Genomic DNA, 56,845 nt, shown 5'->3' with positions numbered 1-56,845 from the left:
GTCGCGGCGGCCAGCCTGGCGCTCGCGGCCTGTGGCGGCGGGGGTGACGACGACGGTGGCAACACTGGCGGTGGCGGCGGCGGTGGGGGCGGCGCCGAGTCGCTGACGATCGGCATCAAGTTCGACCAGCCCGGCCTCGGCCAGAAGACGCCGAACGGCTACGAGGGCTTCGACGTGGACGTGGCGACCTACATCGCCAACGAGCTCGGCGTCGAGGCGGAGAACATCGAATGGGTCGAGGCCCCCTCCGCCGAGCGCGAGAACCTGATCAAGCGCGGCGACGTCGACTTCGTGGTCGCGACCTACTCGATCACCGACAAGCGCAAGGCGGAGGTCGACTTCGCCGGGCCGTACTTCATCGCCCACCAGGACCTGCTGGTCCGCGCGGACGAGACGTCGATCACCGGTCCGGACTCGCTCAACGGCAAGAAGCTCTGCTCGGTCACCGGCTCCACCTCCGCCCAGCGGGTGAAGGACGAGTTCGCCAACCAGGTGGACCTGCAGGAGTACGGCGGCTACTCGGAGTGCGTCACCGGCCTCGAGAGCGGCGCCGTCGACGCCATCACCACCGACAACACGATCCTCGCCGGCCTCGCCGCCGCGAACGAGGGCAAGTTCAAGCTCGTGGGTGAGGGCTTCAGCGACGAGAACTACGGCGTCGGCCTGGAGAAGGGCAACACCGAGCTCCGCGACGACATCAACGCCGCGATCCAGAAGATGTTCGACGACGGCGCCTGGGCGGACGCCATCGAGAAGAACCTGGGACCGGCCGGCTTCGAGGCTCCCGAGCCGCCGGAGATCACCGAGAAGTAGCTCATCGGGCAGTAACGATCGACAACGCGGTGGCGCGTCGCACAGGCGGTGCGCCACCGCCCTCACATGTGGGCGAGGGTGCGATAGGCCGTGTTCGACCTCTTCAGCGAAGACTACGACATTCTGGGCGCGTTCTGGGTGACCGTGCAGCTGACCGTGCTCTCGGCCATCGGCTCGCTCATCTGGGGCACGATCCTGGTGGCCATGCGGGTGAGCCCGGTCCCGGTCATGCGAGCCTTCGGCTCCGGCTACGTCAACATCGTCCGCAACACCCCGCTGACGGTGATCATCGTGGCGTGCTCGCTTGGCCTGAGCACGACGCTGGGGTGGACGCTCGGCGGTGACGACTTCGACGAGTCGGGCTTCCGCCTCGCTGTCCTCGGCTTCATCGCCTACACCTCGACGTTCGTCTGCGAGTCGTTGCGCGCGGGCATCAACACGGTGCCGGTCGGCCAGGCCGAGGCGGCACGCGCGCTCGGGTTCGGTTTCCTGCAGGTGCTGACGCTGGTGGTGCTGCCGCAGGCGTTCCGGTCGGTCATCGCCCCGCTGGCCAGCGTGCTCATCGCGCTCACCAAGAACACGACGGTGGCGGCCGCGATCGGCGTGGCCGAGGCCGCGCTGCTGATGAAGGAGATGATCGAGAACGAGAGCGACGCGATCTTCCTGGTCACGGCGATCTTCGCGCTCGGCTTCGTGATCCTGACCCTGCCGACCGGGCTCCTGCTGGGCTGGGTGGCCAAGAAGGTGGCGGTGAAGCGGTGAGCGCGCCCTCGGTTCTCTACGACGCACCCGGCCCCAAGGCCAGGACCCGGAACGCGTTCTACACGGTTCTGTTCGCCATCGCCCTCCTCGCGGCCCTGTGGTGGGTCATCAGCGCGATGAACGACAAGAACCAGCTCGACTGGGACAAGTGGAGCCCCTACCTCGCCGGGACCGAGGCCTGGACGACCTATCTCCTGCCGGGTCTGCAGAACACGCTCATCGCGGCCGGTCTGGCGATGCTGATGGCGCTGCCGATCGGTGCGCTGTTCGGCATCGCCCGGCTCTCCGACCACTGGTGGATCGCCCGCCCGGCGGGCGCGATCGTGGAGTTCTTCCGCGCCATCCCGGTGCTGCTGATGATGTTCTTCGCGAACGAGGCGTATGCCCTGTTCACCGACATCGACCGGGACATCCGGCCGCTCTACGCGGTGGTCACCGGCCTGGTGATCTACAACGCCTCGGTGCTCGCCGAGGTGGTCCGCGCCGGCATCCTCTCGCTGCCCCGCGGGCAGACCGAGGCCGCGCTCGCCGTGGGCCTGCGCAAGGGCCAGCTGATGAGCAACGTGCTGCTGCCGCAGGCGGTCACCGCGATGCTGCCGGCGATCGTCAGCCAGCTGGTCGTGATCGTGAAGGACACGGCGCTGGGCGGTGCGCTGCTCGGCTTCGGCGAGCTGATCAACCAGGCGCGGCCGGCGCAGTCGTACTACGGCGGCAACGCGATCGCCACGCTGATCGTGATCGCGGTCCTGTTCATCCTCATCAACTCGCTGCTCAGCTGGTTCGCCAGCTGGCTGGAGAGGCGGCTGCGGCGGCGCAAGAAGGGCTCCGGCGCGGTGCTCGGCACCGACATGATCGAGGAACAGGCGCCCGGAATGCACCTGACCGGCCGGGCCACCGGAGAGAACACCGCGGGCGGGCTCTAGACCCGGTCCACACGAGACGACGAAGGGGGCGGCCGATGGGCCGCCCCCTTCTCGTTCAGCTCACCCGGCTCAGCGCTTGCTGCCGCGGCGGAACAGCTGGTTGCCCAGCCAGACGATCGGGTCGTACTTGCGGTCGGCGACGCGCTCCTTCATGGGGATCAGCGCATTGTCGGTGATCTTGATGTGCTCGGGGCAGACCTCGGTGCAGCACTTGGTGATGTTGCAGTAGCCGAGGCCGTGCTCGTCCTGCGCCTCCCGGACCCGGTCCTCTGTGTCCAGCGGGTGCATCTCGAGCTCGGCCACCCGCATCAGGAACCGCGGCCCGGAGAAGTTCTCCTTGTTCTCCTCGTGGTCGCGGATGACGTGGCAGGTGTTCTGGCAGAGGAAGCACTCGATGCACTTGCGGAACTCCTGCGAGCGCTCGACGTCCTGCTGCTTCATCCGGTACTCGCCGAGCCCGAGCTCCTTGGGCGGCGCGAACGACGGGACCTCGCGTGCCTTCTGGTAGTTGTAGGACACGTCGGTCACCAGGTCGCGGACCACGGGGAAGGTGCGCAGCGGGGTGACGGTGACCGTCTCCTCCTCGGTGAACACCGACATGCGGGTCATGCAGAGCAGCCGCGGCTTGCCGTTGATCTCCGCCGAGCAGGACCCGCACTTGCCGGCCTTGCAGTTCCACCGGACGGCGAGGTCCGGGGCCTGGGTGGCCTGCAGCCGGTGGATGATGTCGAGGACGACCTCGCCCTCGTTCACCTCGACGATGAAGTCGTGCAGTTCGCCGGAGGTGTCGTCCCCCCGCCAGATCTTGAAGTTCGCCTTGTAGCTCACTGTGCGACCCTCCCCGGGTGCTGCGCCAGCTCCTCGTCGGTGAAGTACTTCTCCAGCTCCGCGAGCTCGAAGAGCTCGAGCAGGTCGGAGCGCATCGGCTCCTGCGGCTTCTCGACGACCTCGGCACTGGTGCCGTGCTCGTCGGAGGAGCAGACCAGCAGCTTGTTCCGCCACCGGTTGTCCATGGCGGGGTAGTCGTCGCGGGTGTGGCCGCCCCGGCTCTCGGTCCGCATGAGCGCCGCCTTCGCCACGCACTCGCTCACCAGGAGCATGTTCCGCAGGTCCAGGCAGAGGTGCCAGCCGGGGTTGAACTCACGGCGCCCCTCGACCGCGACGAAGCGGGCCCGCTCCTTGAGCTCGGCGAGCTTGTCCAGCGCCTGCTGGACCTCTTCTTCCTTGCGGATGATGCCGACCAGGTCGTTCATCGACTGCTGGAGCTCTGCGTGGATCGTGTACGGGTTCTCCGCCTGGCCCTCGGACGGCCAGTCGAACGGCGCGACCGCGCGGTGGGCCGCCGCATCCACATCGGACTCGGAGATCTTCGGGCGCTGGTCCAGCGAGTCCAGGTACTGCGCGGCGCCGAGACCGGCCCGGCGACCGAACACGATCAGGTCGGACAGCGAGTTCCCGCCGAGGCGGTTGGAGCCGTGCATGCCGCCGGCGACCTCGCCCGCGGCGAACAGGCCGGGCACGACCGAGGACGCGGTGTCCGGGTCGACCTCGACCCCGCCCATCACGTAGTGGCAGGTCGGCCCGACCTCCATCGGCTGGGCGGTGATGTCCACATCGGCCAGTTCCTTGAACTGGTGGTACATCGAGGGCAGCCGGCGGCGGATCTCCTCTGCCGGCAGGCGGCTCGCGATGTCGAGGAACACGCCACCGTGCGGTGAGCCGCGGCCTTCCTTCACCTCGGTGTTGATGGCGCGGGCCACCTCGTCCCGGGGCAGCAGGTCGGGCGTGCGGCGGTGGTTGTCCTGGTCGTTGTACCAGCCGTCGGCCTCCTGCTCGGTCTCCGCGTACTGTCCCTTGAAGACGTCGGGGATGTAGCCGAACATGAACCGCTCGCCGGTGGAGTTCTTGAGGACGCCGCCGTCACCCCGGACGCCCTCGGTGACGAGGATGCCCTTCACGCTGGGCGGCCAGACCATGCCGGTCGGGTGGAACTGGACGAACTCCATGTTGATCAGGGTGGCGCCGGCCCGCAGGGCGAGCGCGTGCCCGTCCCCCGTGTACTCCCAGGAGTTCGAGGTCACCTTGAAGGACTTGCCGATGCCACCGGTGGCGAGCACGATCGCCGGGGTCTCGAAGAGGATGAACTTGCCGCTGTCGCGCCAGTAGGCGAACGCGCCGGCGATCCGGTCGTTGTCCTTGATCAGCTCGGTGACCGTGCACTCGGGGAAGACCTTGAGCATGGCCTCGTAGTCGCCGTACTCCTCGAAGTCCTCCTGCTGCAGCGAGACGATCTTCTGCTGCATCGTGCGGATCATCTCGAGGCCGGTGCGGTCGCCGACGTGCGCGAGGCGGGGGTAGGTGTGGCCGCCGAAGTTGCGCTGGCTGATCTTGCCGTCCTTGGTGCGGTCGAACAGCGCGCCGTAGGTCTCCAGCTCCCAGACGCGGTCCGGGGCCTCCTTGGCGTGCAGCTCGGCCATACGCCAGTTGTTGAGGAACTTCCCGCCCCGCATCGTGTCGCGGAAGTGGACCTGCCAGTTGTCCTTGGCGTTGACGTTGCCCATGGAGGCCGCGCAGCCGCCCTCGGCCATCACCGTGTGTGCCTTGCCGAAGAGCGACTTGCTCACGATCGCGGTGCGCTTGCCCTGTTCGCGGGCTTCGATGGCGGCCCGCAGGCCGGCGCCGCCGGCGCCGATCACCACGACGTCGTAGGGAAACCGTTCGACCTGAACCTGAACCATGATTCCTTCTTTAGTTGAAGATCCGCAGGTCGGTGATCCACCCGGCGGAGACGGCCATGATGTAGGCGTCGGTCAGGATCACCGTGAACAGCGAGATCATGGCGTACTGGCCGTGCCGCGCGTTGAGCTTGGAGACGAAGGTCCAGTAGCGGTAGCGCAGCGGGTGCTTGGAGAAGTTCTTCAACCGGCCGCCGACGATGTGCCGGCACGCGTGGCAGGAGAGCGTGTAGGCGGTGAGCATCACCAGGTTGATCAGGATGATCACCGTGCCGAGGCCCATGCCGAAGCCGCCGTCCTTGCCCTGGAAGGCGAGTACGGCGTCGTAGACGTTGATGGCGGCGAAGACGAGCGCGCCGTAGAAGAAGTAGCGGTGGGCGTTGAGCAGGACGAGCGGGAACTTGCTCTCGCCGGTGTACTTCTTGTGGGGCTCGGGAACCGCGCACGCGGCGGGCGCCATGAACAGCGAGCGGTAGCCCGCCTTGCGGTAGTAGTAGCACGTACCGCGGAACCCGGCGAGGACGACGAAGGTGATGATCGCCATCGGCAGGAACCACGGGATTTCCGGCAGCGGCGTGCCGAAGTGGCTGGAGCCGGGGACGCAGGACTCGCTCAGACAGGGCGAGTAGATCGGGGTGAGGTAGTGCTCCTCCGGCGCCCAGTACCACTTGTTCATGAAGATGCGGACCGTGGCGTAAGCGATGAAGAAGAGCAGGATCGCGCCGGTCGTCAGCGGATAGATCCGCCATCGGTCGGTGCGAAGCGTGCGCTCTGGTATTTGCGCCCGACCGGGGGCACCGACGCCTGCCTTCATTGTGTCCTCGACTCCAGAACGAAGAATTTGATTGTTAGAGACTAACCGTGTTCGTCGTGGGCGGCGGCGTTCCGCGTGTCACACCGCCGAACGGCGCCATGCCGCCAACGGTGCCGTCGGTGGCGAATGGAGAAGTACCACACGATGGGAAACGAGGGGTCGCCGACCTGTGCCGAAGGTGCGCTGGGGCACGTTGGGCAGGCTTCGGCACCTGGTCACGAGGTGACCGTACTCCTCGGTTGCCGTGGTCGCGGGACGGCCCGGGCAGGGTGTTACGTGGAACACTCTCTGCTAGTGCATTCTGTATACAACTGTGTTTGTAATGCCGGTCAGGAGTGCCCTGAATCGTTTGTGAGACGCCGTCTCGCTGTGGTTCTGCTCCCCCGTTCGGGGGATCACCCCGTGGACGGAACCCGGGGCGGACCGGGGCAGACGATCAGCCACAGAGGACTGTCCGCGTGCACGTCGCACGTGGACTCGACGCTCAGGTGACGCCGTGGCGGGTTCCTTCCCGGCACCCTGCCCGAACCAGCGACGAGGCCCCAGCCATCCCGGCGACGAGATGGCCGTCCGGTGAACACCGCCGACCGGCGCCAGCCGATCGAGCGCACCCCGACGGAGCCGCGGCAGTTCAGCGCCTACGCCGTGGCATGCGCCGAGCCCGCTCTGCCCTGCTTCGACGCGACTGTCCGGTGATCCGCGCGCACGTGCCGTGCTCGACGGGGCACGCACGTTCGCGGCCGGTGGCAAGCGGTGATCCTCGAGGCCGACAGCGCTCGTGCTGGCCGCCCGCAACGACCGCGACAACCGCGACGTCGGCGCCGAGTACGTCGAGACCGCCCGAGCGAGCCGCCGCGGGAGCGGGACACGTCGTCGCGCCCACCGCTGCCCGACGGGCCACCTCCAGGCCGATGACCAAAGGGCCGACGATGCCGCGAGTGCCGGCTCGCGGGACAACCCACCCTCCGGGTGGCGTTCCTCCGGCGATGCCCTCCGAGCCGCTCTCCGGTTCGGACGGCGGAGCGGTCCGAAGGTGGGCCGGCTTTCGAGAACAAATCCCCGACGGCGGCAGCCACCCGAGCAGTGGGTCGCCAGGCCGGGCAGCGCCACCGCATCCGACCCCCGGCAGGACCCTCGACGTAGGTGGGCCAGCCACGTCGCCCACAGCCAGGCCACGCGGCGGGCGCGGTCCGGGCCGACCCGCCGGGAAGTCATACCGAGTCCGTTCGCTGCGCGCCCGCACCAACCTGGCCGCGCGACCGCATCCAGGGGACAAGCCCGTCACCCCGGCCCCCAGGCCGCCGGGGCGAAACGTCAGAGTGCGTCGTCGAGGAGGGTGGTGTCGGTGCCGGTGGCACGGAGCTCGTCGCGGACTACTCGGAAGGCCAGGCCTTCGGGGTAGCCGCGGCGGGCGAGCATGCCGACGAGTTTGCGGATGCGGGTGGGCTCGTCGGACGCGGTGAGCGAGCGGAGGCGTTTGCGGACGAGTTCGCGGGCCCGGGACTCCTCCGCGTCGGCGTCCACGGCGGCGACCGCCTCGGCGGCCACGGACTCGTCGACGCCCTTGCGGCGCAGCTCCGTGGCCAGGGCGCGGCGCCCCAGGCCCTGGTAGGTGTGCCGCGAGCGGACCCACAGCTCGGCGAAGGCCGCGTCGTCGACCAGGCCGACCTCGTCCAGCCGGCCCAGGACGCGGTCGGCGACCTCCTCGTCGATCTCCTTTCGCAGCAGGGCCTGGCGCAGCTCCGCCCGGGTGCGCGGGCGGGCGGTGAGCAGGCGCAGGCAGATGTCCTTCGCCCGCTGCGCCGGATCCTCGCCGGAGGACGAGTCGGTGCCCGTCCCCCGGGCTCGCGGGGCGGCCACGCCCCTAGAAGTCGACCGGCGCGGGAGCCGGCTCGGCCTCGGCGTCCAGCTTCGCGCCGATGCCCATCTTGTCCTTGAGGCGCTTCTCGATCTCGTTGGCCACGTCGGGGTTGTCGCGCAGGAACTTGCGGGCGTTCTCCTTGCCCTGCCCCAGCTGGTCGCCCTCGTAGGTGTACCAGGCGCCGGACTTGCGCAGGATGCCCTGATCCACGCCCATGTCGATCAGCGAGCCCTCGCGGCTGACGCCCTTGCCGTACAGGATGTCGAACTCGGCCTGCTTGAACGGCGGGGCGACCTTGTTCTTCACGACCTTGACCCGGGTGCGGTTGCCGACCGGCTCGCCGCCGTCCTTGAGGGTCTCGATGCGACGCACGTCCAGGCGCACCGAGGCGTAGAACTTGAGCGCCTTGCCACCGGTCGTGGTCTCCGGCGACCCGAACATCACCCCGATCTTCTCGCGAAGCTGGTTGATGAAGATCGCCGTGGTGCCGGAGTTGTTCAGCGCGCCGGCGATCTTGCGCAGGGCCTGGCTCATCAGGCGGGCCTGCAGACCGACGTGGTTGTCGCCCATCTCGCCCTCGATCTCGGCGCGGGGCACGAGCGCGGCGACCGAGTCGATGACGAGGATGTCGAGCGCACCGGAGCGGATCAGCATGTCCGCGATCTCCAGCGCCTGCTCACCGGTGTCCGGCTGGGACACCAGCAGGGCGTCGGTGTCCACGCCGAGCGCCTTGGCGTACTCCGGGTCCAGGGCGTGCTCGGCGTCGATGAACGCGGCGATGCCGCCGGCGCGCTGCGCGTTGGCGACCGCGTGCAGGGCCAGGGACGTCTTACCGGAGGACTCCGGGCCGTAGATCTCGACCACGCGGCCGCGCGGGAGCCCGCCGATACCGAGTGCCACGTCCAGGGCGATGGAGCCGGTCGGGATGACCTCGATCGGGGCACGGCTCTCGTCGCCGAGACGCATGACCGAGCCCTTGCCGAAGTTCTTGTCGATCTGGGCGAGGGCGAGGTCGAGCGCCTTCGCGCGATCGGGTGCTGCTGGTGCCATCTGAGATCCACCTTGGTTGTTTCGGGACCGCTTCGAACTCACGCTGTCGACGCTACGGGGCCGGACCGACAGTTTCGGGCTGCCGGGGGCGACCTGTGGATGGTTGACCCGGTTGTGGACAACCAGGCTAGCCGAACGTCTGTTCGACGCTCCCGCGACACGCCGAGGTGTACCCTGCCCGCGCTCAGCGGCGCTCGGGAGGCACCTCGAACGTGTCGCACACGGCGCGCCAGATCTCCTTGGCGGGCACCCCGGCCTCCAGGGCCTGGTCAACCGTCCGGTTCCCCAACGCGCCGAAGACGTGGTCGCGGGCCAGCATGTCGGCCCTGATCTCGCCGAACTCGTCGGCCATCATCTTCCGGAAGGCGGTGATTCGCATCGACACCAGCCTACGAGACCCGCGAGAATGCGGTCATGGCACCGACCAGCCTGGAGTCGATCCTGCTCGACATCGCGATCGTGGCGGGTCTGCTCGTCACGATCGTCCTGGGCGTGCGCGCCCTGCGCAACCGCCGCTGACCTGGCCAGGACCCCGGACTCAGACGGGCTGGACGAGGTCCCAGGCGTTGCCGTACAGGTCGCGGAACACCGCGACCGTGCCGTAGGGCTCGTGCCGGGGCTCCTCGTCGAACACGACGCCGTTCGCCACCATCCTGGCGTGGTCCCGCGCGAAGTCGTCGGTGGCGAGGAACAGGGCGACCCGCCCGCCGGTCTGGTCCCCGACCCGGGTCCGCTGCGCCTCGTCGTCCGCCCGTGCCAGCAGCAACCCGGTCTCGCTCGCCCCCGGCGGGACGACGACGACCCAGCGCTTGCCGTCGGCGAGCAGCGTGTCCTCACGCAGCTCGAAGCCGACCGCGCCGACGTAGAAGGCAATCGCCTCGTCGTAGTCGTGCACGACGAGGGTGACCAGTCCGAGGTAGGGCATCTCAGGTCCCCGGCTGGACGCGCTCGGCGAAGAAGTCGGCCATGGCGTCGGGGGTGAACTCGTCCGAGGCACGCAGCTCGGTCTTGGTGAGCCACCCGACCAGCGGGCGGTCCTTCACGGTGAACACCAGCACCCCGGTGCCGCCGCTGACCGCGGCCCGGAACCGGCCGTCGAGGCCGTTGCCGCGCCAGTCGGCCTCGACGTGGTCGCTCTCGGTCTTGTCGGCGAGCTGCGTGTTCGCCACCTCCCGCGCGTCGTCCACCGACGCCACGTGCGCGTAGTTGACCCGGTAGTCCTCGGCCAGGGCACAGGACACGTCGGCCCCCGACGCCGCGTCGGCGGGCTGGCACTCGCCGTCGGCGACAGCGCCGGCGAGCTGCCGCAGACAGCTGCTGAAGCCCGCGCTGTCGACCTCACCCTTCTCCCGGCAGCTCTCGGCGGTCGGCAGATCGCTCTCGGACCGGAACAGCAGCAGCGCCCCCACCACGGCGACCGCCAGCACCACGACCGAGGCCGCGACGACCAGCATCCGGCGCCGGCCCGGCGCCGGCGCGGGGGGCGCCGGCGCGGGTACCGGCACGGGCATCGGCCCGCCGCCCGGCGGCGTCGGATAGGCGGGCGGCGTGACGGTCGGCTGCGGGCCGGTGGGCTGGACGGTCGGATGGGGACCGGTGGACGGCTGGCCGGCCAGCCGGTTGGTGCGCAGGCTGACGCCCTCCTGCGTCACGTGGTGGGCGCCCAGCGCGACCGCGGTCTCCGGCTGGTCCAGGCTGGTCGGCACCACCCGCAGCTGCTCCGCGATCAGGTTCGCGACCAGCGGGATCCGGCTCGAGCCACCGACCAGGTAGATGCCGGCCAGCCGGTCGGGCGTGAGCCCGGTAGCCCGGATGGTGCCGGCCAGCAGCTCGACCGTGCGCAGCAGGCTCGGCCGGACCAGGGCCTCCAGCTCGTTCCGGGTAACCAGGACGTCGGGGAACGGCTCCGGCAGCGGAACCTCGGTCTGCGGGTGGCGGGAGAGCGACTCCTTGGCCGCCTTCACGTCCTCGGCCATCGCGCGCCTGGCTCGCCGGTCCGCCGTGGACTCCGGCCGCAGCATGCTCTGCCACCGACTCGGCTCCCGGTGCGAGACCTGCCGGCCGACGTGCTCGAGCAGGGCCTGGTCCACGTCCAGCCCGCCCAGGTCGGGCAGGCCGTTCTCGGCCAGCACGGCGAACCCGCTCTGCGTCGCGCCCACGATCGCCACGTCGAACGTGCCGGCCCCGAGGTCGTACACGGCGAGCGCCTGCCCCGGCGGCAGCGCCTGGCCGGGGAAGGACGCGAAGTGGGCGGCGGCCGCGACCGGCTCGGGCACCAGCACCAGGTCGGGGCCGAACCCGGCAAGGCGGGCGGCGGCGAGCAGGACGTTGCGCCGCGCCGGGCCCCACTGGGCCGGGTGGGTCAGCCGCACCTCGTCGGGCTTCGCGCCGCCCAGCTGCCGGGAGGTCTCCTCGGCGACCCGGCCGAGCACGGCGGCGAAGGCGTCGGTGACCGGCACGACGAGGTCGCCGAGCAGCAGCGTGCCCTCGTCCACCCGACGCTTGGGGTTGGGCTCGAACCGGGCCGGGTCCAACCTGGCCCGGCGCTCGGCGTCGCGGCCGACGACCAGGCTCCCGTCCTCCGCCGCGAACAGCGCGGAGGGCATGGTCGCCGCCCCGTCCACCTCCACCACGCGCGGCGGGCGCCCGTGCGCCGCGAGCACGGCGACGGTGTTGGAGGTCCCCAGGTCCACCGACAGCACGATCACGGTCAGGCGCCTCCGTCTGTGCCCGGCTTGACGTGCTCGTCGTAGAAGGTCTCGAGCGACCCGCCGTCGGAGCTCGCGCTGTCGGTGCGCATGAGCACCCCGACGACCGGCGAGTCGGTGGCCTGGAACACGAGCACACCGAGGCCCTGGGCCTCGAAGACCGTGTAGTCGCCGGTCAGGCCGTCGCCGCTCCACTCGCCGTTCTCCGGCTCGACACCGAGGCCGGCCAGGGACTCCAGCTGCTCGTTGATCGTGTCCACGTACTGCCGGGCGTTGTCCTGCCCGGAGGCCTCGCTGCCGTCGGCGTTCTCCGAGGAGCCGAAGTGCATGTACATGACGGTGAAGCCGTCGTCCATCGTGCAGGACGCGGTCGTGGCGCCCTGGGTCTCCAGCGAGGCGCCGCCGGTGGGGTTGACCGCACCCGACGAGCACTCGTTGTGCTCGATCACCGACCCTGCGAGCTCACGCATGCACCCGCTGAAGCCCTTGTCGTCGGGCTGGCGGTTGTCGCAGCCGCCCTCGGCCGAGGTGCCCGAGCCCCCGCCGGAGCCGCCCGAGGTGGCGATCAGGATGCTGACTACCGCGATCACCACGACCGCGACCACCGCCGTGGCGATGTACCAGGGCTTGTTGCTCGACCCGCTCGAGGCCGGCCGCGCGGCGTGCGGGACGAAGGAGGGGTTGGGCCCGGCGGGCGGACCGGGTGGTCGCGGCGGCACCGGTGTCGGGCCGGAGGGCGGACCGGTCGGGACGCGCTGCGGGCCGCTCTGCGGGAAGGCGCTCTGCACGGGCGTCGCCCCGGTCGGCGGCGCCTGCGGCGGGTAGGTGCCCGGACGCGGCGTGACCACCTGCCTGGTGCGCTGGGCGTCCTCGATCGTGTTGCTGATGTCGCTGGTGCGCATCGTGACGCCCTCCTGGGGCACGTGGTGCGCACCGAGGGCGACGGCGGTCTCCGGCTGGTCCAGGCTGGTCGGCACCACCCGCAGCTGCTCCGCGATCAGCGTCGCGACCAGCGGGATCCGGCTCGAGCCGCCGACCAGGTAGATGCCGACGAGCCGGTCGGGGGTCATGCCGGTGGAGCGGATGGTGCCGGCGAGCAACTCGACGCTGCGCAGCAGCCCCGGCCGGATCAGGGCCTCCAGCTCGACCCGGGTGACGAGCACGTCGTCGAACGGCTCCGGTAGCGGAACCTCGGTCTGCGGGTGGCGGGAGAGCGACTCCTTGGCCGCCTTGACGTCCTCGCGCAGGGCCCGCTGCGCGCGCCGGTCGGCCGTGTTCACCGGCCGCAGCATGCTCTGCCAGCGGCTCGGCTCCCGGTGGGAGACCTGTCGGCCGACGTGCTCGAGCAGGGCCTGGTCCACGTCCAGCCCACCCAGGTCGGGCAGGCCCGCCTCGGCGAGCACGACGAAGCCCTTCTGGGTGGCGCCGACGATCGCCACGTCGAACGTGCCGGCCCCCAGGTCGTAGACGGCCAACGCCTGGTTGGGCGCGAGGGTCTGGCCGGGGAACGAGGCGAAGTGCGCGGCGGCGGCGACCGGCTCCGGCACGAGCACGAGGTTGGCGCCCATCCCCGCCTGGCGGGCCGCGGACAGCAGCACGTTGCGCCGCACCGGCCCCCACTGGGCCGGGTGGGTCAGCCGCACCTCGTCGGGCTTCGCGCCGCCCAGCTGCCGGGAGGTCTCGTCGACGACCCGGCGCAGCACCCCGGCGAGCGCGTCGGTGACCGGGACGACCTGGTCGCCGAGCAGCAGCGTGCCCTCGTCGACCCGGCGCTTGGGGTTGGGCTCGAACCGGGCCGGGTCCAACCTGGCCCGCCGCTCGGCATCCCGGCCGACCACGATCTTGCCGTCCTCGTCGGCGAAGACCGCGGAGGGCATCATCGACGCGCCGTCCACATCCACCACCCGCGGTGGACGTCCGTACGCGGCCAGCACGGCGACCGTGTTGGACGTGCCGAGATCCACCGACAGGACGTTCACGTCGCTCCCCTCATCCGGGCCCGCCCGCTCCTGCCCAGGCGGCACCCACCGTGTGCAGGAGATGCTGCCATGCGGGACCGGCGCTGTGGGACAGGTCCCGCACTTCCGGCACCGCGTCGCGGGTGTACTACCGCCGGTGACGCCCGGGCCGGAGAAAACTGTCGGTGCCGCGGTTCATGATGGACAACGTGACCTCCGACGTGCTCGACCTGTTCTCGTCGGCGACCAGACAGTGGTTCGCCGGCGCGTTCGCGGCGCCGACCGAGGCGCAGGCGGGCGCCTGGCGCGCGGCGGCGGCCGGGGAGCACGCGCTGGTCGTCGCACCCACCGGGTCGGGCAAGACGCTCGCGGCGTTCCTGTGGGCGCTGGACCGACTGGCCTCGAGCCCTCGGCCGGCCGAGCGGACGCGGCGCTGCCGGGTGCTCTACGTCTCGCCGCTCAAGGCGCTCGCGGTCGACGTTCAGCGCAACCTGCGGGCGCCGCTGGCCGGCATCGGCCAGGCGATGCGCCGGCTCGACCTGGGCGAGCCGGGCATCACCGTGGGCATGCGCACCGGCGACACCCCGGCCGAGGAGCGCCGCTCGTTCGCCCGCACCCCGCCCGACGTGCTGGTCACCACCCCCGAGTCGTTGTTCCTGCTGCTGACCTCCGCCGCGCGGGACTCGCTGCGCGGCGTGGAGACGGTGATCGTCGACGAGGTGCACGCGGTGGTCGGCACCAAGCGCGGGGCGCACCTCGCGGTCTCGCTGGAGCGGCTCGACGAGCTGCTCCCCCGGCCCGCCCAGCGCATCGGCCTGTCCGCGACGGTCCGACCGATCGACGAGGTGAGCACGTTCCTCGCCGGCACCCGGCCGGTGACGGTGGTCGCCCCGAGCATCGGCAAGACCATCGAGATGCGCGTGGTGGTCCCGGTGGAGGACATGACCGAGCTCGACGGGCCGCCGCCGCCGTCGGACCCTGGCTCGTTCACCCCCGACCCGGACGTCCCCGCGCACCTGCCCGGCGGGATCGGCATGCTGGAGGAGCTGACCGGCGAACCGGGCGGCCCGCGCCGGCCCTCGATCTGGCCGGCCGTCGAGGAGCGGGTGCTCGAGCTGGTCCGCCAGCACCGGTCGACGATCGTGTTCACCAACTCCCGGCGGCTGTCCGAGCGGCTGACCTCCCGGCTCAACGAGCTGGCCGAGGAGCGGCCGGTGTACCCGGCGGACGTGGGGCGGTTCCCGGCCCAGGCCATCGCCGAGTCCGGCTGGGCGGCGGGGGTGGCCTCGCCGACCATCGCCAGGGCGCACCACGGCTCGATGTCGCGCGAGCAGCGGACCTCGGTCGAGGAGGACCTCAAGTCCGGGCGCCTGCCCTGTGTGGTGGCCACCTCGTCGCTGGAGCTGGGCATCGACATGGGCGCGGTCGACCTGGTCGTGCAGATCGAGGCACCGCCCTCGGTCGCCTCGGGGATGCAGCGGATCGGCCGGGCCGGTCACCAGGTGGGCGCGGTCTCCCGCGGGGTGATGTTCCCGAAGTTCCGCGGGGATCTGGTGTCCTGCGCGGTGGTCGCCGAGCGGATGGCCGAGGGCGCCATCGAGTCCATGCGTTACCCGCGCAACCCGCTGGACGTGCTGGCTCAGCACGTGGTCGCGATGGTGGCGCTGGAGCCGTGGGCCGTCGAGGAGCTGGCCGCGGTCGTGCGGCGCGCGGCCCCGTTCGCCGCGCTGCCGGAGAACGCGCTGCACTCGGTGCTGGACATGCTGGCCGGGCGCTACCCGAGCGAGGAGTTCGGCGAGCTGCGCCCCCGGATCACCTGGGACCGGGTCAACGGCGAGCTGCGCGGGCGGCCGGGGGCGCAGCGGCTCGCGGTCACCTCCGGCGGCACGATCCCCGACCGGGGCCTGTTCACGGTGATGACCCCGCCAGGGGAGAACGGGCCGGGCTCGCGGGTCGGCGAGCTGGACGAGGAAATGGTGTACGAGTCGCGGGTCGGTGACACGTTCCTGCTCGGCACGTCCTCCTGGCGGATCGAGGACATCACCCACGACCGGGTGATCGCGGTGCCGGCGCCGGGCGAACCGGCGCGCATGCCGTTCTGGAAGGGCGACTCACCGGGCCGGCCGCTGGAGCTGGGCCGCGCGCTGGGCAAGTTCCTGCGTGAGCTGTCGGGCATGCCCGAGGAGCGGGCGCGGGCCAGGGCCGCCGATGCCGGGCTGGACCAGCTCGCGGCGAACAACCTCATCGCGTACCTGGCCGAGCAGAAGGAGGCCACCCGGCACGTCCCGGACGACCGGACGGTGCTGATCGAGCGGTTCCGGGACGAGCTGGGCGACTGGCGGCTGGTCGTGCACTCGCCGTTCGGCGCGCAGGTGAACGCGCCGTGGGCGCTGGCGATCGGCGCCCGGCTGCGGGAGCGGCGGGGTGTGGAGGGCCGGGTCGCGCACTCCGACGACGGCATCGTGATCCAGCTGGCCGACATGGTCGACGACGAGGGCAGGGAGATCACCGCCAGCGCGGAGGACGTGGTGCTCGACCCGGAGGAGGTGGAGCAGATCGTGGTCGCGGAGGTGGGCGGGTCGGCGCTGTTCGCCTCCCGGTTCCGGGAGTGCGCCTCCCGGTCGCTGCTGCTGCCGCGGCGCGACCCGCGCCGGCGGACACCGCTGTGGCGCCAGCGCCAGCGCTCGGCCCAGCTGCTGTCGGTCGCGGCGAAGTACGAGCGGTTCCCCGTCGTGCTCGAGGCGATGCGGGAGTGCCTGCAGGACGTCTACGACGTCGCCGGGCTGCGGGAGCTGATGGCCGACGTCCGGGCGCGGCGGGTGCGGGTGGTGGAGGTGCAGACGCAGTCGGCCTCGCCGTTCGCCCGCAGCCTGCTGTTCGGGTACGCGGGGATGTTCCTCTACGACGCCGACCAGCCGCTGGCCGAGCGGCGGGCGGCGGCGCTGTCGCTGGACAGCTCGCTGCTCGCCGAGCTGCTGGGCTCGGAGGCGATCCGGGAGCTGCTCGACGCCGAGGTGGTCGCCGAGGTCGAACGTTCGCTTCGGCGGCTGGACCCGGAGCGGGCGGCGCGGCACGCGGAGGACGCGGCCGACCTGCTGCGGTTCCTCGGCGACCTGTCCGAGGAGGAGGCCGCGGCGCGGGGTGTGCGGCCGGAGTGGCTGACCGAGCTGGAACGGCAGCGGCGGATCATCCGGGTGCGGATCGCGGGCGAGGAGCGGTTCGTGATCATCGAGGACGCGGGTCGGGTGCGCGACGCCTTGGGTACCGCGCTGCCCGTCGGCGTCCCGGAGGCGTTCACCGAACCGGTCGCCGACCCGCTCGGGGATCTGCTGGCCCGCTACGCCCGCACGCACGGCCCGTTCCCGGCGGCGGACGCCGCGGCGCGCTTCGGTCTCGGCGTCGCGGTGGTCACCGCCGTGCTGGACCGCATGGTCGGGACGGGCCGGATGGTGCGCGGAGAGCTGCGGCCGGGCGGGGTGCACACGGAGTACTGCGACGCGGAGGTGTTGCGGCGGCTGCGCCGGGCGTCACTGGCGAAGCTGCGGGCCGAGGTCGAGCCGGTGGAGCCGGCCGCGCTCGGCCGCTTCCTGCCCGCCTGGCACGGGGTGGGCCGGCGGTTGCGGGCCGCGCCGACGGCCGACGACGTGCTGTCGGTGGTGGAGCAGCTGGCGGGTGCTCCGCTGCCGGCGAGCGGGCTGGAGTCGCTGGTGCTGCCCTCGCGGTTGCCCGGCTACGCGCCGGCTCTGCTCGACGAGCTGACCACGGCGGGCGAGGTGACCTGGTGCGGCACGGGCTCGCTGGCCGGCGGGGACGGCTGGGTCGCGCTCGCGCCGACGGACGTGGCCGACCTGCTGCTGCCCGGCGTCGAGGAGGTCGTCCCGGACACCCCGCTGCACACGGCCCTGCTGTCCGCGATGGACGGTGGGGCGCTGTTCTTCCGCCAGCTCGCCGACCGCGCTGGCGCGGTGCTCCTCGACGGCGGGGCGCCGGCACCGTCGGACGCGGACACCCTCGGGGCGCTCTGGGACCTGGTGTGGGCGGGCTTGGTCACCAACGACACGATCGCGCCGCTGCGTGCGCTGGTGTCCGGCCGGGGTGCGGCGCACAAGGCACGCGCCTCCACACCGCGCGGCCGGTACGCGAGGCTGCGCGGCGCCCGCGCGGCGATGCCCAGCCGAACCGGCCCTCCGACGGCGGCCGGCCGCTGGTCGCTGGTGACGCCCCGGGAGGCCGACCCGACCCGTCGGGCGCACGCCCGCGCTGAGTCCTTTCTGGAGCGCCACGGCGTGTTGACCAGGGGGGCGCTGGACACCGAGCGGGTGAGCGGTGGGTTCAGCGCGGTGTACAAGGTGCTGCGGGCGATGGAGGAGTCCGGCCAGATCGTTCGCGGGTACGTGGTGGAGGGCCTGGGCGCGTCCCAGTTCGCGGCGCGTGGCGCCGTCGACCGGCTGCGCGCACTGTCGCGTTCGGACGGCACACCCGCTCCCGAGGACACGGTGTCCCGCGTCCTGGCCGCGGCCGACCCGGCGCAACCCTACGGCGCGGCCCTGCCCTGGCCCGACCCGCTCGGCGAGGGCAAGCACCGCCCCGCCCGCAAGGCCGGCGCCCTGGCGGTCCTGGTCGACGGCGTACCCGCCCTGTACGTCGAGCGCGGCGGCCGCTCGCTGCTCTCCTTCACCGACGACGACCCCACCCTGCGCGCGGCCGCCGAAGCCCTCTCCCGAGCCGTCCGGGAGGGCTGGCTCGGCCAGCTGGCGGTCCAACGCGCCGACGGCGAGGTGGCGCTCACCTCGAACCTCGCCACGGTCCTCCAGGACGCCGGCTTCCGGGCCACCCCGAAAGGACTGCGACTCCGCGCCTGAGACCGGATGTTCCGCCCAGCGTCTCGAACGGTGGCAGAAACGTTCCTGGAGCCGGTTACGAACGTTCTGGTGCTCTGGCCGCGAATTCTGGCGCACCGAGCGGTGCTTCGGGCAAGCTCTCGCGCATGGTCTCGGTATTGCAGAACGTGGCGATCGACTGCGCGGATGCCTACGAGCTGGCCCGGTTCTGGAGCGAGGTGCTCGGCTGTCCCCTGGGTCGGGACGACAGGCCAGGTGATCCAGAGACCGAGGTGATGCTGCCGGAGGGCCCGCGGCTGCACTTCAACCAGGTGCCGGAACCGAAGACGATCAAGAACAGGGTGCACCTGTGCCTGCGTCCGGAGACCACGCGCGAGGACGAGGTCGAGCGGCTGCTGAACCTTGGGGCCACCCTCGTGGACGATCGCCGGGAACCCGATGGCGCTGGCTGGGTCGTCCTCGCGGACCCCGAGGGCAACGAGTTCTGCGTTCTCCGCAGTGCGGCCGACCGCGCGGCGATGTCTTCCTGAGGCTCCGACGCGTAGCGCCCGCGGTGGCGGTCAGCCGTTCGGGTGCGTGAGGCCGGCTTCGTGGGCGAGGATCGCGGCTTGGACGCGGTTGTCCAGGTCGAGCTGCGCCAGGATGGCGCTGACGTGGGTTTTCACGGTGCCTTCCGACACGAACAGCCTGTCGGCGATGTCCCTGTTGGACAGTCCACTACCGACGAGCGCCAGGACCTCGCGCGCCCGTGGGGTGAGCGACGCCGCCCGTTCGCGTGCGGTGGCGGATCTGGAGAGGGTGTTGCCGGTCAGATGGGTGATGACCTTCTGGGCGATCCGCGGGGACAGATATGCCGCCCCGTCGGCTACCGCGCGCACGCCGAGGATCAGCTCGCGCGGGTCGGCGGCCTTGAGCAGGAAGCCGCTGGCGCCCTGGTCGAGTGCTTCGGCGACGTACCCGTCCTCGTCGAACGTGGTCAGCATGACGACACCGACCTCCGGCAGCGTGGTCCGCAGCTCGGCCGCGGCGGCCAGCCCGTCGAGGCGGGGCATGCGGATGTCCAGCAGTACGACGTCGGGGCGGTGGGCGCAGGCCAGGTCGACCGCGGCACGCCCGTCCGCGGCCTCGGCGACCACCTCGATGCCGGGATCGGTGGCCAGGATGGCCTTCACCCCCGCCCGGACCATCGCCTCGTCGTCGGCCAGTACGACGCGGATCATCGGTTCTCCTCATGGTCGACCGGCAGGCGGGCCGTCACGGTGAACCCGCCGGCCCGGGGCCCGGCCGCCACCGTGCCGCCGAGGAGGCGGACCCGCTCGCGCAGACCGGCCACCCCGTTCCCGCCTCCGCCGCTGGTTGGCGCCGGCGCGTTGCCGGCGCTGTTGTCGACGGTGACGACGACCGTGCCAGCGGCGCGTTCGATGCGCACGAGCACCTCCGCGCCGGGAGCGTGCCGCGCGGCGTTGGTCAGCGACTCCTGCACCACCCGGTGCACGGCGCGGTCCACCAGCGACGGCAGGTTCGCCGACACACCGGACCCGGCGGCGGTGTGCTGGAGGGTGACGGTCATGCCGGCCGCACGCGCGCGACCGACCAGGTCCTCGACGGACTCGTCCGGTGGCTCGGTCGGGGCGGTGTCGGACGCGCGGAGCACGCCGATGGTGCGGCGGAGACGGTCGGTCGCGGTGACCGCGGACTCCCGCAACTCGGTGGCGGCCTGCCGGTTCCGGCCACTCAGGTCGTCGGCCAGCTCCAGCGCCCCGGCCCGCAGCGCGATCAGCGCCAGCTCGTGGCCGAGCGAGTCGTGCATGTCGGCGGCGATCCTGGCCCGTTCCTCGAGCGCGACGCGTTCGGCGAGAAGCCGCTGTTCCCGCTCGAGCTGGGCGATCCGGTCCCGGCCCACCGCCACCAGCTCGGCCTGCTGCCGCCGGAAGCGGCCGGCGAGCCACGGCAGCACGACGAAGACGCCGAGGACCAGCAAAGCACCGATTCCGGTCCAGAAGTCCAGAACGGTGACGACCACCCCGCCCAGTGCGACCGCACCCAGCAGCAGCCAGCCGCGTGCCACCGGCAGGTGGCGCCCGTGGAGGTAGGCGAGGACGGTCAGCACCACGAAGGCCAGCTGTCGCCACGGCGGGACCGCGTCCAGGCTCAACCCGTTGACCACCGCGCACCCCGCGATGGCCAACAGGACCGCGCCGTTCCTCACCGGGTTCACGCTACCGGCGCCAGCCTGACCAGCCGCGTCACGACCGTGGCCACCCCGGCCGCCGCCGCGACGACGACGGTGATGGTCAGCGGCGCGGCGAAGTAGGTGAGCTGGGCCCAGGTGACCCTGCGCCCGTTCATCAGGAACGAGACCAGGTCCGGGTAACCGGCCAGCACCAGCACCGGCAGCAGCGCCGGGACCAGGCGCAACCCGATCCGCCATCGGGGACTTCCGGCACGCCGTACCGCCCAGCGGCGCGCCCGCACCACCCCGAGCACCGCCAGCCCCACCCCGCCCAGCGCGAGCAGACCCAGCACGAGCTCGACCAGCTGCCGGTCACCGCCCGGGATCTCCGGCGAGCGACCGTCGCTCAGCGCGAGGAGCCCGCGCAGCACGTCGAAGGTGTCGTCGTGGAGTGCCGCGCTGTTGGCCATCACCGCGAAGCCGTAACCGGTGTCCGGGACGACCGCCGCGGAGGCGGTGTAGGTGAAGAGGTTGCCGCCGTGGGTGATCATCTCGACGCCGTCCACGGTCTGTTCGCCCCACCCCATGGCGTAGTTCTGCCCGTCGGGGGCCGTGTGCATGCTCCGCAGGCTTTCCGGCGTCACCAGCTGGGTGCCCTCGCCGCTCTGGCTCACCAGCCACTTGCCCATGTCGGCGGCGGTGGTGATGACACCGCCGGCGCCGTTGCCGTTGAGGAACGCGGGCAGCTCCGGCCGGGACACCCAGGCCCCGTACAGCGAGTTGTACCCCTCCGCCGGGTGGACGAGCCGGTCGCTGACCGCGCTGTCGGTCATGCCGAGCGGCGCGAAGACGTCGTCGGCCAGGTAGTCCGCGAAGCGCTGCCCGCTCGCGACCTCGACCACCCGGGCGGCCAGGTCGTAGTTGACGTTGCAGTACGCCCAACGGGAACCCGGTTCGGCGGCCAGCTCGCCGTCGGCCAGCGTGGCGACGTAGTCGGACAGCGACGTCGTCGACTGGGCCGCGTCGACGTCCACGGTCGTGTCGGACAGGCCGGAGGTCTGGTTGAGCAGCTGGCGCACCGTGATCCGGCCGGTGCGCTCGTCGGCCATGCGGAACTCCGGCAGCTGCGCGGCGACCGGCTCGTCGAGGGAAATCCTGCCGTCGTCGACCAGGGTCATCACGGCCATCGCGGTGAACGCCTTGCTCATCGACGCGATCCGCATGGGGGTGTGCTCGGTGATCGGTTCGCCGTCCGAGCCGTGCCCGTAGCCGGCGGCGTGCACGACCGTCTCGCCGTGGGTGACGACCACGGACAGGCCCGGGAGCCCGGTGGACTCCACGGCCTCCTCGAGGTAGGCGTCGACAGCCGCCGCGCTCAGCCCGGCGTCGGGTGCTGCCGCGTGCGCCGGACCAGCCGGGGCGAGGACCAGACCGGCAACCGCCAGCAACCCGGTGAAGGTGTGTCTCATGGCGACAAACGTAGAAACCGGCGGCACCGAAGTTGATCTGTCGACTGACCAGGATCACCCCCGACGAAAGTAGGAACCTACGGCCGGGGGGACATCACCGCGGGGTGAGCACGCAGAACTCGTTGTCCTCGGGGTCGGCCAGCACGGTCCAGGGCACGTCGCCCTGGCCGATGTCGGCGGGGCGGGCACCCAACGCGCTCAGGCGCTCGACCTCGACCGCGACCGCGCCGTCGGCGAACGGGGCGACGTCGAGGTGCACGCGGTTCTTCACCGCGTGTGGCTCGGCGGTGCGGACGAACTCCAGCCACGGACCCCGGCCGTCGGGGTCGCGTAAGGAGACCACCGCGCCGCTGGCTCGGGCGACCGGCCATCCCGTCGCCGCCGACCAGAACTCGGCCAGGCGCTCGGGTGCCAACGCGGCGGCGACGACCGCGGCCACCGCACCGGTGTCGGTGTACTCCGGCCGGGGCTCGAGCACGCAGAACTCGTTGCCCTCCGGGTCGGCCAGGACGAACCAGGGCACGTTGCGCTGCCCCACGTCCGCCCGCCGCGCACCGAGCGCGAGCGCGCGGTCGAGGATGGCCATCTGCTGGTCGGGCGAGGCGCTGGCCAGGTCCAGGTGGACCCGGTTCTTCACCGCCTTCGGCTCCTCGACCGGCACGAAGACCAGGTCCATCCGCCAGCCGTCGTCCTCCGGGGCGATCACGTCCACCTCGCCCGGCAACGAGCCCTCGGTCCGCCAGCCGAGCAGCTCGGACCAGAACCCGGCCAGCGCGTCCGGATCCGCGGCGTCGACGACCATGTTGACCAGTCGGGTGGGCATGCCCGAACGCTAACCGATCACACCGACAGTCCACGTGGTCGACAGCACCGCGTCGTCAGTGGGTCGCCAACCGCAGCAGGTGCCAGAGCTGCGCGATCCCCGCCCGGTCGCCGGCCGGGGTGACCGCGCGGATCGGACGCCGCCCCCACAGCCACAGGAACATCCCGGTGGGGTCGCTGGTCACGCTGGCGTCGACGCCCTCGATCTCGTCCTCGCCGGCCCGCCAGGCCGAGGTGCCCCCGGCGGACATGCTCGCGATCCACTGCTGCCCGCCCGCGACCACGGCAACCTGCCCGCGCCAGGAGTTCGCCACCCCCAGTACCCCGAGGCGGTGGGTGAACCAGAGCGAGAGGATCTCGTCCACCCCGTCCAGCGCGACGTCCTCGCTGATAGCGCCGACGGTCATGCCGGCGGCCGCCTGCTGCACGTCGATGCGGTGGATCGTGCTCTCGTGGGCCATCCGCCGGTACCAGAACCCGTAGGCCTGATGCAGCGGCCACCAGGTCGAGCAGGCCTCCTCGGGGTCGTGCTCGGCCAGCTGCTCGACCAGCGCCCGGTGCCCGGTGCGGAGGTAGTCCTCGAGCGTCTGACCGTCCTCCGGGGCGCGCTGCCACCGGGTGGGTTGGTGGCCGCCGGCGCGTACCCAGGCGACGACCATCCGGTAGACGCTGCCGACGTGCCGCACGGTGCCGCCGAGGGTCATCCCGGGCGCGTTCGGCACGGCGAGCGCGGGGTCCGCCCCGCCCGCCGACGACGCCAGCAGGTCTCCCTCCACGTCCAGCACCTCGAGCAGACGGCCGTAGTCGGCGAGTGCCCGTCCGGTCATGGTGTCGTGCCGCGGATCGCGCGCGCGACCAGCTCCAGGAACTGGCCGGTCTGGCGCACGAGGTCGTCCGCGGAGCGGGCGGTGACAGCGCGGGTGATGCCGGCCTGTACCGACGCGCGGGTGGCCGAGCAGGAGGCGAAGAACGCGGCCCACTCGCGCATCTCCGGCGCGACCGAGGCGAGCAGCGTCCACACGCTCATCGGCCGGGCCCTGGCCCGGTGCGGACGCCCGCGCATGGCCAGCAGCGCCGCCGCCGCCCGCAGGGCCGCCAGGTAGGCCTGGGCGAACCGCTGTGCGGCGTCGGACTCCACGGCCGCCTCGGTCAGTCCTCGTTCGGCCTGGACGAGCAGGGTGAGCGCGGACTCCGGCGCGTTCGACACCGGATCCCGATGGTCCAGAGTTGTGGTCACCTGACTCCTCCTCGCGGTCCGTGGGCGTCACTGCCGTGACGCGGTGCCGTGGGGAAGCCGGCGGTGCCCGGTGGTGAGGCGCTTCCCCCGCCCCACCACCGGACCTGTGCTCGAACGCATGTTCGAACGATTCGAGCTTAACTCCGTGTCTGGACAGACTCAACCTCGGCCCGGATTTCCGTCCGACTCGCCGTCCCGGCACCGGAGCGGGATGTGTTCTGATGAGCCCATGACCACCCCCGAACACCCCGCGATCAGCACGGTCTCGGCCGCCCTGCGCGAAGCGGGGCTCACCGCCGCCGCCGACGGAGTCCGCGTCCTGGCCGATGACGTGCGCACCGCGGCCGCCGCCGCGGCGGCCCTCGGCGTCCCGGTCGGCGCCATCGCGAACAGCCTGGTGTTCCGCGCCGTGCGGGGTGAGCAGGTGGTCCCCCTGCTCGCGCTGACCTCCGGCGCGCACCGCGCCGACACCGACCGGCTGGCCGAGCTGGCCGGGGCGGACCGGGTCGGCCGCGCCGACCCGGCGTTCGTGCGCGAGCACACCGGCCAGCCGATCGGCGGCGTCGCACCGGTCGGGCACGTCCGGCCCATCCGCACGCTGGTCGACCGGGCGCTGGCCGACCACGCCGTCGTGTGGGCCGCGGCGGGGCATCCCAAGGCGGTGTTTCCCACGACGTTCGACGAGCTCGTGGCGCTGACCGGGGGCGTGGCTGCGGACGTGGGGGCCGAGGAGGAGAATCGCGTGCCGTGACCGCCGTGCCACCCCGGGTCGAACGCTTCGTCGACCTCACCCAGGACGAGTTGCGTGTCCGGTTGTCCGAGGCGCTGTCGCTCTACGTCACGGCCATGCGCTACCCGGCGGGCACCGCGGAGCAGCGCGCCCCGATGTGGCTGGCGCACATGCTGCGTCCCGGCTGGTGCTGCGTGGCCGCGCTGGACACCGACGACAGCATGGTCGGGATCGCCTACGGCTACCGCGGGGCGAACGGCCAGTGGTGGCACGAGCAGGTGCGCCGCGGGATCGTCGAGCGCTCCGGCCCCGAGTACGCCGACATCTGGCTCGAGGACTACTTCGAGCTGACCGAGGTGCACGTGCGCCCCGCCGCGCAGGGCCGCGGCGTGGGCGAGGACCTGCTGCGCCGCCTGCTGTCCAGGGTCGACGCGAGCAGGGTCCTGCTGTCCACACCGGAAGGCCCGTCGCGGGCGTGGCGGCTGTACTACCGGATGGGGTTCACCGACGTCCTGCGCCACTACCGGTTCACCGGCGACCCCCGCCCGTTCGGCGTGCTCGGGCGCACGCTGCCGCTCGAGCAGCCCACTCCCTAGATCGCCGCCAGCCGCTCGCGCAGGGTGTCCAGGCCCATCTGGCCCATCCGCAGCGCCTGCATGTGGAACCGCCGGAGGTCGAAGTCGGGGCGCGACCTGGCGTCCTCCCGGGCGGACAGCCACAGTCGCTCGCCCAGCTTGTAGGAAGGGGCCTGGCCGGGCCAGCCGAGGTACCGGTCGATCTCGTCGCGCACCAGCGCCGCGTCGGTGACCGTCCGGGTGAGCATGAACTCCAGGCCGAGGTCCGGGGTCCATCGCTCGCCCTCGTGGAAGCCCGTGCCCCGGGGGATCTCGAGCTTCAGGTGCATGCCGATGTCCACGATCACCCGTGCCGCGCGGTACAGGGCCTCGTTGAGCATTCCGAGCAGGTTGCCGTCGTCGGACAGGTAGCCGAACTCGCGCATGAGGCGCTCGGCGTACAGCGCCCAGCCCTCGCTGTAGGCCGGCACCCAGGCGAGCAGTCGCTGGAACCGGTTCAGCCGGTCCGCGGCGTACTGCGTCGTCGCGATCTGCAGGTGGTGGCCGGGAACGCCCTCGTGGTAGACGGTGCTGACCTCGCGCCAGGTGGAGAACTCGTCCCGGTCCGGTGGCAGCGACCACCACATCGCGCCGGGGCGGGAGAAGTCGTCGGAGGGGTGGGTGTAGTAGGCCCCGGTGCCGCCGCCGGGCGGCGCGATCCGGCAGTCCAGCCGCATGATCTCGTCGGGGATGTCGAAGTGCGTGCCGCGCAGGTCGGTCAGCGCCCGGTCGGACAGCTCCTGCATCCAGTCGCGGAAGGCCGTCCGCCCCTGGACCCGGTACCGCGGGTCGGCGTCGAGTGTCTCGGCCGCCTCGGCGACGCCGGCGCCGGCCCTGATCCGGTTCGCGACCTCCTTCATCTCGCTCTCGATCCGGGTGAACTCGGCCCAGCCCCACTCGTAGGCCTCACGCTGGTCCAGCCGCGCGCCCAGGTACATCCGCGACCAGAGCCCGTAGACCTCCTCGCCGACGGCGTCCTCGGCCGGCGCCGCCGGCAGCAACTCCTCGCGCAGGAACACGGCCAGGTCGGCGTAGGCCGCGCTGGCCGCGGCGGCTCCGGCGTCGAGCTCGGCACGCACCTCGTCCGGCCCGCCGGCCGCGAACGACACGAAGAACGACTGCTCGGCGCCCTGCCCGGCCCAGTTCGAGCACTGCTCGGCGACCTTCGACACCTGGCGCACGGCGGCCACGTGCCCGTCGGCGGCGGCGTGCCGCAGGCCCTCGCGGTACCGGTCGACGGCCTCCGGCATGGCGGCCAACCGCCGGGCGATCGTGTGCCAGTCCTCGACGGTGTCCGCGGGCATCAGGTCGAACACCTGACGCAGGTCCTGCGCCGGGCTCGCCAGCACGTTCAGCGATCCGGTCGTCAGCCCGGCCTCGTACACCTCGAGCTCGATACCGAGCCGCTCGGCGAACACCGCCTTGGCGTCGCGCTCCCCCTCGTCGACCGGTTCGAGCGCCGCCACCTCCCGCAACGCCCGTGCCGCGAGCTCCGCGCGTGCGGCGTGCCCCTCGGGCGAGTAGTCCGGGAGCTGGTGGTCGAAGTCGCGGATGCCGAGCGCCGTCGCGACCGTGGGCTCGAGGGGGAGGTAGTCGTCCACGTAGGAGTCACAGACGCGGTGCACGGGAGTGTCCATATCGTCCGACGCTACCTGCCCGGTCAGCCGATTTTCCGGCTGGTGTTCGGCGGGACGGGCCCTGCTGGCAGGATGTCCGGGTGCGCCGAGACCACGTTCGCAGAGTGCTCGGACTCGCCGTGCTGCTCGGGTTCGCGATGATGTCGCTCACCGGCTGCCTGCGGATCCACGCGGCACTGGCCGTCTCCCAGGATGACGTGATCTCCGGCGAGCTGGTGGTCGCGGCGCTGCCGACCAGCCGCGAGGACAAGGGCCCGGTGTTGACCGTGCCGCCCGAGCTGTCGGACAAGGTGCGCACCGAGCCCTACACCGCCAACCGCTACGTCGGGCAGAAGGTCACGCTCTCCGGCATCCGGTTCGCCGACCTCACCGTGCTGGTCGAGTCGATCTCGACGGTCAAGCAGTACCGGCTCTCGTTCCGCCGCTCCGGCGACCTGGTCTCGCTCGCCGGCTCGGCCGACCTGACCCAGGTGCCGCCGGACAATGTGGACGTGCAGGTCAAGATCGCCTTCCCGGGCCGGATCACCCGGACCAACGGCGACAACACCGACGGCACGATCACCTGGACGCCGAAGCCGGGTGCGGTCACCGAGTTCAGCGCGACCAGCCAGTACGCCGACTCCGCCGGGGTGTCCTGGACCCAGTGGGTGGCGATGGTCGGCGGCGGCGCGGTGGTCGTGGCGCTGCTGGTGGTGCTGCTGGCGCTGTTCACCCACCGACGCAGCCTGCGGCTCGAACGAGCCCAGGCGGTGACCCGCTAGCCGACCGCGGTCGGCGACCGGCGGGGCAGCAGGCCGAGGCGGTCCACCATCTCCTTGGTCGCCTTCGCCCGGTTGAACGTGTAGAAGTGCAGGCCGGGAACGCCCTCGGCGAGCAGGCGCTCGCACAGCTCGGCGGTCACGTCCATCCCCTCGGCGCGGAACGCCGCGGGGTCCTCGGCCAGCGGGTCGAGGCGGGCGGCCAGCGCGGGGGGCACCGCGGCGCCGGACAGCTCGACGGTCTTGGCCAGGATGCGCGGCGTGGTCAGCGGCATCACCCCGGGCAGCAGCAGCGCGTCGCAGCCGCGGGCGGCGACCCGGTCCCGCATCCGCAGGAAGTCGTCGGCCTCGAAGAACAGCTGGGCGATCGCGAAGTCGGCCCCGGCGCGGAGCTTGCGGACGAGGAACTCGGTGTCGGTCTCCAGGTCGGCCGAGCGCGGGTGGCCGTAGGGGAAGGCGGACACCCCGACGCAGAAGTTCCCGAGCTCGCGGACGAGCCGGACGAGGTCCTCGGCGTACTCGAGGCCCTCCGGGTGCTTCACCCACTCGCCCATCACGTCGCCGGGCGGGTCCCCGCGCAGCGCGAGCACGTTGCGGATGCCCAGCGACGCGTACCAGCCGATGACGTTGCGCAGCTCGGCGACCGAGTGGTCCACGGCCGTCAGGTGCGCCATCGACACCAGGGTCGTCTCCTTGACGACTCGGCCCGTGGTCCGGATGGTCCGGTCACGGCTCGAGCCGCCCGCGCCGTAGGTCACCGAGACGAACGCCGGGTCCAGGCCCTCGAGCGACCGGATGGCGTTCCACAGCCGCTGCTCGTCCGCGTCGTCGCGCGGGGGCATGAACTCGACGGAGAACACGGGCCGGTCGCCCGGGATCCGATCCACCACCGAAGTCATGACCTCAGGGTAGTGAGGTCCCGCAAACGCGCGACCGGGTCCCAGAGCCCCGCTAGCCGCCCCCCGCTGGTATGCGAGTACGGGCGACACCCCACCATGGTCGCCGTGCCGACCACCGACAAGTCGATCGACGACGCCGTTCACCGGCACGTCGAGACCATCCTGGCCTCCTACCTCGCCGAACGCCGGGCCGAGCTTCCCGCCCTGGCCCGCACGTTCGCCCAGGCCGTCGACCACCTGTCGGACTTCGCGCTGCAAGGCGGCAAGCGGTTACGTCCGACCTTCGCCTGGTGGGGCTGGCGGGCGGCCGGCGGCGACCAGGACGGGCCGGCGGCGCGGGCCGTGCTGCGGGCGGTCTCCGCGCTCGAGCTCATCCAGGCGTGCGCGCTGGTGCACGACGACATCATGGACGACTCGGAGCTGCGCCGCGGTCACCCGACCGTGCACGTGCGGTTCACCCAGAAGCACCGGGCCGGATCCTGGCTCGGCGAGCCGGAGCGGTTCGGCACGGCCGCGGCGATCCTGCTCGGCGACCTGGCACTGGCCTGGGCCGACGACATGTTCGAGAGCGCCCCGCTGACCGGCCCGATGCGCGAGGCCGCCAGGGCGCCCTGGCAGGCGATGCGGGCGGAGATGTTCGCCGGGCAGTACCTGGACGTGTTGGCCCAGGCCGAGGGCGACGAGTCCGAGGAGCGGGCGCTGGGTGTCGCCCGGCTCAAGACTGCCGCCTACACCGTCGAGCGGCCGCTGCACCTGGGTGTCGCGCTCGCCGGCGCCGGCGAGGACGTCGTGGCGGCGGTGCGCACCTTCGGCACCGACATCGGGGTGGCCTTCCAGCTGCGCGACGACCTGCTCGGCGTGTACGGCGAGCCCGAGGTCACCGGCAAGCCGGCCGGTGACGACCTGCGCGAGGGCAAGCGGACCCTGCTCGTCGCGCTGGGCCTCACCTACGCCGACCGCGACGGTCACCGCGCCGGGGCGCAGCGGCTGCGCGCCGCCCTCGGCGACCCGGACCTGAGCGAGGACACGATCGCGCTGGTGCGCGAGCTGCTGGTCGAGGTGGGAGCGGTCGCGGAGCTGGAACGCCGGATCGAGCGGTTGACCGCCACGGCCATGAGCGCGCTGGACGCCGCCGGCCTAGCCGAACCGGGCGTGACCCGGCTCGCCGACCTGGCCGTGGCCGCGACCCGCCGGGACCGGTAGGCGCGTCCTCCGACCGGGGCGGCTTCGCCGATTCGTAGTGAAGCCGCCCGGCATTCCGACGTCCGGAGTTGGGATACTCCTTACGCGGAGCGGGAGGGCAGGCGTCGCCGGGCGCGGCGGGCCGGAGGGGGAGTCACATGCGGTCACGACGGCTGGCGGTCCTGCTGGTCTCGCCGATGCTGGTGCTGGCGGGCTGCACCACCGCGGTCGCCGGGGACCCGGCGGCCACCGACATCCGCCCGTTGACCGTGGCGCAGGCCGCCGCGCAGTCGCTGGTCGACTTCGGCGAGGCGGGCGCGGTGCACTACAAGGGCACACTGCTCGCCGCCGACGGCGCGGAGCTGGCCGTCGAGCTGGACGCGCTGCCGACCGGCGAGGTCGCCGGCACGGTCACCGTGGACGACCTGCCGGCGACGGTCACCGTCGTCGGCGACACCCTGTACCTCAAGGGCGACGGCCCGTTCTGGGGCGCGCTCTCGGCCCGGTTCGGCGTCGCCGGCGGTGACGGCGGTGCGCTCGCCAGCCGCTGGGTGAAGCTGCCGACCTCGCTGGTCGGCGTCGAGTTCGGCGAGGTGTTCCTGCCAGAGGTGCTCGGCCAGGCCGCCGGAGCCGCCACCGAGCAGGGCGGCGGCGGGGACCTCGCCGCGAGCCCGAAGGAAACGGTCGGCGGCACCGAGGCCTACGTCGTCGACGTCGAGGGCGGCACCGTCTACCTGGCCACCGCGGCGCCGCACGGTGTGCTGCGGCTCGAGCTCGACCAGGTCGGCAGCACGGAGAACACGGCGGTGAGCGAGGTCGTGCTGGACGTGGCCGACGCCTCGCCGCGGGCGCCGACCCTGTACCGGGACCTCAACCAGCGTGCCTCCAGCGAGTTGACCTCGGCTGTGGACGCGCTGACCGCTGTCGAGCAGGGTGCGCACCGGTTCGAGGCGTGCGGCGCGCCCAGCTGCACGTTGGTCGTCGACATCAGGAACACCGGCAAGACCGCGGTCCGGGTGCACCTGCGGGCCGACTGGACCGGCGACGACGAGCCGCTGGGCAGCTGCGAGGCCAAGGTGGGCCCGATGGCCCCGGGCGCGGCCGGCACGATCGGCTGTACCATCGCCACGCCCGAGTGGGTGAGCTTCTACCAGCGGGCGAACTCGGTTCCGGGCACCCACCCCTACGGCGCCCAGTGGTCCGCGCTGGTCCTGGCCGACCCGCCGGACGTGGCCGACCTCAAGCTGGCGGCGAACGCGAAGCCGGCCGCCCCGGACGGCTCGCGGACCGAGGGCAGCCACGCCGTCTACCAGATCTCGCACGCCGGGACCGTGTGGAAGTACGGCGTGGTGGCCAACCGGTACCTGCGTGAGCACGTCGACGGCCAGCTGCGCGGCTGCCTCGCCGCGACCCGCTCGGCCTGCACCGGCTCCCCGGTGACCGTGGCCGACGACCCCGCCTCCGCGCACGCACTGGTCGCGCAGCTGGTGACCACGTTCAAAGACGAGCACGGCAGCTGCCCGACCGGTCAGTGGGTGGGCTGTACCGGGGCCGCGAAGTAGGCGCGGCGCGGCCACGGGCTCACCGCACGGGCGAGTCCGCCGCTCGTTCCCCCGGCTACAGCGCCAGCGCCTGTGCGCGCCGCTTGACCTCACGCCCGCCCGTCGCGCGCAGCGCGTCGATCGGGCGGCCGGGGAGCGTGTCGTCCGCCGTGAACAGCCAGCGGACCATCTCCTCCTGGGTGAAGCCGGCGTCGGCGAGCACCGTGATGGTGCCGGGGAGGCCCTTGACGATCGTGCCCTCGTCGGTGATGAACTCGGCGGGGACGCCCAGCACGCCGTCGCGACGGACCGCGACCAGCTGCCCGTCCCGCAAGGCCTGCCGAACCTTGGTGACCGGCAGGCCGAGCCGATCCGCCACCACGGGCAGTGTCAGCACCTCAACCTGCGGATCGAGCACGTCGTCAGTGGAGGGTGTCGCACTCACACTGCAACGATGCCACATCGCGGGGCGCCGCGCCGGGGTGATTTTCCGCCACTCGCCAGGCTTCGAATCGCCGGGTCGGCCACGCGACGCGGCCTCCCTCCGTACCATCACGAGCGTGGACGAAAGGGGAGCCGGCCTGATCGGGGCACTGCTCGAACAGCGCTACCGGGTGGACGCGCTGCTCGCGCACGGCGGCATGTCGTCGGTCTACCGGGGCCTGGACACCCGGCTGGACCGCCGGGTCGCGATCAAGGTGATGGACTCGCGCTTCGCCGACGACCGCTCCTTCGTCGACCGCTTCGAGCGGGAGGCCAGGTCGGCCGCCAAGATCCACCATCCGAACGTGGTGGCCGTGCACGACCAGGGGGTGGACCGCAGCCCCGGCGGGGACCTCGTCTACCTGGTGATGGAGCTGGTCGACGGCGGCACGCTGCGGGACCTGATCTCCGCGCGCGGAGCCCTGGACATCCCGCTGGCCTTCGCGATCATCGAGCCGGTGCTCGCCGCGCTCGCCGCCGCGCACCGGGTCGGGCTCGTGCACCGCGACGTCAAGCCGGAGAACGTGCTGATCGGCCACGAGGGGGAACGCGGTACGACGGTCAAGGTCGGCGACTTCGGCCTGGTCCGGGCCGTGGCGAGCGCCGGCACCACCAGCTCGAGCGTCATCCTGGGCACCGTCGCGTACCTGTCCCCCGAGCAGGTCACCACCGGCAACGCCTCCGCCCGCGGCGACGTGTACTCCGCCGGGATCCTGCTCTACGAGATGCTCACCGGCCTCACCCCCTACACCGGCGACAACCCGCTCTCCATCGCCTATCGACACGTCAACGACGACATACCGGCACCCAGCATGACCGTCGCCGGGCTGCCGCCCGCGCTCGACGAGCTCGTGGTCCGCGCGACCCGCCGGGACGCCTCGGCCCGTCCCGCCGACGGCGCCACGTTCCTGGCCGAGGTGCAGAGCCTGCGCGCCCGGCTGGCCGTCCCGCGCGTCGGCATCCCGGTGCCGGCACCGACGCTGGCCGACCGCACGATGCCGGTGGCCCCGATGGAGCTGCGCCGGGCCCAGGCCTGGAGCCCACCCGACTCCACCACCGCCACCAAGCTGAACCTGGCCGACCTGACCCAGCCGGCCACCCCCGCCGTGGCTCTGCCCACCCCACTGCCAACCCCACCGCCCACCCCGGTGCCCTCCGGCGCGGGTGTGAACGCCACGATCGTCCGGCAGGTGCCGGCGGGGTTCACCGCGGCCGGCCCGCAGGGCACCCGGGCGATGCTGCGGACCGACCTCGACCGGCTCGCCCCCCAGGAGGTCGGCCCGCCCAGCCTGGGTCTCCCGATGGCCGGTCCGGTGCCCCCGCCCCGCCGCACCCCGCCGGCCACCCCCGGTCGCGGCACGGCCGCGCCGGCGCCGCGTGCCCGACGCGGCACGCTCGTGCTGTGGAGCCTGGTCACCGTGCTGGTCCTGGCCATCGCCGGAAGTGTGACGTGGTGGTTCGTGGACGGCCGGTGGTCGACCGTGCCGGAGGTCGCGGGCCGGAGCACCGAGGAGGCCCAGAAGCTGCTGCTCGACAGCGACCTGCGTGCGGAGCTGCGGCGGGTGCCGGACAACGAGGTCGCGGCCGGGGTCGCGATCCGGACCGAGCCGGACCGGGGTGCGGACGTGCTGCGTGGCGAGCCGGTGACGCTCGTTGTGTCCTCCGGGCGACCCAAGGTGCCCGACGTGCGGGCCGGAACCAGCGTGGCGGCGGCCGAGGAGGCCATCCGGGGCGCCCAGCTCCAGCCCGGGCTCGACGACGGGATCAACGAGTACAGCGACGAGGTGGACAAGGGCAAGGTCGTCCGGCTCGACCCGGAGCCGGGCACGGAGCTGAAGCTGGGCGAGCGGGTCGAGATCGTGGTCAGCAAGGGCCCGGAGCCCAAGCCGGTGCCCGACCTGCGCGGCAAGACCCGCGAGGAGGCCTTCGCCGAGCTGGAGTCGCTCGGCTACGCCCCGTTCGACCTGGGCAAGGAGTTCGACGAGGACATCGACGGCGGCCGGGTGGTGCGCACCGACCCCTCGTCCGGCAACGTCCCGGAGGGCGACAAGCGGGTCGGCGTGGTGCTCTCCGACGCGGTGACCGTGCCCGACGTCGGCGGTCGCAACGCCGAGGAGGCGAGCGACATCCTCGCCAGCGCCGGGCTGCAGGCCGAGGTGCAGGCCTTCGGCGGGACCGGTCGGGTGTTCGGGCAGAACCCACCCCCGGGCAGCCGCGTGCAGTCCGGCTCGCGCGTGGTCATCTTCACCCTCCCCTGATCGTTCTCGCACTCGGCTCGGGAACGAGTGGGTGACGGCGTCCCTGCGCACGAGGAGACGGTGGCCGCCCCCGATACGCTTAGGTCGTGAACTGGACTGTCGACGTCCCGGTGGACACCCTCCCCGAACTGCCGCCGCTGCCCCAGGGCATGCGGACGCGGTTGGACGACGCACTGACTCGGCCCGCCGCCCAGCAGCCCGAGTGGCCCGACCCGGAGCAGGTGCGCCAGGTGCGCACGGTGCTCGAGAGCGTGCCCCCCATCACCGTCCCCAACGAGATCGACCGGCTGCGGGACAAGCTCGCCGAGGTGGCCCGCGGCGAGGCCTTCCTGCTCCAGGGGGGCGACTGCGCCGAGACGTTCGTGGACAACACCGAGCCGCACATCCGGGGCAACATCCGCACGCTGCTGCAGATGGCGATCGTGCTGACCTACGGCGCGAGCATGCCGGTGGTGAAGGTCGGCCGGATGGCCGGGCAGTACGCCAAGCCGCGCTCGAACGCGGTCGACGCGCTGGGTCTGCCGGTCTACCGCGGTGACATCATCAACTCGCTGGTGCCCACGCCCGAGGCGCGCCGGCCCGACCCGGGCCGGATGATCCGCGCCTACGCCAACGCCGGTGCCGCGATGAACCTCATGCGCGCGCTGACCGCGGCCGGCATGGCCGACCTGACCAAGGTGCACGAGTGGAACAAGGACTTCGTGCGGAACTCGGCGGCCGGTGAGCGGTACGAGGCGCTGGCCACCGAGATCGACCGCGGGCTGCGCTTCATGGCCGCCTGCGGCGTCGAGGACTACTCGCTGCACTCCACCGAGATCTTCGCCAGCCACGAGGCGCTGCTGCTGGACTACGAGCGCGCCATGCTCCGGCTGGACACCAGGGCCGAGCCGCGGCTCTACGACCTGTCCGCGCACTTCCTGTGGATCGGCGAGCGCACCCGGCAGCTGGACGGTGCCCACATCGCCTTCGCCGAGCTGCTGTCCAACCCGATCGGCGTGAAGATCGGCCCGTCCACGACGCCGGAGATAGCCGTCGAGTACGTCGAGCGGCTCGACCCGCACAACACGCCGGGCCGGCTCACGCTGATCAGCCGGATGGGCAACGGCAAGGTGCGCGAGGCGCTGCCGCCGATCGTGGAGAAGGTCACCGCCTCCGGGCACCAGGTGATCTGGCAGTGCGACCCGATGCACGGCAACACCCACGAGTCCCCGACCGGGTACAAGACCCGGCACTTCGACCGCATCGTGGACGAGGTGCAGGGCTTCTTCGAGGTGCACCGCCGGATCGGCACCCACCCCGGCGGCATCCACGTGGAGCTCACCGGTGAGGACGTCACCGAGTGCCTCGGCGGGGCGCAGGACATCTCCGACGCCGACCTGAACAGCCGCTACGAGACGGCCTGCGACCCGCGGCTGAACACCCAGCAGAGCCTGGAGCTCGCGTTCCTCGTCGCGGAGATGCTGCGGTCGTAGCGGGATCACGGGGCGGCCGGGGCGGGGTGCCCCGGCCGCGACGGACGGCTCAGATGTCGGGCCGGTCGTCGGCCCACGGGTGGGCGTGCTCGATCTGGCCGGCGAGCGAGAGCAGGAGGTGCTCGCCGAAGGCCGGGCCGACGAGCTGCACGCCGATCGGCAGGCCGATCGAGTCGCGGCCGGCGGGGACGGCGGCGACCGGGTAGCCGAGCACGTTCCAGGTCGGGTAGTAGGGGATGCCGGCGGACACGGCGCTGAGCGTGTGGGCCGCGCCGCTGCCGTGGAAGCGGCCGATCCTCGGCTGCCGACCGGTCCAGCCGGGCTGCAGCAGCACGTCGAAGTCCTGGAAGAACGTGCGCATGACCGCGTCGAGGTCGGCCTCGGCGGCCCGCGTCCTGGCCAGCACGCGGTCGGGGACCCGGCGGCCGAGGGTGGCGATCCGGCGGGTGCGCGGCTCGAGCCACTCCGGATGCGGCAGCTGGGCCACGTCGTCGGCGACGCCGCGCAGGTAGCGGACCATGAACTGCGAGCTCGGCCGGGTGCCCAGCGGCGGGTCGGCCTCGGTCACCTCGTGGCCGAGCGCCCGGAGCCGCTCGGCGGTCTCCAGCACGGCCTGCTTCCGCTCGGCCTGGATGCGCGGCCTGCCCAGCGGGGTCCGCCACGACAGCGCGATCCGCAGCGGTCCCGGCGCGGCGTCGACCGAGTCGCGGTAGAGGCCGCCGGGATGGTCCTCGTCGGCGATGACGTCGAGCATCGCGGCGGCGTCGGCCACCCGCCGGCCGAGCGGACCGACCACGGCGAGCCCGTGCCAGTGCTCCTCCTCGCCCATGTCGATCAGCCCTCGGGTGGTCTTGAGACCGAACAGGCCGCAGAAGTTGGCCGGGACGCGCACCGATCCCCCGCCGTCGGAGCCGGTCGCCACGCCGACCACCCCCGCGGCGACCGCGGCCGCCGAACCGCCGGACGAGCCGCCGGGGGTGTGGTCGAGGTGCCACGGGTTGCGCGTCGCCCCGTTGGTCAACGACTCGGTGAACGGCCAGAGGCAGCGGTCGGGGGTCTGGGTGTGCCCGACGATCACCGCCCCGGCGGCCCGTAACCGGGCCACGGTCGGCGCGTCCTGCTCGGCCGGCGCGAACTGCGGGCGCCCGCCCATGGCCGTGACGTCGCCGACGACGTCGAGGTCGTCCTTGACCGCGACCGGCACGCCGAGCAGCGGCGTGCGCTCGCCGGCGTCGAGGCGCCGCTGGGCCGCGGCGGCGGCCTCGCGGGCGGCCTCGGGGTAGCGCACCCGGAACAGGTTCAGCCGCGGGTCCACGGCGTCGGCGCGGCGCAGCACCGCCTCGAGCAGGTCGGGTGCCGAGACGGTGCCGTCGCGTAACGCCTGCGCCTGCGCGTCGGCACCGGCCCAGAGCAGCTGATCCAGATCCATGCGGGAGACCTTAGCCCGCGCGGGGGTCAGCCGAAGAAGACCTCGGCCTCGGCGTAGCGCTCGACCGGGACGGTCTTCAGCTCGGCGGTGGCCTCGGCGAGCTTCACCCGCACGATGTCGGTGCCGCGCAGCGCGACCATCACGCCGAAGTCGCCGTCCTGGACGGCGTCCACGGCGTGCAGGCCGAACCGGGTGGCGAGCACGCGGTCGTAGGCGGTCGGGGTGCCGCCACGCTGGGTGTGGCCGAGCACGACCGCACGGGACTCCTTGCCCGTGCGCCGCGCGATCTCCTCGGCGAGCCAGGTGCCGATGCCGCCCAGCCGGACGTGACCGAACGCGTCCTTCTCGCCGGTGAGCAGCTTCTCCTCGCCGCCCTCGGGCAGCGCGCCCTCGGCCACGACGATGATCGGGGCGTACTCGCGCTCGAACCGGCGCTGCACCCACTCGACGACCTGGTCCACCGAGAAGTGCCGCTCGGGCACGAGGATCACGTTCGCCCCGCCGGCGAGGCCGGAGTGCAGCGCGATCCAGCCGGCGTGGCGGCCCATGACCTCGACGACCAGGGCCCGGTGGTGCGACTCGGCGGTGGTGCGCAGCCGGTCGATGGCCTCGGTGGCGATGTGCACCGCCGTGTCGAAGCCGAAGGTGTAGTCGGTGGCACCCAGGTCGTTGTCGATGGTCTTCGGGACGCCGACCACGCCCACACCGTCGTCGGTGAGCCGCTTGGCCACGCCGAGGGTGTCCTCGCCGCCGATCGCGACCAGCGCGTCGACGCCGTGCTCGGCGAGCGTCGCCTTGATCCGCTCGACGCCGTTGTCGACCTTGTACGGGTTCGTCCGCGAGGAGCCGAGGATCGTGCCGCCGCGGGTCAGGATGTCCTCGACGTCGTCCAGGCCGATCGGCTTGACCAGACCTTCGATGGGTCCGAGCCAGCCGTTGCGGAAGCCCACGGTCTCCCAGCCGTGCGCCTCGATGCCCTTGCGAACCACGGCCCTGATGACCGCGTTGAGTCCTGGGCAGTCACCGCCACCAGTGAGCAAGCCAACGCGCATGTGCTCGATCCTCCATCCGGCCGCTTGAGTTGAGGTCGTACCCGAGTTTTCCGCCCGTAGCGTGCCATCCTCTGGATCGGTGCAGCAACCGGCCTCCGCTAACGCGTCGGGAAGCCGCGCCGCACCCATTCGGCCTCGATGACCTTCCACCGGGCGAGGTTGTGCCGGGCGTCGGCGAGCGCGTCGTGTGCGTCCCGCGGCGGGGTCGGGAGCACGGGTTTCCCGACGTCCTCCCACCGCTGGCGCAGCTCGCGGGTGAACCGGGGCAGCTCGCGGGGCAGTGCCGGCATGTCGCCCCAGAGCTGGGCGAGGGCGACGTGGTCGTAGGCCGCGAACCACGCCCACAGCTCGACCTTGTCCCGACCTCGGTTCAAGAAGTTCAGCAGCCGTTCACGCATCGTCCTCCGGTCGCACCACGCGGGGTCGGCCGGCGGGGGCAGCTTGTCCAGCACGTGCTCGCGCACCCACGGTCCGGCCCGTCCCGGGTCGAACTCCGTGGACACGGCGTAGAACTCACGCCCGTCCTCGTCGACGACACCGATCGACACGAGGTCGATCGTCTTTCCGTCCTCGATGAACTCGGTGTCGTAGAAGAACCGCACCGGTCGAGCCTAGAGGTAGGTCCGCGGCGCCCTGGCTCAGCCCGCTTCGGTCTCCGGGATGCGGTCGGCCTCCGGCGCGGTCCGCCGCTGCTGGGTGGGCAGGGTCGGCGGGCTGATGTCGCCCTGGGTGGCGAGCAGCTCCTTGGCCTTGGCCGCGTAGATGTCGACGTACTCCTGGCCGGAGAGCTCCATCAGCGCGTACATGATCTCGTCGGTGATCGAGCGCTCGACGAACCGGTCGCCGGCCAGCCCCTCGTAGCGGGAGAAGTCCATCGGCCGGCCGATCTTGATCCGGATCTTGTGCGGGCGCCACATCTTCGAACCGATCGGGTTGGCCTTGTCGGTGTCGAACATCGCGACCGGCACCACCGGGACGCGGGCCTCGAGCACCATTCGGGCCAGCCCGGTCTTGCCCTTGTAGAGGCGCCCGTCCGGAGAGCGGGTGCCCTCCGGGTAGATGCCGAGCAGGTGTCCCTCGCGCAGCAGCCGCGTCCCGGTGTCGAGCGCGGCCTGCGCGGCGGCGCCGCCGGAGCGGTCGATCGGGATCTGCCCCATCCCCGTGAAGAACCACTTCTTCAGCCGCCCCTTCAGCCCGGGCTGGGTGAAGTACTCGAGCTTCGCCGGGAACGTGACCCGCCGCCTGAGCATGAGCGGCAGGAAGAACGAGTCCGCGACCGCGAGGTGGTTGCTCGCCAGCATCGCACCGCCGCTGGCCGGCACGTTCTCCTCACCCTCGATCTCGGGGCGGAAGAACAGGCGCAGCAGCGGCCCGAGGAACACATGCTTTATCAACCAGTACAGCACCGCTATCCGCGCCTCCTGAGTCTCCCGGCCGTGACGACTGTACGAAGGGGGTCGGACCGGCACAATGGCGAGCCACCCGAACGTCGGAACGTGTAACAGCGACCACGATGGGACAGATCCTCTTCCCGGTCACGGTACCCAACGAGTAAACAAGGCGGTGGGATCCGGCCCCAGCCGAACCAGTTCGTGCGACGATGGCCACGTCACCTGCACGTGCCTGACCAAGGAGGCCCAGGTGCCCGATCGGCCGGAGGATGTCGACGCCGCGTTCGCGGAGATCGTGGCTGGTCTCGAACGCGAGGGCGTCGGGAGGCGTGCGCCGGACCTCGACGAGCCGGACGCGGCGCCCAGCGGTACCGCTGTGGCCGACCCTCCCGTCGCCGAGGAGCGTCAGCCCCCTCGGCCCGCCGGGCCGCCACCCACCGCCTGGCGCGGCTCGGACACCGAGTGGGACTGGTCCTGGAGCACCGACGAGGAGCACTACGTCCCGCCGGAGCCGCCGCCGCTGCCGCGACTGCGCCCGCTGACGATCGTGGCGCTGGTCCTGGTCGCCGTGGCGGTGGCGTTGCTGGTCGCCCCCGGCCTGGTCGGCCTCGCTCCCCGGGTCGCCACGCCGATCGCCCTGGTCACGCTGACCTGCGGTGGGGCGATGCTGCTGCTCCGCGTGCGCAAGAACCCCAAGCCGCCGGAGGACCCCACCCGGGACGACGGCGCCCAGCTCTGAGCCGGCTCGGCCTTACCGCTGGCCGCGTTGTCGGACAGGCCGAGTACGACCCGGTACGAGACCTGCCCTCCGCCTTGCCAGCGACGACCTGGATCACGAAGCCCATCGACCGGGACCGTGCGGACGCGCCCTAGCGGGCGTCCGCGGCCAGCGCGGCGGCGCCGACCAGCGCCGCGTCGTCGCCCAGCTGGGCGGTGCGGATGCGGGCCAGCGGCCGGTAGCCGGCGCCGGTGATCATCTTCTTGTAGTGGTCCCTGGCGTCGTCGAGGAACAGCGGCGCGGAGTCCGAGACCCCGCCGCCGATCACCACGACCTCCGGGTCGTAGATGTCGGCCACGAGCGCCAGGCCCTCCCCCAGCCAGGTCGCGAGCTCGGCCATCGCACGCTTGGCCAGCGGGTCGCCCTCCTTGGCGGCCGCCGCGACCGTGCGACCGGTCACCGCCCGCTTGTCCCCGGCGACCTCGCGGTCGAGCACCGTCGACCGGCCGGGGTAGCGGGCCAGCAGCTCCACCGCGGTGGCCGCGAGCGCTGTCCCGCTGCAGTAGCGCTCCCAGCACCCGGACTTCCCGCAGGGGCACGGGCGCCCTCCCGGTACGAGCGAGAGGTGCCCCAGCTCGGGAGCCACGCCGTAGGCCCCGCGGAACACCTGTCCGTCGAGCAGCAGCCCACCCCCGATCCCGGTGCCGATCGCCACCAGCAGCGCGACCCGCGTGCCCCGTGCCGCGCCGAACCGGTGCTCGGCCAGCACGGCGGCGTTCGCGTCGTGTTCGAGCACCACCGGCAACCCGAGTCGCTCGGAGATCCGGTCGGCCACCGGGGCGGTGCGCCAGGCCAGGTGTGGGGCGAACATCACCGAGCGGCGGTCGTTGGCCACGAACCCCGCCACGGCGAGTCCTACCGCGCTCACCCGGTGCCGGGCGGCGAGCCCGCCGACCGCCGACACGATCGCCGCCTCCAGCGCGGCCTCCCCGGTGGGCGTCGGCGCCCGCGCGGTGTCGAGTACGGTCCCGTAGCGGTCGACGACACCGGCACGAACGCTCGTGCCCCCGATGTCGACGCCGATCGTCGTCCTGGCCCTCACGTCCGACGCACCGGGATCGGCTGCACCCTCGGCCGCTCGCCGTGGCGACGCGGCTCGGGGCGGAACCCGGGCATATGGGACGCGCCGGGCTCCCAGCGGTCGGCGAGCACGGCACGCAGCAGCGCGACGAGGTCGGCGGCCTGGTCGACACCGTGGGCGGCGAGCGCGTTGGGCTCGCCGCGGAGCAGCGCCACCAGCGCGCACAGCGGACACCACCCGCAGGAGGGGCCGGCGGACTCCTCGGCGGCGCGGTCCAGCCAGGGCCCGGCCCGCCCGGCCACCGCGTCGGCCAGCAGCCGCAGCTCCTCGACCAGCCGGCTGCCCGGCTCGGCGCGTTCGGTCACGCCGGCCTCCCGGGTTCGGCGGCTCCCGTGCCGGCCTCGGCCTCGAACCGCAGCACGAGCCCGGCCTCGTTCGCCTCGGCGTCGGTCACCGCGTGCCGGTGCAGCAGTACCGGCAGCGACACGAGCCTGCGCACCCCGTCGACGGTGATCGCGAGGTCGTCGCCCACCCGGGCCAGCTCGAGCGAGCTCGAGTCGGACAGCGGCAGCGCGATCCCCAGCTCGTGCACCGAGTCCGAGACCGCGCGGAGGCGGAGCAGCGGCGGCGGCTCGGCCGCGGCGAACGGCGCGAGCAGCGGGTCCGCCTCGCCGTACAGCTCCTCGGCCAGCTCCAGCAGCCGACCGGTGCCGACCGGCTCGACCGCGCGGTGCTCGACCAGGTGCACCGGGAGCGAGGTGGAGGCGTCCAGCTCGGCCAGAACGGCGTCCTGCTCGGCCCGCCTGGTGCGCAGCCAGCTCGCCGCGGGTCCCCGCCAGCGGCTCGCTCGCGGCGCGAGCCGGTTGGCGACCAGCCCGTCCACCCGGATCCCCCGCAGGGCCAGGGCGGCGAGCGTGCGCCTGGTCTCGGCGACCACCAGCCGCTCGGGAGTGAGGACCACCCGCACGCTCGTCACGGCCGGGTCCACGAGCAGCCGACGCAGCCGGCCCAGGTGCTCGGCGAGGCGGCCGAGCGGGTCCGCGCTGTGGCGTAGCACCGTCCGGGCCGGGCCGCGCAGCCGGCGCAGGTAGCCCGCCACCGCCTCCGGCAGGGCCAGCAGCCGCAGGGTCTCGGCGGTCGGTCCACAGTCGACGACAACGACGTCCCACGGTCCCCGCTCGGCCAGCCTCGCCACCTCGGTGAGCGCGAGCAGCTCGTCGACGCCGGGCAGGACGGTGAGCTCCGCGGCGTCCAGCTCGTCGAGCCCGACGCCGGCGAACGCGGTGTGCAGCTGGCGGCGGAGCTCCTGCCAGGACCGGTCCACCAGCCCGCGCGCGTCGACGTGCGCCGCGTACAGACAGGTGTCTACTTCGGACGGCGTGGAGCCGAGCGGGAGCCCGTACGCGTCGCCGAGCGAGTGGGCCGGGTCAGCCGAGCAGACCAGCACCTTGCGCCCGCCGACGGCGAGGCGGGCAGCAGTCGCCGCGGCAAGGGTGGTCTTGCCGACTCCCCCCTTGCCGGTGAACAGCAGGATGCGCACCGACCGCTCGTCCACCGCCGGTTAGGCGCCCTCGACCCGGCGCTTGAGCTCCTTGAGCGCGATATCCATGATCATCTTTTCGGCCTTGCGGCGGAACAGGCCGATCATCGGCACGGCCAGCTGGACGGCCAGCGTGTAGGTGACCTTGGTCTTGGTGCCGTCGCTGGTGAGCAGGTAGCGCCCGTTCTGCGCGCGCTGCAGCTGCCCCTTGACCAGCGTCCAGCTCACCGAGAGCCCGTCGGCGGCCCAGTCGTAGGCCAGGGTGTAGACGTCCTTGAACGCGCCGGCGTCGAGGGTGAACCGCACCTGCTGGGCCCGGCCGTCCTGCCCCTCCTCCAGGACCTCGGTCTTCTTCACCGCGTTCGCCCATTCCGGGTACGCGGGGAAGTCCGCGATCACCGCCATGATCTCCTGCGGAGGCGCGTCGACCACGATCGACTGGGTGGACTCATCGGCCATGCCGCGCAGATTACCTGGTCCGGCCGCCTACCAGCGCAGCACGTACGGCCGCTGGGTGCGCTGGAAATGGCCGACGTTCACGCACTCGGTGTAGGACAGGCGCATCCTCGGCGCCAGCGGTTGGTGCACGTGCCCGAACAGCGCCCAGCGGGGACGGCACGTCAGGATCGTCTTCCGCAGGGCCGCCGAGCCGAACTCGGTCCGCCGGGCAACGACGTCGTAGGTGAGCTCGGGAACGTCCGGCGGAATATGGCTACACAGCACGTCCACCGCACCCAGCCCCTCGACCGCCGCCGCGTAGTCCTCGAACGTGCGCAGGTAGGCGTGGAACACCCCCGCCCGGCGTGGACGGACGTTGGGCGGCAGCAGGGCGCCGCCGACGAAGCCGAACCGCAGCCCGCCCAGCTCGACGGTCTCGCCGTCGAGGATCCGCACGCCCTCGCCCGCGTACTCCGGCCACAGCGCCGGGACGTCCACGTTGCCCGGCGTAACGTAGGCGGGTGCCGGGAGCGCGTCGAACAACCTGCGGTACTGGGCCCGCACGGCCTCCTCGACCACCGCCGCCGGGTCCGTGATGCCCGTCCACAGGCTCCTGGAGTACTCGGCGAGCTCGTTGTGCAGTCGCTTGCGGCGCAGCCGGGCGAACTCGGCGACCTTCTCCGGCCCGAAGACCGCGCCCAGGATCCCGCCGGAGTGGTCGTGGTAGTCGACGAAGTCGATCAGGTCGCCGAGCACGACGAGCGCGTCCGCCCCGTCGCCGGCCTTGGCCAGTGCCTCGGCGTTGCCGTGCACGTCCGACACCACGTGTACCCGCACAGCGGCCAGGTTAGTTGGCCGGCGGGCAGCCGGGGGGCCGCCCGTCCTCCAGGACGGCCTTGAGGTCCAGTGCCAGGGCCTTCGCCGCGAGCTGGCGCCTGGTCTTCTCCCTGGTCACCCCGCCGCGGCGGGTCTGGGCGCCCTCGGGCAGGTCGGCACGCAGGAAGTAGTGGAGCAGGGTGCCGTCCAGCACCGGCTCCAGCCAGACCTCCATGGTGCCGACCAGGGCACCGGCCACCGTCCACCGCAGCCCCTCCGGACCGCGGTCGGCATAGACCGAAAGCCGCAGGTCCGGCCAGAACCGCCGCCACGAGCCGGGGTCGGCGAACGCGGCGGCCACGGTCGTGGGCGGCACCGCGAGGAACGTCTCGTCGATCACATCCACCGCTGGCACCCGTGCAGCATGTCACGGTCCGCCACGCGCTAGCTTTCTGGTGTGACCGACCAGGAGAGCCTGACCGACATGGTGCGGGCCAACGCCGAACGGTTCGGGAGCACGATCGGGTTGCGCAGGCGGACCGGCAGCTCCTGGCTGGACGTCACCACGCGCGAGTTCGCCGGGCAGGTGCACGACATCGCCCGTGGCCTGATCGCCGCCGGCCTACGACCGGGCGACCGGGTCGCCCTGCTGGCCGGCAACCGGTACGAGTGGACGCTGTTCGACTTCGCCGCCTGGTCGGCGGGCTGCCAGACGGTACCGATCGACCCGGCCGCCCCACCCGAGGACGTCGAGTGGATCCTGTCCGACTCGGGCGCCTGCGCGGTGGTCCTCGAGCACGCCGGGCAGCGGGAGACGCTGCGCCGGATGGTCGACCGGCTCCCGGAGATCGGCTGGGTATGGCAGCTCGACGCCGGCGAGAACGACGGCGCGGACATCGTGCCGGCGGTCGAGGAGCTGACCGAGCTGGGCACCGAGGTCGACGAGCACGCCGCGCACGAACGTCGGCTCGCGGTCGGCGTCGACGCGATCGCCACGCTGGTCTATCAGCCGGGTGCGGCGCACGCCAAGCGGGTCGAGCTCACCCACGGAGAGCTGTTGGCCGACGTCCGCGCGACGGTCACGGTGTTCCGGCCGCTGCTGCGGCCCGGCGGGTCGCTGCTGGTGCTGCTGCCGCTGACCCACCTGTCCGCGCGGGTGCTGTCGCTGGCCTGTGTGTACACCAGGACCACGCTCGGCCACGTGCCCGAGCAGGAGAACCTCGGCACGGAGCTCGGTGTCTTCCGGCCCCGCGTGGTCGTGGCCGGCGCCGCGCTGCTGCGCCGGCTGCACGCCTCGGCGAGGGAGCGTGCGGTCGCCGAGGGACGGGCGCGGATGTTCGACGCGGCCGAGGCGGTGGCCGTCGAGTACGGCGCCGGTCGCCGCTCGCCGGCGGTGCGGCTCAAGCACGCGGCGGCCGACACCCTGGTGTACCCGAAGGTGCGGGCGGCCTTCGGTGGCCGCTGCGTCGCGGCGATCACCCCCGGTCCGGCGCCGGAGCCCAGGCTCTCCCGGTTCTACCGGGGGATCGGGATCGCGGTGCACACGCTGCCGGCACCCGCCCCGCCCGCCTGAGCGTGCACGGGATGTGCGCTTCCGTGCACTCCCGCTGGGCCGGCCCGGCACGTCGGCCGACAGTGGGGTCATGGAGAGCAGGGCCGTCGCCCGCGAGGTAGCCGGGCAGCTGATCGCGCACCGCAACCGGCTGGCCGGCAAGGCCGACGACGCCTACCGGGCCCAGGCCGCGCTGGCGGAGACCGCGCGCGCCCTGGAACGCCACCACGACGACCACCGGGCCGGGGCGGCCGCGGCGACGACCTGGTGGGAGGGGCGCAACGCGGCCGGGTTCGACCGCAGGGCCCGCCGGCTGACCGGTGCGCTCGGCGGCACGGCCGCCGCCGCGGCGAAGGGCGCGGAGATCGTCGCGGTCACCGCCGCCTCGCTGGAGACCAACCACCGCGCGGTCGCCGCGCTGGTCGAGGAGTACACGGACCGGGCGGCGCGGCTGATCGACGCGGCACGCGCGGTGAGCGGGGCCGGTGCCCGGGCGGCTCTGGTGCGGGCCGCCGCCGAGGTCGCCGACCTCGTCCGGAACTACACGAACGAGTCGATCCGACACGTACGGGTAGTCCAGGCGCAGCTGAAGGACGCCGCCGAGGAGCTGCGCGGGCTCGAGCGGGCGGTGGAGCGCGACGGCGTCGTCGACCCGGCGCGCCGGCGCCGGCGCGGCCCGGACCGGGGCGGTGTCGGGCGCCCGCCCCGCACCCGCTCCGGGCTCCGCAACGCGATCAGGAACGTGGCCCGCGGCGAGCTGGGCTACCGGGAGGAGGCGGGCAACCGGAACAGGTACGGCCCGACCGGCCCGTGGTGCTCGAACTTCGCCACCTGGGTCTGGCGGCGAGCGGGGGTGGAGATCGGGGTGCTGCCGTTCACCGGGGACGTGTACGAGTGGGGCCGGGAGCGCGGGCTGGCCTACGGGCGCGAGGCCCTGGGCGAGGCGAGGCCGGGGGACGTGCTGCTGTTCGGCACGGGGCCGGCGAGCCCGGCGACGAGCACGCACATCGGGATCGTCGAGAGCGTGGACGGAGACACCGTGACGCTGATCGAGGGCAACTCGGGCGACCAGGTGCGGCGGGTCACCCACACCCTGTCGGCGGGGACGTTCTACGGCGGGGTGCACCCGCGATGAGCGCGATCACCGGCTGCGCGTCGGCGGCGGGCATCACCGTCGAGGTTCACCCAGGCGGGACCATGTCGTCGCTGTCGCTCGAGGCGCGCGCCCTCACCCTGGGCCCCGACCGCCTGGCGGCCGCGATCGTGACGGCCGTCGCCGAGGCGACAGCGGTGGCCAACCAGCGTACGAAGAACGCGCTCCGCGAGGCCCTCACCGGGCTGGGTGAGGCGGAGCTGGCCGCGCTGGGCCTGCACCAGGCGGCGGACCTGACCGAACGGGCCGAGACCACCACACCGCCGACCTGGAGGACGGACCCGTGAGCTACGAGTCCTACCGGGTGGACCAGCTGGAGGCCGCCGCCGCGGAGCTCAACGACCAGGTGGACACGCTGGCCGACGCGCTGGCGGGAACCGAGTGCACGGCCACCGCCGAGGGCATCACGGTGACGGTGAACCTGGAGGGCCGGCTCACCGGCCTGAGGCTGCCACCGGAGGCGACGTCCCGACCGCCGCGAACCCTCGCCGCCCAGATCCTCCAGCTCAGCCGGGAGGCCGCCGCCACCGCACTCGCCGAGGCCACGGCCGCCCTGCCCCGCTCCCTCCAGGCCCTGCTCGCACCAGTCCTGCTGGGAGACCCCGCCGATCCCCAGGCCCACCCCCCGCTCGGCGGCTCCGCCGTCACCGACGCCCCAGCCGGCAACAGAGGCTCCCCAACGAGCCCCGCCGATGCCGACGCCCCGGCCCACCCCGAGGACGCCGCCTCGCCCGGCAGGCGAGCCTCCATCGACGACCTCGAGGACTTCTCCCAGCTCCAGACCTGGTCGCTCCCCACTGACCCGACCCGGCCGAGGCGGCCTACGGGGTGAGGAGGTGGGAGAGCCGCTGGGCTATCCCCTCCCAGCGCCAGTGGCGGGAGACCCACCGGCGACCGGCCTCGCCCATCTCGGCGGCCAGGGCGGGGTCGGCCAGGAGGGTGGCGACGCGGTCGGCGATCTGGCCGACGTCGCGGCCTTCGACGATGTGGCCGGTCACGTCCTCGAGCACGGTCTCGGGTGCGCCGCCGGAACGGCCGGCCACCACCGGCAGGCCGGTCGCCGACGCCTCGAGGTAGACGATGCCCAGGCCCTCCACGTCCAGGCCGCGGCCGTGGGTTCGGCACGGCATCGCGAAGACGTCGCCGGCCGCGTAGTACGCGGGCAGCTCCTCCCAGGGCACGCGGCCGGTCAGCACCACGTGCTCGCGCACGCCGAGCTGGTCGGCCATCGCCCGGAGACGCTCCTCGTAGGGACCGGCGCCGACCAGGAGCAGTGCCGCGTCGGGGACCCGCTGCCGGATCAGGGGCAGCGCCCGGATCAGCATGTCCTGCCCCTTGCGCGGCCACAGCCGCGACACGCAGACGGCCGTGGGCCGATCGCCGAGGTCGTACCTCGCCCGGATCTCCTTGCGGGCCGCCACGCTGGGCTGGAACTGCTCGGTGTCCACACCGGAGGGGAGGTACTCCAGCGCGGCCGTCGGACCGAACGCGGCGGCGAACCTGGACCTCGTGTACTTGCTGACGAACGTCACCACGTCGCAGGTCGAGCCGATGCGGCGCAGCGCCTGCCGCGCGACCGGCAGCATCGACCAGCCGACCTCGTGACCGTGCGTGCTCGCGATCACCCGCCGCGCTCCGGCGGAGCGCAGGGCCGGCGCGAGCAGGGCGAGCGGGGCCGCCGCCCCGAACCACACCGCGTCGCACCGCTCGGCCCGCAGGATCTGCCTGGCCCGCCGGGCGACGTCGGGTGTCGGCAGCATCAGGCCGCCGCGGTGGCGCACCACGGGGAACGCCTGCGACGCGTCGAACTCGCGTTGAGCCGCCGAGTCGTGGTTCCACGACGGCGCGTAGACCACGATGTCCTGGTCCGGCAGCCGGGTGGCCAACGCGTGCAGGTACGACTGGATCCCACCGGGTCGGGGCGGGAAGTCGTTGGTCACCACCAGGGTCCGAGGCACCGGCAAACCCTACTCGAGCGACTCGGCCAGGTAGCCCTGCCAGCCCTCGACGAGCGCCGCGCGGTCCATGCCCAGCACCTGCCGCAGCAGGCTGTCGGTCGCCCGCGCGGAGACGGCGCCGACCCCGGCGAGCGTCCGGTACAGCCTGACGAGCGTGTCCTCGCCGTACTCCTCGGCCACGAACCTGGCCAGCGACCAACTCTCCTGGTACGCCAGGTCCAGCTCGGGCCCGCTCGACCGGAACGCGTGGTCCTCCGGCAACGACCGCGGCGGCCCCTCGTCGCGCACCCGCTTCATCAGGTCCGGTGCGCCCTCGGCCAGCGTGACCCCGCTGTCGCGGTACCCGACGTAGTCGGCGAAGCCCTCGAGCAGCCAGGTCGGCGAGCCGTCGACGGTGTCCGCCCGCGCCGCGAGGTGGGTGATCTCGTGCCGCAGCACCACCCGCAGCGAGGACAGCGACAGGGCACGCATCCCGGTCGGGCTGAGCACCACGCGCTGGCCGGTGACCTCCCGGCTCGCGTTGTCCACCCGGTCGGCCACGGCGACCGCCACCACCGCGTCCACGGGGAAGTCCCGCGCCCCGACCAGGGCCCGCATCTCGGCCGGGGAGTCCGGCAGCAGCAGCACCACCCGCTCCGACCAGCGGGTCGGCCACAGCTCGCCGACCGCGCGGACCGAGCTGTCCAGCTCACCGGCGAGCCGCTTGACCGTCGGCTCGTTGCCGGGGTGGCTCAGCACGATCCCGTGCGCGGTGGCGGTGACCAGGCACGGGCCGAAGTCCCATGGCCCGCGCCAGGTGCGGCGACCGAGCCGGTCCAGCGCGTTGTCCGAGTGCAGGTACCAGCGGTCGCCCTGGCGCGCGAACAGGTAGCCCATGGCCCGCTGGGTGGGTGTCACGTCGCCGCCGCGCAACGCGTAGCGCAGGTCGACGCCCGGCGCCCACACCTCGGCGGCCGCGCCGGTCACCTCCTCCGGCAGGTCGGTGATGTCGAGCGCGTCGTCCGGGTTGAGCCGGTAGGACCACTCGGCCAGCGGGACCTTGGCCAGGTTGGCGAACAGCCGCCGCTGGGCGGCGACGAACTCGGGGTCGGCGTCGGGGTCGAGGGTGGCGAGGAACGCCTGCTCGTCCCGCTCCCGCATTGCCCTCGCCCGCCGGTCGAGCAGGTCGGAGACCGCTGCCGCCCGGGTCTGGTCGGCCTCTGGCGCCGGGCTGACCGCACCGAGCGGCTGTCCGGGGCCCGGTGCCGGCGCCTGACCGGTTCCGGGGATCGAGACCAGCGTCAACCCGAACAGCAGGACGACCGCCACGGCGGCGCCGAGCCAGGTCCGCACGCTCCCCCGGTTGGTCACGAGTAGATGCTAAGTGCAAACGCGACTCGGGGCCGGTGCGCGACGCGCACCGGCCCCGAGTCGGGGGTTTTTCGGGTTCAGCCGGCGATGCGGCGGGCACCCAAGTAGTCCTGGCCCGCGCCGTAGGGGGCTTCGGCGGTCAGCACCGGCACCCCGGACGTGGACGCGTGTACGAGCGTTCCGTCGCCGATGTACATCGCGACGTGGTGGATCGTGCTCGCACTCGTGCCGTAGAACAGCAGGTCACCGACCTGGAAGTCGTCCTGCGACACGGCCTTGCCGTACCCGTATTGAGCGCGGCTGGAGTGCGGGAGCGAGATGCCGGCGGCAGCGTAGGCGTACATCGTCAGACCGGAGCAGTCGAACGTGTCCGGGCCCGCGGCACCGTAGACGTACATCTTGCCGCGCTGCGCCATGGCGACCTCGGCCGCCTGACCACCGGCACCGGACGGACCGAGGTAGACGCTGTCGTCCTCGGTGCCGGAGCCGGCGAGCTGCTGCTGCTCCTCGCCGCTCAGATTGTCGTAGGCCTCCTCGACGACCTCGATCTGGTCGTCGAGCTTGTCCTTGGTCTTGGTGATCTTGTCGGTGAGCACCTGCGCGTCGGTCGTCGCCTTCTGCGCCCGGGCCTGCGCGTCGGCGGCCTTGGCCTCCGAGTCGGCGGCCAGGTTCACCGCGCCGGTCAGCTTCTCCAGCGCCTCCTCGTTGTCCGAGGCGAGCACGCCCAGCGCGGCGGCACGCTCGAGGAAGTCCTCGGCGGAGGACCCGGTGAGCAGCGCGGAGAGCTTGTTGAACCGGGCGCCCTGGAACGAGGCGCTGGTCAGGGTGTCGACCTGGCCGCGGAAGGCCTCCTCGTCGGCCTTGGCCTGCGTCATGGTCCGCCTGGCCTTGGCCAGGTCGGCGTTGGCCTGGGCGAGCGCCGCCTTCTTCTTGTCCAGGTCGGTCTTGGCGGCGAGCAGGTCCTCGTTCACCTGCTCGGCCTGCGCGGTGAGCTTCTCGTACTGGTCGAGAGCCTCCGACGCGGTGTCGGGTGGGGGTTGCTGCTGGGCCGGGGGGAGCGCCAGGGCAGGAGACGGGGACACGCTCACCACAGCGATGGCGGCGGTGACACTGACTGCAGCCCGGAACGCGCGCTTCATGCGGTGCGACGCCACGTCGCGTGGATCTCCTTCGTCCTCGACCGCCGAGGGGTGAGAGCACCTCTCCGGACCGCGAGGGGCCGCTACAGCGGGCCCGCGATCGGTGCTCACGCCCCATCCGTGGGGGATCCGGTCCAGCCCCGGAACGGGGCTGACTCGGCGGTGATCCCGCGTAGCGGCCTCGGGGTGAGCCGCTGTCGGCCGCGAGATCTCGGACAGGTTACGAAAAGCCGGTCCACGCGTCTACCAGCCATCCCGAAAAACTTGGTTCGAACCGCTCGCCACACCAATGGAGCAGTGCCAACTCCCCTCTGTGATCAGTGCAACATCCCTGTTCACCGGCCTGTCAGGAGACGCTCGGCCGTTCGGCGACAGCCGACGACCGTTCGGCGACAGGTGCGCACCGGGCCTCCGGACGGGCAGATCACGCCGATTTCTCGATCGGTTCGAGCCGTAGCCGGGGCACTATGCCGGCCCGACCGAGGGCATCGATGGCCCGCTGCTCCGTGGCGTCGAGTTCGATCGCCGGCGGAGCGCCCAACAACACGCTCACCACGCAGTCGCCACAGGCGAGCCCACGCACCACACAGCTGTCGCAGTCGATGATCATTGCCGCTCCTTTCGCACTGATGTCCACCACGAGCAGGCTAGGAGGGAGCACCGACAATTCCGGGCCAGCGGCCGGCGGCCGACGCGTGAATCGCGCCGCCTGGCGCTGCCGTCAGAACCGGGAAAGGGCGCCTGACCTGCGGATCAGGTGGAAACCACGGCCAGGAATACCCCGGACGAGTGAATTGGCAACCTGCGGCGAACTCCCGGCGCGGGCACGCGAAAACACCCCGCCGCGACGGGTGTCAGCTACGCCCGAGCCGCGCGAGCAGGACCGCCGAGGGAACCGGGTGCGCCCCCCGCCGGCGGACCGAGTCGGCAACCGCGCGATCGGAGGTCACCACGACGACAGGGCGTCCCTCCGGCTCGGCGGTGACCAACGCGCGGATCACGTCGTCGGCCAGCACGCCCGGGTCACTGAACAGCACCCGCACCCCCCGTGGCGCCGTGGTCGGCACAGCCACCACGCCCGCGCCGTCGAAGACCAGCGTGACCTCGGCCGACGTGCGCGCGGCCAGCGCCGCCAGCTGACGGATCAGGCGTTCGCGCTGGTCGGACAGGGACAGCTCGGGGTAGCCGGTCTTGGTCACGTTGTAGCCGTCCACCACCAGGTGCACGGTGGGCAGCGCGAGCAGGCGCTCCAGCGCGGCCGGGTCCTCCACCCGGCCGACCGCGCCCTGGGCCTCGGTGGCGCCGCGGACCAGGTCCGCGGGCCGCGGGCCGGACCCGCCGAGGGCCAGCTCGCGGCGCAGGCCGGTGACCGCGCCGTCCAGGGTGTCGACAAGCAGGGCCAGGCGGACCTCGTCGGCCTGGCGGGCCTCCCGGGCGGCCTGTCGGGCGATCTCGGCGTCGGCCTCGGCACGCGCCGCCCGACCGCGCTCGACCTCGGCCCGCTCATGCTCGCGGTCGCGCTGCTCGGCCAGCGCCGCCAGCGCGGCGTCCGCCTCGGTCCGGACGCGCTCGATCTCCGAGCCGGCCCTGGCCGCCTCGTCCTTGGCCTCGCGCAGCTTCACGCCCTGCTCGCGCAGTCGTTTGCGCAGCCGTTCCAGCTCGACCTCGGCCTCCTGCCGGGCCTTGGCCACCGCGTCCTGCACCGACTCGAGCTCGCCCCGCAGCTTCGCGAGCTCTGTCTCGGCCCGGTCGGCCCGGACGACCGCGGCGTCGCGCTGGGCGCGCAGCGTCGCGTCGGAGGCGCGGCGGGAGACCAGCTCGAGGTAGTGCCCGGCCGAGTCGTCGCCGAGCAGCACCGCCGCGGCGGCCACCGCGACCGGGTCGTCCCCGTGGAGGTCGAGCGCGGTCGGGCGGTGCTTGCGGCACCACTCCACGACCGCCGTGCGGAAGGCCACCGAGCCGCGCAGGTTCGCGATGATCGGCCCGCTGCCCAGCCTGGCGCGTTTGGCCGGGGTGAACCGGGCGACCGCGCGGAGCTGCTGGGGGATGTCCACCGGGGGCAGCGCCCCGATCGCCTCGGCGCCGAGCTCGGCCATCCGCGCGCGCACCGCGTCCGGCAGCGCCGACCAGTCCACAGTGGACTCGACGGGCTCGGGGAGGTCCCCGAACCCGTCCGGTCCGACCGGGTGGAGTGACGGCGCCATCCCCACAGGTTAGCGGGGTGGACAGCAGGTCACCCGACGGCTTTTGTCGGTGCCCTCCCCTAGCTTGGCCAACCATGACGAAGCCGGCTGGCCAGCTCGCCTTCGACGAGCTGGGCACCCCTCTGCGGGCGACCACGTTCGTCGTGTTCGACCTGGAAACCACGGGCGTCAGCGACGAGGACACGATCACCGAGATCGGGGCGGTGAAGATCCGCGGGGGCGAGGTGGTCGGCGAGTTCGCGACGCTGGTGGACCCGGGTCGGGGCATCCCCCCGGAGGTGGTCTCGCTGACCGGGATCACCGACGCCATGGTCCACGCCGCGCCCCGGCTGGACGCGGTGCTGCCGGCGTTCCTCGAGTTCGCCGCCGGCGCGGTCCTGGTGGCCCACAACGCGGGCTTCGACACCAACTTCGTCCGCAAGGCCTGCCTGCGCCTGGGCTACCGGTGGGCGAAGCCGACGGTCGTGTGCACCGTCCAGCTCGCCCGGCGGGTGCTGACCCGGGAGGAGGCCCCGAGCTGCCGGCTCTCCCTGCTCGCCGAACTGCTCGGCGCGCGCACCAGGCCGACACACCGCGCGCTGGCCGACGCGCGGGCCACCGTGGACGTGTTCCACGCCCTGCTGGAGCGGGTGGGGTCGGTCGGCGTGCAGTCGCTCGAGGAGCTGCTCGACTTCATCCCGGAGGTGACGCCCGAGCAGCGCCGCAAGCGGACGATGGCCGCCGACCTGCCCACCGAGCCGGGGGTGTACCTGTTCCGTGGTCCGAGCGAGGAGGTGCTCTACGTGGGCACCGCGACCGACCTCAGGCGACGGGTACGCCAGTACTTCACCGCCAGCGAGACCCGCAGGCGGCTGCGCGAGATGGTCGCGCTCGCCACCCGGGTCGACCACGTAGTGTGCGCGCACCCGCTGGAGGCGCAGGTGCGGGAGCTGCGGCTGCTGTCCACCCACAAACCCGCCTACAACAGACGCTCGAAGAACCCCAAGCAGTCCTGGTGGGTCACGCTCACCGACGAGGCGTTCCCGAGGTTGTCGCTCGTGCGGGTGCCCCGGGAGGACGCGCTCGGCCCGTTCCGCTCCCGAGGGCTGGCCGAGGACGCGATGACCGCGTTGCAGGACGCCACCGGCATCCGTCCGTGCACGCTGCGGATCCCGGCCCAGCGCGCCAGCGCGCGCCCCTGCGCGCTGGCCGAGCTGGGCCGGTGCGGCGCACCCTGCGCCGGGCGCCAGAGCGTCGACGACTACGCCGCCGCGCCCGTCGCGTTCCTGGGGCTGGTGGCCGGGCGACGCCTGGACCCCCTGCGGCGCCTGGCCGACCGGCTCACCGAGTTGGCCGCCGCGCAGCGGTTCGAGCAAGCCGGGTTCGACCGCGACCGGATGCGCGTGCTCGTGCGCGCCCTGGACCGCGGACAGCGGCTGGCCGCGCTCGCCTCGGTGCCCGAGCTGATCGCCGCCCGGCCGGACGGCGCGGGCGGCTGGGAGTTCGCGGTGGTGCGCCACGGGCGGCTGGCCTCGGCAGGGGTGGCCCGGCGCGGCGTGCCGCCGATGCCGGTCGTCGACCTGCTGGCCGCCTCGGCCGAGACCGTCCTGCCCGGACCGGGCCCACTGCGCGGCGCGCCGGCCGAGGAGGTCGGTGTCGTGCTGCGGTGGCTGGATCGCCCGGGCACGCGGATGGTTCGATGCTCGCAGCCCTGGGCCGAGCCGGCGTTCGCCGCCGCGAGCTGGCGGGACTGGCTGGCCAGGGCCGACGCCGCGCTGTCGAGTCGGGTGGAGGTGCACCGGTGACCTTCGAGGTGATCACGATGGGTCGCATCGGGGTGGATATCTACCCCGAGCAGACCGGGGTCGGGCTCGCCGACGTCACGTCGTTCGGCAAGTACCTCGGCGGCAGCGCGGCGAACGTCGCCGTCGCCTCGGCCCGGCACGGGCACCGCACGGCCCTGGTCACCCGCACCGGCGAGGACCCGTTCGGCGCCTACCTCCGCCGGGCGCTGCGCGAGTTCGGTGTGGACGACCGGTTCGTCGCCGGGGTGGCAGGCCTGCCGACCCCGGTCACGTTCTGCGAGATCTTCCCCCCGGACGACTTCCCCATCTATTTCTACCGCTATCCCAAGGCGCCGGACCTGGAGATCTACCCCGACGAGCTCGACCTCGACGCGGTGCGCGAGGCCACCGTCTTCTGGGCCACGGTCACCGGGCTGTGCCAGGAGCCGAGCCGTTCGGCGACGCTGGCCGCGCTGGCGGCCAGGCAGGTCGACGACCCCGCCAAGATCACCGTGCTGGACCTGGACTACCGGCCGGCGTTCTGGTCCTCGCGGGAGGACGCCCGGCACTGGGTGCGCACGGCGCTCGCACAGGTCAACGTGACCGTCGGCAACCTCGACGAGTGCGAGACCGCCGTCGCGACCCGGGAGCCGCGCGCGGCGGCGCGGGCCCTGCGGGACATGGGGGTCAGGCTCGCGGTGGTCAAGCAGGGCCCAGCCGGGGTGCTCGCGGTCGACGAGGACGGCGAGGTGTCCGTGCCGCCGGTGCCGGTCGAGGTGGTCAACGGGCTGGGCGCGGGCGACGCGTTCGGCGGTGCCCTGTGCCACGGCCTGCTGTCGGGCTGGGACACCGAACGAACCATGCGCTTCGCCAACGCGGCTGGGGCGATCGTCGCATCCCGACTGTCCTGTTCGGACGCAATGCCGACAACGTCCGAGGTCGAGGAGTTGATGTCCAGTGTGGACTGACCGGGTCCGGGAGATCACCGACCGGCGGATGCGTGAGCCCGGCGCGATCGTCGAGCTCGCGGCGGCCCGCCGCCGTCGGACCGAGCCGGTCGGCGCGACCGGCCGGGCACTGGTGATCGCGGCCGATCACCCGGCTCGCGGCTCCCTGCGGGCCGGGGCCGACCCGTTGGCCATGGCCGACCGGACCGAGCTGCTGCGCCGGCTGTGCGCCGCGCTCGCCCGGCCCGGCGTGACCGGCGTGCTCGGCACCGCCGACGTCCTGGAGGACCTGCTGCTGCTCGGCGCGCTGGAGGACCGCAGCGTGTTCGGCTCGATGAACCGCGGCGGCCTGGCCGGCGCCTCGTTCGAGATCGACGACCGGTTCACCGGCTACGACGCGCTCTCGATCGCCAGGTACGGGTTCGACGGCGGCAAGATGCTGCTGCGGATCGACCTCACCGACGAGCTGACCGCCCCCACCCTGGAGTCGTGCGCGCTCGCGGTCGACGAGCTCGCCGACGCGCGACTGGTCGCGATGGTCGAGCCGTTCCTGTCCCGCCGGGTCGACGGGGTG

General features: G+C 72.8%; 54 protein-coding genes (1 of these 54 cut by a window edge). 21 read left to right on the top strand and 33 right to left on the bottom strand.

Annotated features, from left to right (window positions below; genetic code table 11):
* The 3 genes from BU204_RS14290 to BU204_RS14280 all read left to right on the top strand — a co-directional run.
* Positions 1 to 813: the 3' portion of a glutamate ABC transporter substrate-binding protein gene (locus tag BU204_RS14290; RefSeq protein ID WP_075126145.1), read on the top strand. Its footprint begins 36 nt before the window's first position; only the last 813 of its 849 coding nucleotides appear in the window; its start codon lies beyond the left edge, outside the window; it ends in the stop codon at positions 811 to 813.
* Between the two features lie 90 nt (positions 814 to 903).
* The gene (locus BU204_RS14285; protein WP_075126144.1) at positions 904 to 1,575 is read left to right on the top strand and encodes an amino acid ABC transporter permease; all 672 of its coding nucleotides are present in this window, start codon (positions 904 to 906) and stop codon (positions 1,573 to 1,575) included.
* Positions 1,572 to 2,498, top strand: a complete 927-nt coding sequence (locus BU204_RS14280; protein ID WP_075126143.1) for an amino acid ABC transporter permease — start codon at positions 1,572 to 1,574, stop codon at positions 2,496 to 2,498. The genes BU204_RS14285 and BU204_RS14280 overlap by 4 nt, the downstream gene beginning before the upstream one ends.
* Positions 2,499 to 2,567: 69 nt before the next feature.
* Here the strand turns inward: BU204_RS14280 and BU204_RS14275 are convergent, their stop codons facing one another.
* From BU204_RS14275 to BU204_RS14265, 3 genes are read right to left on the bottom strand one after another with little or no spacing between them, the layout of a single operon-like run.
* Positions 2,568 to 3,326: a succinate dehydrogenase/fumarate reductase iron-sulfur subunit gene (locus BU204_RS14275; RefSeq protein ID WP_075126142.1), complete on the bottom strand. Its 759-nt coding sequence runs from the start codon at positions 3,324 to 3,326 to the stop codon at positions 2,568 to 2,570.
* Complete coding sequence (locus BU204_RS14270) at positions 3,323 to 5,236, bottom strand: fumarate reductase/succinate dehydrogenase flavoprotein subunit (protein WP_075126141.1); 1,914 nt, start codon at positions 5,234 to 5,236, stop codon at positions 3,323 to 3,325. Before BU204_RS14270 ends, BU204_RS14275 begins: the two co-directional genes overlap by 4 nt.
* A 10-nt stretch (positions 5,237 to 5,246) precedes the next feature.
* Positions 5,247 to 6,047, bottom strand: coding sequence for a hypothetical protein (locus BU204_RS14265; protein ID WP_075126140.1), 801 nt, complete (start codon positions 6,045 to 6,047; stop codon positions 5,247 to 5,249).
* Positions 6,048 to 6,620: 573 nt separating this feature from the next.
* On the opposite strand from BU204_RS14265, the gene BU204_RS41930 reads away from it, so the two are divergent.
* Positions 6,621 to 6,743 (top strand): hypothetical protein, encoded by a 123-nt coding sequence (locus BU204_RS41930; protein ID WP_269844646.1) that lies wholly within the window; start codon positions 6,621 to 6,623, stop codon positions 6,741 to 6,743.
* Between the two features lie 618 nt (positions 6,744 to 7,361).
* Here the strand turns inward: BU204_RS41930 and BU204_RS14260 are convergent.
* From BU204_RS14260 to BU204_RS14235, 6 genes are all read right to left on the bottom strand, one after another.
* Positions 7,362 to 7,907, bottom strand: a complete 546-nt coding sequence (locus tag BU204_RS14260; protein ID WP_075126139.1) for a regulatory protein RecX — start codon at positions 7,905 to 7,907, stop codon at positions 7,362 to 7,364.
* Between the two features lie 4 nt (positions 7,908 to 7,911).
* Positions 7,912 to 8,958, bottom strand: a complete 1,047-nt coding sequence (gene recA, locus BU204_RS14255; protein WP_075126138.1) for a recombinase RecA — start codon at positions 8,956 to 8,958, stop codon at positions 7,912 to 7,914.
* A 184-nt stretch (positions 8,959 to 9,142) separates the two neighbouring features.
* Positions 9,143 to 9,337: a DUF3046 domain-containing protein gene (locus tag BU204_RS14250; protein WP_075126207.1), complete on the bottom strand. Its 195-nt coding sequence runs from the start codon at positions 9,335 to 9,337 to the stop codon at positions 9,143 to 9,145.
* A gap of 159 nt (positions 9,338 to 9,496) precedes the next feature.
* Positions 9,497 to 9,883, bottom strand: coding sequence for a VOC family protein (locus BU204_RS14245; RefSeq protein ID WP_075126137.1), 387 nt, complete (start codon positions 9,881 to 9,883; stop codon positions 9,497 to 9,499).
* Position 9,884: 1 nt separating this feature from the next.
* Entirely contained in the window at positions 9,885 to 11,666 is a 1,782-nt protein-coding gene (locus BU204_RS14240) for an Hsp70 family protein (protein WP_075126136.1), read from the bottom strand.
* A gap of 2 nt (positions 11,667 to 11,668) precedes the next feature.
* Complete coding sequence (locus BU204_RS14235) at positions 11,669 to 13,645, bottom strand: Hsp70 family protein (protein WP_075126135.1); 1,977 nt, start codon at positions 13,643 to 13,645, stop codon at positions 11,669 to 11,671.
* Positions 13,646 to 13,821: 176 nt separating this feature from the next.
* Between BU204_RS14235 and BU204_RS14230 the strand changes: the two genes are divergently transcribed.
* Positions 13,822 to 18,486, top strand: coding sequence for an ATP-dependent helicase (locus BU204_RS14230; protein ID WP_075126206.1), 4,665 nt, complete (start codon positions 13,822 to 13,824; stop codon positions 18,484 to 18,486).
* A 125-nt stretch (positions 18,487 to 18,611) separates the two neighbouring features.
* Positions 18,612 to 18,995, top strand: coding sequence for a VOC family protein (locus tag BU204_RS14225; protein ID WP_075126134.1), 384 nt, complete (start codon positions 18,612 to 18,614; stop codon positions 18,993 to 18,995).
* Positions 18,996 to 19,025: 30 nt separating this feature from the next.
* Here the strand turns inward: BU204_RS14225 and BU204_RS14220 are convergent, their stop codons facing one another.
* The 6 genes from BU204_RS14220 to BU204_RS14195 form a co-directional block, all read right to left on the bottom strand.
* A complete protein-coding gene (locus BU204_RS14220) occupies positions 19,026 to 19,685 on the bottom strand; it encodes a response regulator (protein ID WP_075126133.1) in 660 nt (219 codons plus the stop codon).
* Complete coding sequence (locus BU204_RS14215) at positions 19,682 to 20,674, bottom strand: sensor histidine kinase (RefSeq protein ID WP_075126205.1); 993 nt, start codon at positions 20,672 to 20,674, stop codon at positions 19,682 to 19,684. The genes BU204_RS14220 and BU204_RS14215 overlap by 4 nt, the downstream gene beginning before the upstream one ends.
* A 5-nt stretch (positions 20,675 to 20,679) precedes the next feature.
* Complete coding sequence (locus tag BU204_RS14210) at positions 20,680 to 22,107, bottom strand: serine hydrolase domain-containing protein (RefSeq protein ID WP_075126132.1); 1,428 nt, start codon at positions 22,105 to 22,107, stop codon at positions 20,680 to 20,682.
* 94 nt (positions 22,108 to 22,201) lie between these two features.
* Positions 22,202 to 22,930 carry a VOC family protein gene (locus BU204_RS14205; protein ID WP_075126131.1) on the bottom strand — a complete coding sequence of 243 codons (729 nt, stop codon included), beginning with the start codon at positions 22,928 to 22,930 and terminating at the stop codon, positions 22,202 to 22,204.
* A 55-nt stretch (positions 22,931 to 22,985) separates the two neighbouring features.
* Entirely contained in the window at positions 22,986 to 23,756 is a 771-nt protein-coding gene (locus BU204_RS14200) for a maleylpyruvate isomerase N-terminal domain-containing protein (RefSeq protein WP_075126130.1), read from the bottom strand.
* Positions 23,753 to 24,166, bottom strand: coding sequence for an SAV_6107 family HEPN domain-containing protein (locus tag BU204_RS14195; RefSeq protein ID WP_075126129.1), 414 nt, complete (start codon positions 24,164 to 24,166; stop codon positions 23,753 to 23,755). Before BU204_RS14195 ends, BU204_RS14200 begins: the two co-directional genes overlap by 4 nt.
* Before the next feature lie 229 nt (positions 24,167 to 24,395).
* Between BU204_RS14195 and BU204_RS14190 the strand changes: the two genes are divergently transcribed.
* Positions 24,396 to 24,917, top strand: a complete 522-nt coding sequence (locus tag BU204_RS14190; protein WP_075126128.1) for a YbaK/EbsC family protein — start codon at positions 24,396 to 24,398, stop codon at positions 24,915 to 24,917.
* Entirely contained in the window at positions 24,914 to 25,492 is a 579-nt protein-coding gene (locus tag BU204_RS14185) for a GNAT family N-acetyltransferase (RefSeq protein ID WP_075126127.1), read from the top strand. The genes BU204_RS14190 and BU204_RS14185 overlap by 4 nt, the downstream gene beginning before the upstream one ends.
* On the opposite strand, the gene BU204_RS14180 is transcribed toward BU204_RS14185, so the two are convergent.
* The gene (locus tag BU204_RS14180; protein ID WP_075126126.1) at positions 25,489 to 27,147 is read right to left on the bottom strand and encodes a DUF885 domain-containing protein; all 1,659 of its coding nucleotides are present in this window, start codon (positions 27,145 to 27,147) and stop codon (positions 25,489 to 25,491) included. The two genes, BU204_RS14185 and BU204_RS14180, sit on opposite strands and share 4 nt — an antisense overlap.
* 104 nt (positions 27,148 to 27,251) lie before the next feature.
* On the opposite strand from BU204_RS14180, the gene BU204_RS14175 reads away from it, so the two are divergent.
* On the top strand, positions 27,252 to 27,908 hold the full coding sequence (locus tag BU204_RS14175; protein ID WP_075126125.1) for a DUF3153 domain-containing protein: 657 nt from the start codon (positions 27,252 to 27,254) through the stop codon (positions 27,906 to 27,908).
* On the opposite strand, the gene BU204_RS14170 is transcribed toward BU204_RS14175, so the two are convergent.
* Positions 27,905 to 28,804, bottom strand: coding sequence for a methylenetetrahydrofolate reductase (locus BU204_RS14170; protein WP_075126124.1), 900 nt, complete (start codon positions 28,802 to 28,804; stop codon positions 27,905 to 27,907). The two genes, BU204_RS14175 and BU204_RS14170, sit on opposite strands and share 4 nt — an antisense overlap.
* Positions 28,805 to 28,900: 96 nt before the next feature.
* On the opposite strand from BU204_RS14170, the gene BU204_RS14165 reads away from it, so the two are divergent.
* Both BU204_RS14165 and BU204_RS14160 read left to right on the top strand, forming a co-directional pair.
* Complete coding sequence (locus BU204_RS14165) at positions 28,901 to 30,007, top strand: polyprenyl synthetase family protein (protein ID WP_075126123.1); 1,107 nt, start codon at positions 28,901 to 28,903, stop codon at positions 30,005 to 30,007.
* A 137-nt stretch (positions 30,008 to 30,144) separates the two neighbouring features.
* A complete protein-coding gene (locus tag BU204_RS14160) occupies positions 30,145 to 31,548 on the top strand; it encodes a hypothetical protein (protein WP_075126122.1) in 1,404 nt (467 codons plus the stop codon).
* Positions 31,549 to 31,603: 55 nt separating this feature from the next.
* On the opposite strand, the gene BU204_RS14155 is transcribed toward BU204_RS14160, so the two are convergent.
* Positions 31,604 to 31,972, bottom strand: a complete 369-nt coding sequence (locus tag BU204_RS14155) for an Rv2175c family DNA-binding protein (RefSeq protein ID WP_075126121.1) — start codon at positions 31,970 to 31,972, stop codon at positions 31,604 to 31,606.
* 115 nt (positions 31,973 to 32,087) lie between these two features.
* Here BU204_RS14155 and BU204_RS14150 point away from each other — a divergent pair, with 115 nt between their 5' ends.
* Entirely contained in the window at positions 32,088 to 34,268 is a 2,181-nt protein-coding gene (locus BU204_RS14150) for a Stk1 family PASTA domain-containing Ser/Thr kinase (protein ID WP_233160321.1), read from the top strand.
* A gap of 86 nt (positions 34,269 to 34,354) precedes the next feature.
* Positions 34,355 to 35,740, top strand: coding sequence for a class II 3-deoxy-7-phosphoheptulonate synthase (locus BU204_RS14145; protein WP_075126120.1), 1,386 nt, complete (start codon positions 34,355 to 34,357; stop codon positions 35,738 to 35,740).
* A 49-nt stretch (positions 35,741 to 35,789) separates the two neighbouring features.
* On the opposite strand, the gene BU204_RS14140 is transcribed toward BU204_RS14145, so the two are convergent.
* The 4 genes from BU204_RS14140 to BU204_RS14125 form a co-directional block, all read right to left on the bottom strand.
* Entirely contained in the window at positions 35,790 to 37,169 is a 1,380-nt protein-coding gene (locus BU204_RS14140; protein WP_075126119.1) for an amidase, read from the bottom strand.
* A gap of 26 nt (positions 37,170 to 37,195) precedes the next feature.
* Positions 37,196 to 38,221, bottom strand: coding sequence for a 6-phosphofructokinase (locus BU204_RS14135; RefSeq protein ID WP_075126118.1), 1,026 nt, complete (start codon positions 38,219 to 38,221; stop codon positions 37,196 to 37,198).
* Positions 38,222 to 38,319: 98 nt separating this feature from the next.
* The gene (locus tag BU204_RS14130) at positions 38,320 to 38,823 is read right to left on the bottom strand and encodes a polyadenylate-specific 3'-exoribonuclease AS (RefSeq protein WP_075126117.1); all 504 of its coding nucleotides are present in this window, start codon (positions 38,821 to 38,823) and stop codon (positions 38,320 to 38,322) included.
* A gap of 36 nt (positions 38,824 to 38,859) precedes the next feature.
* A complete protein-coding gene (locus tag BU204_RS14125; RefSeq protein WP_075126116.1) occupies positions 38,860 to 39,627 on the bottom strand; it encodes a lysophospholipid acyltransferase family protein in 768 nt (255 codons plus the stop codon).
* Positions 39,628 to 39,862: 235 nt separating this feature from the next.
* On the opposite strand from BU204_RS14125, the gene BU204_RS14120 reads away from it, so the two are divergent.
* The gene (locus BU204_RS14120) at positions 39,863 to 40,351 is read left to right on the top strand and encodes a hypothetical protein (RefSeq protein ID WP_233160311.1); all 489 of its coding nucleotides are present in this window, start codon (positions 39,863 to 39,865) and stop codon (positions 40,349 to 40,351) included.
* 130 nt (positions 40,352 to 40,481) lie between these two features.
* Here the strand turns inward: BU204_RS14120 and BU204_RS14115 are convergent, their stop codons facing one another.
* The 6 genes from BU204_RS14115 to BU204_RS14090 are packed head-to-tail and all read right to left on the bottom strand — an operon-like array spanning position 40,482 to position 44,620.
* On the bottom strand, positions 40,482 to 41,432 hold the full coding sequence (locus BU204_RS14115) for an ROK family glucokinase (RefSeq protein WP_233160309.1): 951 nt from the start codon (positions 41,430 to 41,432) through the stop codon (positions 40,482 to 40,484).
* On the bottom strand, positions 41,429 to 41,776 hold the full coding sequence (locus BU204_RS14110) for a hypothetical protein (RefSeq protein ID WP_075126115.1): 348 nt from the start codon (positions 41,774 to 41,776) through the stop codon (positions 41,429 to 41,431). Before BU204_RS14110 ends, BU204_RS14115 begins: the two co-directional genes overlap by 4 nt.
* Positions 41,773 to 42,951, bottom strand: coding sequence for an ArsA family ATPase (locus BU204_RS14105; protein ID WP_075126201.1), 1,179 nt, complete (start codon positions 42,949 to 42,951; stop codon positions 41,773 to 41,775). The genes BU204_RS14110 and BU204_RS14105 overlap by 4 nt, the downstream gene beginning before the upstream one ends.
* Positions 42,952 to 42,972: 21 nt before the next feature.
* Positions 42,973 to 43,410, bottom strand: coding sequence for an SRPBCC family protein (locus BU204_RS14100; RefSeq protein ID WP_075126114.1), 438 nt, complete (start codon positions 43,408 to 43,410; stop codon positions 42,973 to 42,975).
* A 27-nt stretch (positions 43,411 to 43,437) separates the two neighbouring features.
* Positions 43,438 to 44,226, bottom strand: coding sequence for a metallophosphoesterase family protein (locus tag BU204_RS14095; protein WP_075126113.1), 789 nt, complete (start codon positions 44,224 to 44,226; stop codon positions 43,438 to 43,440).
* A gap of 10 nt (positions 44,227 to 44,236) precedes the next feature.
* Positions 44,237 to 44,620 (bottom strand): polyketide cyclase / dehydrase and lipid transport, encoded by a 384-nt coding sequence (locus tag BU204_RS14090; RefSeq protein WP_075126112.1) that lies wholly within the window; start codon positions 44,618 to 44,620, stop codon positions 44,237 to 44,239.
* A 42-nt stretch (positions 44,621 to 44,662) separates the two neighbouring features.
* Between BU204_RS14090 and BU204_RS14085 the strand changes: the two genes are divergently transcribed.
* The 4 genes from BU204_RS14085 (at position 44,663) to BU204_RS41925 (ending at position 47,742) form a co-directional block, all read left to right on the top strand.
* Positions 44,663 to 45,778, top strand: coding sequence for an AMP-binding protein (locus BU204_RS14085; protein WP_075126111.1), 1,116 nt, complete (start codon positions 44,663 to 44,665; stop codon positions 45,776 to 45,778).
* 70 nt (positions 45,779 to 45,848) lie between these two features.
* Positions 45,849 to 46,892 carry a CHAP domain-containing protein gene (locus tag BU204_RS14080; RefSeq protein ID WP_075126110.1) on the top strand — a complete coding sequence of 348 codons (1,044 nt, stop codon included), beginning with the start codon at positions 45,849 to 45,851 and terminating at the stop codon, positions 46,890 to 46,892.
* On the top strand, positions 46,889 to 47,197 hold the full coding sequence (locus BU204_RS14075) for a hypothetical protein (RefSeq protein ID WP_075126109.1): 309 nt from the start codon (positions 46,889 to 46,891) through the stop codon (positions 47,195 to 47,197). The genes BU204_RS14080 and BU204_RS14075 overlap by 4 nt, the downstream gene beginning before the upstream one ends.
* Positions 47,194 to 47,742, top strand: a complete 549-nt coding sequence (locus tag BU204_RS41925; RefSeq protein ID WP_075126108.1) for a YbaB/EbfC family nucleoid-associated protein — start codon at positions 47,194 to 47,196, stop codon at positions 47,740 to 47,742. The genes BU204_RS14075 and BU204_RS41925 overlap by 4 nt, the downstream gene beginning before the upstream one ends.
* Here BU204_RS41925 and BU204_RS14065 read toward each other — a convergent pair.
* The 5 genes from BU204_RS14065 to BU204_RS14045 form a co-directional block, all read right to left on the bottom strand.
* On the bottom strand, positions 47,732 to 48,868 hold the full coding sequence (locus BU204_RS14065) for a glycosyltransferase family 4 protein (RefSeq protein ID WP_143229505.1): 1,137 nt from the start codon (positions 48,866 to 48,868) through the stop codon (positions 47,732 to 47,734). The genes BU204_RS41925 and BU204_RS14065 overlap by 11 nt on opposite strands.
* Before the next feature lie 9 nt (positions 48,869 to 48,877).
* Positions 48,878 to 50,218 carry a peptidase MA family metallohydrolase gene (locus BU204_RS14060; RefSeq protein WP_198942873.1) on the bottom strand — a complete coding sequence of 447 codons (1,341 nt, stop codon included), beginning with the start codon at positions 50,216 to 50,218 and terminating at the stop codon, positions 48,878 to 48,880.
* A 77-nt stretch (positions 50,219 to 50,295) separates the two neighbouring features.
* The gene (locus tag BU204_RS14055) at positions 50,296 to 51,300 is read right to left on the bottom strand and encodes a C40 family peptidase (RefSeq protein ID WP_233160293.1); all 1,005 of its coding nucleotides are present in this window, start codon (positions 51,298 to 51,300) and stop codon (positions 50,296 to 50,298) included.
* A gap of 481 nt (positions 51,301 to 51,781) precedes the next feature.
* The gene (locus tag BU204_RS14050; protein ID WP_075126105.1) at positions 51,782 to 51,967 is read right to left on the bottom strand and encodes a hypothetical protein; all 186 of its coding nucleotides are present in this window, start codon (positions 51,965 to 51,967) and stop codon (positions 51,782 to 51,784) included.
* A 244-nt stretch (positions 51,968 to 52,211) separates the two neighbouring features.
* Complete coding sequence (locus BU204_RS14045; protein WP_075126104.1) at positions 52,212 to 53,561, bottom strand: NYN domain-containing protein; 1,350 nt, start codon at positions 53,559 to 53,561, stop codon at positions 52,212 to 52,214.
* A gap of 74 nt (positions 53,562 to 53,635) precedes the next feature.
* On the opposite strand from BU204_RS14045, the gene BU204_RS14040 reads away from it, so the two are divergent.
* The 3 genes from BU204_RS14040 to BU204_RS14030 all read left to right on the top strand — a co-directional run.
* Entirely contained in the window at positions 53,636 to 55,345 is a 1,710-nt protein-coding gene (locus tag BU204_RS14040) for a DEDD exonuclease domain-containing protein (RefSeq protein WP_075126103.1), read from the top strand.
* Positions 55,342 to 56,292 carry a 5-dehydro-2-deoxygluconokinase gene (gene iolC, locus BU204_RS14035; protein WP_269844645.1) on the top strand — a complete coding sequence of 317 codons (951 nt, stop codon included), beginning with the start codon at positions 55,342 to 55,344 and terminating at the stop codon, positions 56,290 to 56,292. The genes BU204_RS14040 and iolC overlap by 4 nt, the downstream gene beginning before the upstream one ends.
* Before the next feature lie 28 nt (positions 56,293 to 56,320).
* The coding region (locus BU204_RS14030; protein ID WP_456297885.1) for a Cgl0159 family (beta/alpha)8-fold protein at positions 56,321 to 56,845 on the top strand (525 nt) is incomplete at its 3' end.

Source organism: Actinophytocola xanthii (assembly GCF_001921205.1).
In the GTDB taxonomy this organism is placed as follows: domain Bacteria; phylum Actinomycetota; class Actinomycetes; order Mycobacteriales; family Pseudonocardiaceae; genus Actinophytocola; species Actinophytocola xanthii.
The sequence above is the reverse complement of the archived record's forward strand: the minus strand, read 5'-3'. Positions and strand labels throughout refer to the sequence as shown.

What these genes read in the sequence shown, in the direction of transcription:
- BU204_RS14135 (WP_075126118.1), bottom strand. Translation starts at nt 38,221, where the DNA reads ATGCGCGTTGGCTTGCTCACTGGTGGCGGTGACTGCCCAGGACTCAAC.
- BU204_RS14045 (WP_075126104.1), bottom strand. Translation starts at nt 53,561, where the DNA reads ATGGCGCCGTCACTCCACCCGGTCGGACCGGACGGGTTCGGGGACCTC.
- BU204_RS14225 (WP_075126134.1), top strand. Translation starts at nt 18,612, where the DNA reads ATGGTCTCGGTATTGCAGAACGTGGCGATCGACTGCGCGGATGCCTAC.
- BU204_RS14210 (WP_075126132.1), bottom strand. Translation starts at nt 22,107, where the DNA reads ATGAGACACACCTTCACCGGGTTGCTGGCGGTTGCCGGTCTGGTCCTC.
- BU204_RS14160 (WP_075126122.1), top strand. Translation starts at nt 30,145, where the DNA reads ATGCGGTCACGACGGCTGGCGGTCCTGCTGGTCTCGCCGATGCTGGTG.
- BU204_RS14230 (WP_075126206.1), top strand. Translation starts at nt 13,822, where the DNA reads ATGATGGACAACGTGACCTCCGACGTGCTCGACCTGTTCTCGTCGGCG.
- BU204_RS14100 (WP_075126114.1), bottom strand. Translation starts at nt 43,410, where the DNA reads ATGGCCGATGAGTCCACCCAGTCGATCGTGGTCGACGCGCCTCCGCAG.
- BU204_RS14245 (WP_075126137.1), bottom strand. Translation starts at nt 9,883, where the DNA reads ATGCCCTACCTCGGACTGGTCACCCTCGTCGTGCACGACTACGACGAG.
- BU204_RS14250 (WP_075126207.1), bottom strand. Translation starts at nt 9,337, where the DNA reads ATGCGAATCACCGCCTTCCGGAAGATGATGGCCGACGAGTTCGGCGAG.
- BU204_RS14200 (WP_075126130.1), bottom strand. Translation starts at nt 23,756, where the DNA reads ATGACCGGACGGGCACTCGCCGACTACGGCCGTCTGCTCGAGGTGCTG.
- BU204_RS14140 (WP_075126119.1), bottom strand. Translation starts at nt 37,169, where the DNA reads ATGGATCTGGATCAGCTGCTCTGGGCCGGTGCCGACGCGCAGGCGCAG.
- BU204_RS14040 (WP_075126103.1), top strand. Translation starts at nt 53,636, where the DNA reads ATGACGAAGCCGGCTGGCCAGCTCGCCTTCGACGAGCTGGGCACCCCT.
- BU204_RS14220 (WP_075126133.1), bottom strand. Translation starts at nt 19,685, where the DNA reads ATGATCCGCGTCGTACTGGCCGACGACGAGGCGATGGTCCGGGCGGGG.
- BU204_RS14205 (WP_075126131.1), bottom strand. Translation starts at nt 22,930, where the DNA reads ATGCCCACCCGACTGGTCAACATGGTCGTCGACGCCGCGGATCCGGAC.
- BU204_RS14170 (WP_075126124.1), bottom strand. Translation starts at nt 28,804, where the DNA reads ATGACTTCGGTGGTGGATCGGATCCCGGGCGACCGGCCCGTGTTCTCC.
- BU204_RS14050 (WP_075126105.1), bottom strand. Translation starts at nt 51,967, where the DNA reads ATGATCATCGACTGCGACAGCTGTGTGGTGCGTGGGCTCGCCTGTGGC.
- BU204_RS14270 (WP_075126141.1), bottom strand. Translation starts at nt 5,236, where the DNA reads ATGGTTCAGGTTCAGGTCGAACGGTTTCCCTACGACGTCGTGGTGATC.
- BU204_RS14075 (WP_075126109.1), top strand. Translation starts at nt 46,889, where the DNA reads ATGAGCGCGATCACCGGCTGCGCGTCGGCGGCGGGCATCACCGTCGAG.
- BU204_RS14265 (WP_075126140.1), bottom strand. Translation starts at nt 6,047, where the DNA reads ATGAAGGCAGGCGTCGGTGCCCCCGGTCGGGCGCAAATACCAGAGCGC.
- BU204_RS14080 (WP_075126110.1), top strand. Translation starts at nt 45,849, where the DNA reads ATGGAGAGCAGGGCCGTCGCCCGCGAGGTAGCCGGGCAGCTGATCGCG.
- BU204_RS14190 (WP_075126128.1), top strand. Translation starts at nt 24,396, where the DNA reads ATGACCACCCCCGAACACCCCGCGATCAGCACGGTCTCGGCCGCCCTG.
- recA (WP_075126138.1), bottom strand. Translation starts at nt 8,958, where the DNA reads ATGGCACCAGCAGCACCCGATCGCGCGAAGGCGCTCGACCTCGCCCTC.
- BU204_RS14180 (WP_075126126.1), bottom strand. Translation starts at nt 27,147, where the DNA reads ATGGACACTCCCGTGCACCGCGTCTGTGACTCCTACGTGGACGACTAC.
- BU204_RS14165 (WP_075126123.1), top strand. Translation starts at nt 28,901, where the DNA reads ATGGTCGCCGTGCCGACCACCGACAAGTCGATCGACGACGCCGTTCAC.